Source organism: Paenibacillus sp. GYB006 (assembly GCF_036577645.1).
Classification (GTDB): Bacteria; Bacillota; Bacilli; order Paenibacillales; family Paenibacillaceae; genus Paenibacillus.
In genome coordinates, this window is sequence record NZ_JARBDA010000006.1 from 1 (window position 1) to 57,671 (window position 57,671).

Sequence of the window (57,671 nt, forward strand, 5' to 3'; positions counted from 1 at the left end):
CTTGCATGTATTAGGCACGCCGCCAGCGTTCGTCCTGAGCCAGGATCAAACTCTCCAATAAAGTTATTGAAAAGAGCGATAAGCTCATTTAGAAAATGCTGACGAGAACTTAAAGTTCTCTATTCAACTTGTTATGACCAACAAATTGAATTTGTATTAATTCACTCATAAGTTTTACTTACGTAAAACTTCTCGTTGTTCAGTTTTCAAAGATCAATCTCGCTAACAACTTTCGTCATCAGCAACTCTTATATAATATCATGTCTCAGGAAGCTTGTCAATAGTTTTTTTGATTTTGTTTTTCTTTCAATCTAGTAAACTATTACTCTTTATTCCCGCCTGTCGGTGACAGGACTTATAATATATCATGGATATTTCAATTACGCAACCCTTTTTTATAAAAAAAAAGAAAAGCGGAATAATTCCACTTTTCTCCTGAGGCTCTTATCGTTTAATCCATGGGTTTCTCCGTTCTTTACGTGCTCTACCTTGTCTTGATGCTTGACTATTATTGCTTGGTGCTTTATTCCGTTTATTCGATGATACTGCCGCTTTTTTCACTTTATTAGATTTACTAACAGCTTTGTTTTTCTGTATCGCCTTCTCTTCTTCTAATATAGGGAGCTGATTGAGTCCGTTTAAATCGACAAATGGTTCCTGTTGCAACTCAGCACCGTTTTGGCCACTAGTTTGGATCGTCTCTGCTTGGAAAGACGTCTGCTCATAATTATTCTGGTAATTAGGATTATAATAGGGCGGCTGAACTCCGTATTCAGTCGGTCTGAAGTAATTCGTGTACTGCGGGTTGTGACCGTAGGCTTGTGGATGTAGCATAGGCTGAGCATTTTGGGCTGTTGCCGCTTTCCAGTCCGCTTCTGCTTGCATATAACTATATGGTAATGGTTTAGCATGACCGCATCCGCAATCTCCTCCATATGAAGGAACATCAACAAGAGCATAATTTACAATGTAACCGCCATGTTCATAAGTGGTATGTGGTTGCTGACTTACCTCTCCACTTTTTCCTGACTGATAAGACGTATTCTGGACACTCTGCGGCTGCTGGGTATACGGCATTGGCTGAGGATAAGCTTGCTTTTTATCATTTACATATCCCATTGGTTGTTGATACGGGTTTTGGTATCCTTGGTATCCTGCATTCCCCCCGTACATTTCTTTATCATACGCTGGGTATTGATAAGGATTCATGTACTCGTTGTTGCAATCCTCTTTTTTAGAATAATACTCTTCCTTCTTAGGTTCGTACTCTGGTTTTTTCATTGGCGGTATTGGAACAGGCAGTGGTGTTGGTTTGATCATCTCTGGTTTAGGTACGGGTAGAGGCAGTGGCTTGGAAGGTGGAGGAGCTATTGGTTTCACTTCTGGTTTAGGAGCAGGTTCAATTGGTTTTTTAACTTCTTCTTTTGGTGGTTCTGGTTTTGGTTTCGGCTTTGTCATTTCCTCTTTTGGCGGAATCGGTTTTGGTTTAGTGATCTCCGCTTTCGGAGGCTTCGGCTTTGTTATTTCGGCTTTTGGCAGCACAGGCATTTCCGGCATCTCTGGAAGTTCTGGAAGTTGCGGATAATTGGGCATAGGAGCGGTATTCTTTTTCCCTGTATGCGCTTGGATGCCGGTTGCTGGTGGGGCCGGAGTCCCCTCTTGCAAAATTTCTGTTGTTGTAACTTTCGGTGTACTGCTAGATCCAGATGGAATAAACACAGTTTCTCCGACAATCAGTGCGTTTGGATTCTTTAACTGTGGATTTGAAGCAATCATATCTTGAAGCGAAACGCCCCAGGCTTTAGAAAGCTTCCATAATGAATCTCCTTGAACTACCTTGTGCTGATGCAGAATCGATCCACCCGGATGTGTCGTAACTGGGGCAGAAGGAATTTTCACCTTCATACCAATGGTCAGTTGATTGGGGTTTGCAATTTCCGGGTTCGCACTGATAATTTTCTCTAACGATACGTTATATTTCTTGGACAAGAAATAAAGGGTATCTCCTTCTTTTACGATGTGTATTCTCACAGGTTCATAACCTCCTTACAATCTTCAGGCATGACATTCGCCCTTTCTTTCGTTACTCTCATCCTATGCAGGACTTTTCACATTGACATCACTTCTCGCAAAAAAAACCTCATTCAGCAAAAATCCCTCTTGGGAGATCGTTGCTAAATGAGGTTTAACGCGGCTATATAACATAATTACACATTCTTCTGTTTTTAATGAGATGCAGAAAGTGGCTGCACCCCGAATTATTCTTCCCTGTATATGTAACAAGGGTAGGAGCCAAGTACACGCACTTGGCAACCGAGCGCCTCGATTTCCGCAAAAGCAGCTGGAAGTAATGCAGAATCTACTGATTCCAGTACATCAATATAAAAATGATAATTACCCAATCTTTTTTTCGTAGGTCTGGATTCGATCCGTGATAAATTTAATTTGCGCCAAGCAAATGCGGATAAGACCTGATGAAGCGCCCCTGCGAAATCCTCTGGAGAAGTAACTAAAATACTGGTTTTCATATGATCGGCTTCTCTATCCAACCGAATAGGATCATGCCCAATCAGCACAAACCGAGTATAGTTATTATCATGATCTGTAACCCGCTCAGCCATTAGATCAAGACCGTGCTTTTGCGCTGCAAGACGCGTAGCAATGGCCACCCAGCCTTTTCCAGGATTTCTCTTCACAATCTCCGCTGCTTCAGCCGTACTTCCGACGCTCTCAAGTTCTGCTTGAGGTGCATAGGTACGGATAAATTGCAGACATTGCGGGATTGCTACGGGATGAGACATGATTTTTTGAATACGTGTGAAGTCAATCTCATCTCTGTCATTCATAAACTCGGATTGATCCCCAATCAAATTCTGTATAGAAGGGTATACCCACTCACATTGCATGGGAATATCCACTTCATGTATCATCCAATCCATATGTAAACTTACAGAACCGTCTATTGTGTTCTCCACCGGGATAACACTGTAATTACTATTCCCCCGGTCTGTGGACCGAAATACATCAGAGATCAATTTGTAATGATATCCTTCATAGGGCTCGTCCCCAAACAAAAAATCGAGCGCTTCATGGGATACTGTGCCTTCTGGCAATAATGCAACTCGTTTCATGCTTTAACTTCCCCTTTTAACATGTCCAAAAATGAGTCCGTGTGCATTTTTGTTATTATTTGCACACCGTTTTGATCCGGTTGGAGCCATAGTGTATCTGCCTCAAGACCATGAGAATTCATCGTTTGCAGCATATAGTTCTCGAGTTCGTGCTTCCGAGCTTCCTCCTTATGCACAAGAGCAAGCACCGTAGGTCCTGCTCCACTAAGCGATGCTCCAAGTGCACCTCTAAGAGGGGCTTGTTCCAAAATTTCTGCCATTCCAGGCACAAGTTCTGCACGATAAGGCTGATGAATCCTATCCCTCATTGCAGAAGCGAGCAAATCATAGCGCCCAGCAGCCACTGCTCCAACTAAAAGAGAAGATCTGCTAATGTTATAGACCGCATCCTGAAGGGAAAGAACTTTGGGTAATGCTTCACGCGCTTTGGTTGTTGATAGCTGAAAACGCGGAATCACTGCTAGAATTTCTAATTCTTTTGGAGGATCAATCTTCACATAATGAGCATTGTCCCCATCCCAAGCTGTAGCAACAAAACCACCGAATAGCGAGGCACCGACATTGTCGGGATGTTTCTCTATTTGCGTAGCTAACGTAAATAACCGATCCTTTGATAAAGGAGAGCCAATAAGTTCATTTGCAGCTACAAGGGCGCCGATAATAGCAGAAGCACTGCTTCCAAGCCCGCGTGTAAGCGGGACCTCAGAATACATAGATATAGAAAGTTCCGGAATTTCTACTCCTGCTTCTTCAAATACACGCTGTGCTACTTTATATATTAGGTTTGATTTATCCGTCGGAATTCCGTCCAGGTGTTCACCATGCAAAGCGATACAAGTCTCTTCCGCTTGCTGCATCTCTATATAGGAATACAAGGTGAGTGCCATTCCCAAAGAATCAAAGCCTGGGCCAAGATTCGCTGTGCTGGCCGGGACCTTCACTCTTACGATGTTGTTCATAACTAGTAATTCCCCTTCCAAGTCATCCATTAATGAGTTCAGCCTTCTACGCGGTACACGCTTTTTACTTTACGAATTACATCAAGCGATTCAAAATGCTTTTGTACTTTCTCCATATTGGCTTTACTTGCATCATGTGTCACGATAATAATCTCTGCATCCGGATTAAGTTCATTTGGCTGTTGTACGACCGATGCAAGACTCACGTTATATTCCGCAAATATTTGAGTGATCTGAGCGAGAACGCCTGCCTTATCGTCCACATGAAGCAAAATGAAATATTTATACTTAATTTCTTCATCGCTAATCAGTCTCTTCTCTTTGTAAGGAGCAATTGCTTTCAGTCCGCTGACACCAAGCCTCATGTTACGGATAATCGACACGAGGTCAGCTACAACAGAAGTAGCTGTAGGCATTTCTCCTGCTCCTGCTCCGTAAAACATGGTCTCTCCAACAGCTTCTCCATGCACATAAACGGCATTGAACACTCCATTGACTGAAGCAATCGGATGCTGTTTCTTCACCATAGTCGGTTGAACACTAATCGCGATTTGGTCGTCTTGACGCTCTGCAATACCAAGCAGCTTCATTTCATAACCAAGACGCCGTGCATAACTGATATCCTCTTTTGTAACAGAAGAAATTCCGCAGACGGATACGTCGCGAAGTTCCACATTCGTATGGAACCCTAGTGTAGCCAGAATCGCCATCTTGCGTGCTGCATCAAGACCTTCTACATCAGAAGTTGGATCTGCTTCTGCATATCCAAGGTCCTGTGCTTCTTTTAATACTTCCTCATAAGAAACGCCTTCTTGGCTCATTTTTGTCAAAATATAATTGGTTGTTCCATTCACTATTCCCATAATTTTAGTAATACGATCAGAGGAGAATCCTTCAATTAACGTACGAATGATTGGTATTCCGCCAGCTACACTAGCCTCATAATATACGTCGCAACGTTTTTCTGCTGCTTTGGCTAAGATTTCCGAACCATAAAGTGCCATAAGATCTTTATTAGCGGTTACAATATGCTTTCCTCGCTCAAGGGCTTCTAAAATATATTCTTTAGTTTGATCCACTCCGCCCATGACTTCCACTATGACGTCAATATCCGGATGACGAATCACTTCCCAGGGATCTTCTGTTAATTTATCGGAATCGACATTGATATTACGGGCTTTTTCTGTATTTTTGACAGCAATCTTCTCGATCACAATCGGTGAACCAACCTGACTGCTCAGATCCTCCTGATTCCCTTCCACGATGCGAACCACACCAGTTCCTACAGTCCCTAAACCCAGCAAACCTACTTTAATTGGTTTCATATCATTCATCCCCTAATGTACGATTTAGTGTTTCTCCTCTAACCCTGGCCGATTAGTCTTGTACGTTTCACTCCATGCAAATTTTCAAGTTGGTCCAACATTTCGCCGATTTCTTCAGTTACATGCGAGATTTCCACAGAGATTACGACATTCGCCCTTCCTTGAAGCGGAAGACTTTGATGTATCGTAAGTACATTTCCCCCACATGCTGCCACTAAAGACAGTACTTGAGAAAGCATACCTGATTCATGCTCCAAGTCAATAGAAATGGTGACAATCCTTTCTTTCTCTAGCTGATTAACGAGATGAATTCCATCCTTATATTTGTAAAATGCACTCCGGCTAAGACCTACCCGCTCGGCTGCCTCATGCACTGTTTTCACTTCACCTGTCGCAAGCAGCTGCTTAACTTGCATCGTCTTTACGACAGCTTCTGGTAAAATATCTTCCCTAACTAAGTAGTAACGCTCTTTCAAAACGTCCTCTCCTCAAAGACTATTGTATTCACATAGTGGACATTATATAGGATAGTAACGAAAAGGGCAATAGACAGATGGAATGTAGATAGTAAAAAAACGGATACCCTTTAGAGGATATCCGCTTTATTATGTCTTTCTAGCGTTGGTTAAAAGTAACTGCTGCTCTCAACAAACTCAAATTCAAAATCAGAAATACGAACAATCGTACCATCTTTCGCACCACGTTTACGAAGCTCGTCATCTACTCCCATATAACGGAGAGTACGAGCCAACTTCATAATGGCCTCATGTGAATTCAGCTGCATTCGTTTCATCATACGCTCAATTTTAGCACTGTGTACAACAAACATCTCATTTTCACGGACAATGGTAAACCCTTCATCTTCCGCTTTTTCAAGTTTGTAGACTTTACGCTCATTCACCTCAGCAACTTCTTCCACAACCATTTCTTCTGGAATAGAATCCAAAAGATCCGCTGCTTTATAGAGAAGTTCTTTGATTCCTTGTCTTGTTAAGGATGAGATCGGTAAGATCTCTATCTCTGGACGAACTTCTTTGACTTTCTTCGTAAAGGCAGCAAGGTTCTCTTCCGATTCAGGCATGTCCATCTTGTTAGCCGCGACAATTTGCGGTCTCGACATCAGTTTTTCATTATATTGACGCAGCTCATCATTAATTTTGACCCAATCTTCAAAAGGATCTCTTCCTTCGGAACCACTCATATCCACGACATGAATAATGACGCGAGTTCGCTCGACATGTCTTAAAAATTCGTGACCCAGGCCGACTCCTTCACTCGCTCCTTCAATTAGACCAGGCAAATCTGCCATAACGAAGCTGCGTCCTTCTCCTACTTCAACCACACCTAAATTCGGTGTAATTGTTGTAAAATGATATGCTCCGATTTTGGGTTTTGCTCCAGAAACGACGGACAGCAGAGTGGATTTGCCGACACTTGGAAATCCTACCAGCCCTACATCTGCCATTACTTTCATCTCTAGAACAATATAACGCTCCTCGCCCTCTTCACCATTCTCCGCAAGTTCTGGAGCTGGATTCTTAGGCGTTGCAAAACGGATATTCCCCCGTCCTCCGCGGCCCCCGCGAGCAATCACGACTTGCTGACCATGACGCGTCAGGTCTGCGAGTATTTCCCCGGTATCTTCATCCGTCACAACCGTACCTGGAGGAATTCGAACAATCATATCTTCTGCATTGGCACCGTGCTGACTTTTGTTACGGCCTTTTTCTCCGCGTTTCGCTTTGAAATGACGCTGATAACGAAAGTCCATGAGTGTTCTAAGACCTTCATCAACCCGGAAAATAACACTGCCGCCTCTTCCTCCATCGCCGCCTGCAGGTCCGCCCTCTGGTACATACTTCTCACGTCTAAAAGAGACAAGACCGTCTCCTCCATCGCCGCCTTTTACATATATCTTCGCTTTATCTACAAACATAACTGCTCCTTCCTCATATACCGCAAGTCACACGAAACTGAAATAATGCATGCTCTTCCGTTGTCTGTTCCGCTTTGACTTTTACTTTAATACCTTGCTTTATAGTAAACAAATTACTCCACGCTTCGGTCTCAGGCGATACCTTCTCTCCTTCGAAACGCACGATGATATCACCTTGATCCTGATGAAAAAGTATCATCAGCTTGCGGATCTCTCCCCAAGACGATCGGCTACTGAATTGATAAGCTCTGACCGTATCTGCAATCGCCCCTGTCAATATCTCACCGTCCTCGGGAGAAATCAAGGTGTCCAGTCGCAAGCCTTCTTCAACTTCAATATGAAGCTCTAGTGAGCTGCCACTCGTTCTGTACGATTGCAAATAAAAAACAAGAGAAGATATGCCGAGCTTGGAGATTTTACTTTCTTCCGTAGTTCTCTCTTTTATTCTTTCCACAACTTGTATCGATTTATCAGCTTTACCTAAACGAATATATCCATACAATACTTGCAGATCATTCATCCAGTCATGTCTGTGATGGTTTAATGTTGCTATGGCAGCATTCTCCATCCTCTGTGTAATATGCCTGCGCTGTTCCTCTAGTTGTTTGTCCATCCTTTTACAAATGAATACAAAGACGCCAATGATCCATATGCTAAGCAACAAACACGAAATCAAACTCTTCGAGATGATTACCACTACTAACGGAATTAGAATTGAGGTTAAGGCCGCATAGGGAACTTTTTTCCAGGAATTCATAACTTCTCCCCGTTCATCAAATCTTGTTAGCCTTGATCTTCAGGCTATACAGGCAGTATATCACACACAATGTTACCAGACAGTTACACGGTATAAAAAAAGCCTTCGGCAAACATGCCGAAGGCTCCTTAGGCTTAAATGCCTTATTACGCTTCTACTGCAGCTGCTACAGGAGCAACATCAACAGGGTAGACGCTCACTTTTTTGCGATCGCGGCCCAAACGTTCAAATTTAACAACGCCTTCCACTTTCGCAAACAAAGTATCATCTTTACCGATACCTACGTTCGTACCTGGATGAATTTTCGTTCCACGTTGACGAACAAGGATGCTACCACCACTAACTGTCTGACCGTCTGCACGTTTAACACCAAGACGTTTAGACTGGGAATCACGACCGTTCTTTGTGGAACCTACCCCTTTTTTGGATGCGAATAACTGAAGATCCAATTTTAACATTGTAGTCTACCTCCTTCTTTAGTTATTGTGCTGCTTTATCTGAATATACTCACCGTATGAATCGACAATCGAATTCAGCATTACCACAAGTGATTCAAGCAGCAGCTGTACCTGAGGATAGATATTGTCTTGAATTCCGGAAGGAAGATAAGCACTTAGAAAACCATGCTCCATTTCCGCATCAAGTTGAACACCTGTAAGGGCCTCAATTGAATTTACGGCACCCACGGTTACGGCAGATACACCCGCACATACAATATCTTCACCGGCTTTTGCATAATTCGCATGGCCCTTCACTGAAAAACCACGAATACTGCCATCACTAAGACGAAAAATGTGTACAGTAATCACTGTTCCACCTTCTTACGCTTGGATTTTGCCGATTGTTACTTTAGTGTAAGGTTGACGATGACCTTGTTTTACACGGTAGTTCTTTTTAGGTTTGTATTTGTAGATAACAACCTTTTGACCTTTGCCATGTTTTTCAACAGTCGCTGTTACAGTTGCGCCGGCTACTACCGGTGTACCTGCAGTCAAACCATTTTCACTGGAAACAGCCAAAACACGGTCAAACGTTACAGTTTCACCATCAGCTGCGTTCAATTTCTCGATGAAAAGAACATCGCCTTCTTGAACTTTGTATTGTTTACCACCAGTTTCAATAATTGCGTACATTTGCTTGCACCTCCTCATGTCTCAGACTCGCCTAATCCAGGTGACTGCACGTCCATACGGAGTGTAGTACTTCAACCTGATCGGAGCGGTTGCAGCATGTGCAGCAATGAATACTAAACACATACTTTGTGATTGTAACAGATTCAATTAGAAAAATCAATAATTTCTCTAAACCTTCTAGTCGATAAAAAGTGTGCTTTCTTCTCTTACTTTTTTGCGTGTTAACTCAAGTAAACCAAGTCTTGTCCATCCGATGACTACGGATTTTGTTCGATCTTTCTTAATTTCTACCTCAAGTGTCTGTAAGACACTACTACGGTTTTCTTCCTTCTCCATATCAATAAAATCAATAATAATAATTCCACCGATATCCCGAAGACGAATAAGCCTAGCGATCTCCACTGCGGCTTGGAGGTTCGTTGCGGTTACCGTCTCCTCAAGATTTCGTCCACCAATATACTTTCCTGTATTGACATCAATTACGGTGAGAGCTTCCGTATGATCGATAACCACATACCCTCCACCGCCCAGCCAAACTTTCCGCTTAAAATCTTTCTCAAGCTGTTCTTGGACTCCGTAAGCGTCAAACACAGTTTGATTCCCGTGATAGACATGAATTTTCGGAATTTCACTATACACCATTTCCAAAAAATATGCTGCAGCCTCTTTAGCTCTCTGCTCATCGTCGATGACAAATTCATCGCCGCCTTCTGTATAGCTGTCACGTATAAATCGCTGCACAATACTTAAGTCCCGATGGAGCAAACGCGGAGCGTTACTCGTCTCTGCTTTGAACTGAATTCTTTCCCATTGTTTACGGAGCTGAATCAAATCGCCATCAATGGATTCTAAACTTTCCGATTCCGATACGGTGCGAATGATCATGCCCTCTTTCTCTGTTCTGCACTTTTCACTCATTGTCTTTAACCGGTTTCGTTCACTTTCTTTTGCAATTCTTTTGGAAACAGCGACGTATCCAGCGAGCGGCATGTATACAATATAGCGTCCAGGGAGTGCGTAATGTGTCGTTACCCTTGGCCCCTTACCTCCTACGGGTTCTTTGAAGACCTGCACGATGATCTCCTGACCAACGTGAAGCAGTTCCGTAATCGAAGGTTTTACCTCGGGCTGCTTATCCAAATGCGGGTGCAATACATCATCAATGTATAAAAAGGCGTTTTTTTTCTGGCCAATATCCACAAAGGCAGCTTGCATACCTGGTAATACATTGACGACCCGTCCTTTAAAAAAAGAACCGAGTAATCCACGTTCCCCTGTCCGTTCTGCTGCGTACTCAACTACCTTGCCTCTCTCCAAAAGTGCCATTTGCGTTATGTTCGGTTGGCAGTGTACAATCATTTGTTTCATGGCTTCACCTCTAGAGACTTTTAAAAAAAGAAAATAATAGTAATTGCGCGCTCACTTATTTTGTGAATTACCCCTTTTTCTTGAAATATGACTCAATAATGCGCTGTTCCGGCAGAACACCTATGATTTTGCCCCTAGCATTCATGACATAGATCATATGATATTTCTCTCTCTTAAATAAACGCAAGATTGTATCTAAAGGTTTCGCAGGTATTGAAATTATTGGCTGTGCAAGACTAGCAGATGATAGATGATAAGCAAACAACTTATCCCTATTAACTAAAAATCGCATAAATCGGTAAGGTATGTTGCGGTAATCTTCGATCCCCGAATATAGTAAAAAACATCCCATAAGCAGAATGTTTAACTCTATTTTCCCTGACTCCTTCATTAAGAATGGAGACAACGAGATGATAATCATGACGACACTAGCTACAATGCTGAGCCTGTAAGTAACAATCAGTGTTTTGTAATAAGGAAGAAATAAGCTGATCAAAGCTTGAGCGATTTTCCCTCCATCGAGCGGAAGAATAGGTAGAAGATTAAACAAGGCAATGATTGCATTTGCCTGAATAAAATAAATCAAAAACTCCCCATCCCACCAGTGTAAGCTGAGCATTCCTGCTGCTGCTCCCATCATAATTACATTCTGAAGAGGTCCGGCTAGTGAAATGAGGATTTCTTTTGCCGCCGTCAAATCACCTCTGTCCTCAATGACAGCAACGCCGCCAAACGGAAGTATTTGAATAGACCTTACCTGAATACCGAGAAGTGCTGCTGCTGATGCATGTCCTAATTCATGAATAAACACAATCACAAATAAAGTGATGAGTTCAATAAACTGTCCCGTGGCAACGGACAGCATCATTAGGAGAACGAATACCGGATGCATGGACAGCTGAACACCCATCACATTAATCAAATGATATCACTTCCGTCGGATCAATATAGGTGTCTCCTTCTTTAAGTGCAAAATAGAAAGTTTGATCCTGTTCCGAAGTACTTGCCGGGATTTGACCTATGAGATCTCCCTCTTCAACCCAAGAACCGACGGTTAACTTGGTTTCTTCCAGACGACCATAGATACCAGTAAGTGTCGCTGTGTGCTGAATGACTACCGTAGTTCCCACCTCGGGACTGCTACTCACTTCAAGGACCCGTCCTGCATCCATACTTTGTACTTGCTGAATTCCTCCCCCATTCGAATCGGGAACAATCTCAATCCCTTTCATCGTAATCGCAAACGGCTGCGCAATGGTCCCCTGTATCGGGGTCATATATTTGCGCGAGGCGGAAACTTTCAGCGGGGATGGATCATCATTTTGAAAGATTGGAAGAAAAGAAGGAGCCCCGCCAAAATGATCTGTATACCACACAGCAGCAGAAGAAAAATCCATCTCTCGATGGAGACTGTCAGCAATAAACAGTTTGGCTGGCTGTAGAAAAGAAACATCCCACTTGAATGCCCCCATGACTGCCCCAAACAATATCACACTGACTGCAAGCCTTTTTACAAACCCTCTCCTAAATCGACCAGGACGGACAGGAGGAGTTTCTTCAGGAAGTTCTCCCCAGCCTCGGTATCCCTGTTTCCATAGAACTTCCGGGTCCCGCTCTTCCTCTGCTTGATCTGTTCGCTCATATGGGTAAAGCCGATCGGTCGGCTGTTCTATAGGCTGCTGTTTCTGCTGCAATCCTTGCCCTGTTAATTCTAACCCCAGCAAATTCTTTTCCAGATGGCTTGTCTCGGATTCAAGAAGCTCCCTAATGCGTTCTTTTCTTCGTTCTTTTATATTTTGTTTGATATCCATACTCAGTCCTCCTAGTGAGGTATACTTCCACTATTTGATTTTATGAGCAGGAACAGATGAATATGAACAAGCCTTCTTTTTATATCAAAAAAAGGCACTGGAGCTTATAAGCTCCAATGCCTCTTAATCATTCGCTAACCTAGCTTTTATTCCATTTATTTCAGTGCCGACAAAAATACGAGAACGATCAAAAATAGACCAATCCCGTAAATACAGCACGATATTTAAGTACTCACGAAGATGAACAACATCAGAAGAAACATTTAAACATAAGTTCAGCTGTTTCATTTGTGCAGATACATTAAATTAACCCATCCCAAAAAATTTCTTGAAGCGTGTAAACACACCTTTTTTCTGTTCAAGCAACATAAGCGGGACCGTATCACCAAGAATACGTCTTGCTATATTACGATACGCCATAGCCGCCTGCGAATCAGGATTCATAACCGTTGGTTCACCTGAGTTAGCTGCTCTAATCACAAGCTCATCATCAGGAACAATTCCAATAAGGTCAATGTTTAACACTTGAAGAATACTATCAATATCTAGCATATCGCCTGATTTGACCATATTATTACGAATTCGATTGACCACGAGTTTAGGAGATTTCACATGCGAACTTTCAAGCAGTCCGATAACCCTATCCGCATCACGTACAGCCGCATTCTCCGGAGTGGTTACTACAATCGCCTGATCTGCTCCTGCAATCGCATTTTTGAATCCTTGCTCAATTCCAGCCGGGCAATCGATAATGACATATTCAAAATCTTTTTTCAGTTCTAACACGATATCTTTTACCTGATCGGGGGATATCGAATTTTTATCTTTGGTCTGTGCAGCAGGAAGCATATATAGTTCATCAAAGCGCTTGTCTTTGACTAAAGCTTGACCTAATCTACACCGGCCCTCAGCCACATCTACCAGATCATATATAATCCGATTTTCAAGGCCCATAACAACATCTAGGTTGCGAAGTCCGATATCTGTATCTACCAGACATACCTTCTTGCCGAGTAAGGCAAGTGCGGTGCCTATGTTGGCGGAAGTCGTTGTTTTTCCAACGCCGCCTTTCCCTGAAGTGACAACAATCGCCTCTCCCATGTATGCTACACCCCTTTAAACGCGTTAAAATCACGGTGCAAACGAACGATATTACTCGTCTTGTCGATCTGCATTTGTCCGTTCTGCAAGTAAGCAAACTCCATTCCCGCTTCACGCTTCTCCCATTCGTCCGGAGGACGGCTGATAACCTCTGCAATTCGCAGTTGAGTCGGAGCAAAATGTGCCGCGCTAATGATCGCTTCTTCATCACCGGTGCTTCCAGCATGAGCCATCCCGCGCAGCGCACCCATAATAAATATGTGACCCGTACAGCTGACTGTCCCGCCTGGATTTACGTCTCCAAGTAATAGAAGGTTACCCTCATGATGTAAAACTTGACCAGACCGAATAATTCCGGTGATGGTCGTGATCGCTTTCGCATCGTTAGGGTCATTCTTAGCATCCGGAGACTCAATGGAACGAATCAGTAGATTACCTTTCTTTTTCAAAATTTGAAGAATGGCATCTTTCTGATCTTCAGTTACGACACGCGAACCTAATTTGACATCGACATGAATAATGGGACCAGACAATATATTTTGATGGCTGTGTTCCAGTTTATATCGCAATTCACTCAGTAGCTCTTCTAAATCACACTCGTCATCCATCAGAAAAACCAGGCCATCCTTGATGCCTTTAATCATCACATGATTCGATTTTACTGTCATAAGCCTGTCCCTCCCATCTCAAACATTCGTGCCGAAGCGCAGCAGTTCCTTCTTTTCCCTGCAAAATGCAAAAACATTACGTCTTATCTTTACTTAGTGATCTATGTCGAGATAGCTTATCCAGCTGTTTACGCAAAGGTACATAGATAATAAGAGCAAATATAAAATGAATAAATACCGTAGGTATCATGTATTCTACAAGCGCCCAGTCATAGGAAACATGATTAAGCTGAAAGAGTTTGTATATAAAGAACAAAATCGTATCGAACAATAAACTACCTAAAATGACAACCATCATCATAACAGGCATCGTCGTTCGCTGAGACTTAAAAATAAGACCAAGTAAATACGCGGCCAGTCCCATGGAAAAAGAATACGGTCCAATCATGTGTCCATAAAAAACAACGTCATGCAGCAACCCGAAAATAATACCAAGGACTAGTGCCGTATGCCTGTGATAGTAAACCGTCACAAACAAGATCGCAATATACACTAAGTTATAACCGATCCGAGGCAGCAATGCATCCGGAATAATCCATGGCATGACCGAACCTTCCAGCACAAAGAGGAAGAACAACAGAATGATGAGTACCTGCTTCCGGCCTGCCATTATGGAGTAACCTCCGGAGGAATGACAACAAATACTTCCTTCCAGTCAGTGAAGTTTGCTGCAGGCTTAATATAGGCGACTTGTGCCAGCCCATATTCACTTACTTCTATATCCATAACTTCACCAATAATCATATATTTCGGGAAACCTTCAATGATTCCAGAAGACATAATAATATCTTCCTTTTCAATGTTAGAACTTTCCGAAATTTTCGTCATTTGCAGGTATCCTGTTTTCGGATCATATTTTTCAATCATACCAAATGTATTATTCTCTTTGCCTACGACGGTAGCTGCAATCGCATTTGCATCACTTGAGCTTGGGTCGAGTGCTGTAAGAAGAGTAACGGTCGCAGTAAAGTTACTTACATGACTAATTGTACCTACGAGTCCATCAAGGGAGGTTACTGCCATTCCTTCTTTAATTCCTGCGTTCTCACCGATGTCAATGTTCAGTACTCGGTTGTTAGGATCCGAATTTACACTGATGACTTGTGCAGTCCGAAGTGTATAGTTATGTCTATTCTTCTGTTCTTCAGTGAACTTCAAATCTTCCTGAAGCCTTTGATTCGTCTCGGCGAGATTACCATATCTAACAGAATCCTGTTTATACTGCGCCACTTTTGTTTTCAATATTTCGTTTTCTTCCTGAAGTCTCTTCAGGTTGGCTATATCTTCAAAAAATCCGGAAATATAAGAGGCAGGTTTATAAAAAACTTGCTGAACAAATCCAACCATATCTTTGGTGAATTTCTCAGGCAAGGAAAGTCCTGCTCTTGACCCCACAGTGAAACCCATTAGAGCTATAAAAATAATGATACCAACAAGTAAAATAAACAATCTTTTGTTGCCAAGCCATTTAAACAGTTATAACACCCTCTTACATCCCTATTTCGTTATCATGTCTACTACTTAAAAAGGGAAAGCAAGTGTAGCGAGGCCAAAGGCCTGTTCTCTACTTTCTTGCGATCCCAACAGTAGCATCAACATAAAAAATGAATGGTGCATGATGCCATATTGCACCAACACCTACGGCCATACCGGCTCAGCTCGCGGCGGATGCAGCCAGCGGGCTGAAAGTATAAACTATCGCGGCTTAGCGTTTACTTCTTGATTTGAATAAATGAATATTGTCCAGCGCTTTACCTGTACCAATCGCTACACAATCCAGAGGATTCTCAGCTACAATAACAGGCATGCCTGTTTCACCAGCAAGAAGCTTGTCCAGATTACGAAGAAGCGCACCTCCACCTGTTAGAACAATACCGCGATCCATAATATCGGCTGCGAGTTCTGGTGGACATTTTTCAAGTGTAACTTTCACAGCTTCTACAATAGAGCCCACTGTGTCTGCCAAAGCTTCGCTAATTTCATCAGATGTAATGGTAATCGTCTTAGGCAGTCCTGTGACAAGGTCACGACCACGAATCTCCATTGTCTCTACTTCATCCAGTGGAAGAGCTGAACCAACTTCCATTTTGAGCTGTTCTGATGTACGTTCACCAATCATCAGGTTATACTGACGCTTAATGTATTGAATGATAGACTCATCCATCTCATCCCCTGCAACACGTACAGAACGGCTTGTAACAATACCTCCAAGAGAGATAACTGCAACTTCCGTAGTACCTCCACCGATATCAACAACCATGCTGCCTGTCGGCTCCCATACCGGGAGATCAGCACCAATCGCAGCTGCGAATGGCTCTTCAATGGTGTAAGCTTCACGTGCACCTGCTTGTTTTGTTGCATCTTCTACAGCGCGTTGTTCAACAGCAGTAATACCGGAAGGTACACATACCATTACATTCGGATGACGATGGAAGAAAGAACGCTGTTTTTGTGCTTGGCGAATAAAGTATTTAATCATTGTAGCTGTTGTATCAAAATCAGCAATAACGCCATCTTTCATCGGTCTAATCGCACGGATATTCCCTGGTGTACGACCAATCATCTTTTTGGCAGATTCTCCGACTGCCTCAATGACTTGTGTATCTGTACGTATAGCTACTACGGATGGTTCTCTTACGACAATTCCTTTTCCGCGGACATAAACGAGCGTATTCGCCGTTCCCAAGTCAATTCCCAAATCTTTTGTAAAGCCACCTAACATGCTGTAATCTCCCTTTCTTTTCCCTGCATTATTAACGTTGCTTGTTTCATGAGCAACTGCAACTTTATGATCCGATTCAATAAATAGCTAGATCAGAACACAAGGTATGTATTCTGTTATTCCGCTTATAAACCGTTAACGTACCACATTATATTATATGAACCCTTGTTCCTTCAAACTTACAAATTTTCCATCACCGATCACGACGTGATCCAAAACCTCAATTCCTACAATATCTCCTGCCTCAAGAAGACGCTTTGTGAGCTTTATATCTTCCGGACTTGGAGTAGGATCTCCGCTGGGATGGTTATGTGCACAAATCAGAGATGCGCTGCTGCATTTGATCGCTGCACGAAATACTTCTCTTGGATGAACAATAGCAGCATTGAGACTGCCCATCGAGAGTGTCTCCTGAGCTATAACATGGTTTTTGGTGTTCAGAAACAGACATACAAAATGCTCTTTCTGCAAATACCGAAGCTGTTCCATCAATAAATCCGCTGCATCTCTAGGACTTCGTATTGTAGGACTACTAGGCAACTTTGACTGAGACAGTCTTTGTCCTAGTTCAATTCCCGCCTTGAGCTGAACCGCTTTGGCAGGACCCACGCCTTTAATTTGTACCAGTTCCTCGATACTAAAATCAACAAGACTGCGAAGACTGCCTGCCTCACTCAGAATTCGCTGAGCAACATGTATAGCAGATTCCTGCCTCGTTCCTGTCCTTAGTAAAATAGCTAATAGTTCCGCATGACTCAGTGCACCCGCCCCATGATGAAGCATGCGTTCTCTCGGGCGCTGTTCTTGGGGGATGTCGCGCAACATGTATCCTGGCGAACTCATCTTTTCCCTCTTTTCAAAAACAAACCTAGAACTTTCCCATCATTTGAATCTATAAGATCTAATTGAATCTAAAAAAACATCTAATTTTACGTTTCATCTATGGCAAGCACATGCATACCAAGCTCCGCAAGCTGTTCGCTTAGCAAGGACAATGGCAAACCTACAACGTTAAAATAACAACCTTCAATTGATTCAACCAGAACGGAACCAATGCCTTGAATTGCATAGGATCCTGCCTTATCGAATGGTTCTTTGGTTGCAATGTAGGCACGTATTCCTTCATCCGTTTGTGCTTTCATCTTCACTTTAGTCTTACGATGGTCTACGATGATCCGCCCTGTATCTCCCGATATGCAGGCCACTCCGGAGTACACCTCATGAGTACGATTCTGCAGCATACCTAGCATTCGAAAAGCGTCTTCCTCATCCTTCGGTTTGCCAAGTATCATTCCGTCCATTACGACAATGGTGTCGCTCCCAACGACTATTGCACCCTCCATACTGGATTCGTAGGAATCATAGACCGCCTTTGCCTTTCGAAGCGCTAATTCTTCAACGACTTGTTCAGGTGTGTAGTCTGCTGGTGTGTCCTCATCTGCATGACTTGGAACAACTTCAAATGGTAATCTAAGTGAAGCAATAAGTTCGCGTCGACGTGGAGATGTTGAGGCTAGAATGATTCGATGGTTCTGCTGCTTTTTCAAAGGGATAACTCCTTACTTCACCGATAATGCGATAAGCATCTCTGTTTTAATCGTTTTCTGTACTGACTTAAAACTGCTAAGGTATGATCAAAGTGAACATACTGCTTACAATTTGCGATAGAGCCAAATTGCTGACACCATACCCAGCAGACTAAGCAGGCTCATTTTCAATTGAATGTTTAGGTTATAACTAATGATGTCGAAATTTGCTTTTGGCGACCAACTGATTGTCGTCGTATTCGTTAGAATAGAAAGAGCCTTGAATTGCTCTAGACCCTTGGCTATGAAGGCTCCTATTAGCCAACCCAAGAGCAGAAACAGTAACAACATGCCGAAATTTTTTTTCATTGTACTCTTCCCTCGCCATATTTTGACACCTTCATTATTATACGGGAAGCAACGCGTAAGTACAAATACAAATCCGGCCTGGGGAAGTATTTCCATTTCCCGGCCGGACCAAAGGGTCACCTTATGTTTGTTTCATTACCTCTAGCAGCTGTTTTTCTTGAAGGATATAATCCATTACAGCAGACTGTACCTTCCACATATGCTCTTTATTAGGATTTTTATTATATTCGGATAATGCACTGATGGCAGTGCTCATTGAGGACTCCATCTTCCGTTCTATCTGCTTTCCGTTCTCAGAGAGACCTGCATGAATTGCTCCAACACTGCTCGTAAATCGATGATGTGCATCTGAGATTTCACTTAATTTGTCCTTTGGTACGGCGGTTTGAACTTGCTCGCTAATATGAGTAATCGATAAAGAAGCAAGCATGTCAGTAAGCGCTCTGCTATTTTCGAAAAAAGGACTAATCTCATCTGCATTCCCTATGAATACAACATCTGAAACGGCAGGCAAAGAGATTTCTCTTACGTATAGCTCTACTCCTTCTGTCTTCAGCTGATTACTTATTAGTTTTGCTTCCTCTCGATCGGAAGATACTCCTGCATATACTCTTGCTTCATCCATGGGGTCACTCCCTGCTGCAATCCCTGCCTGGGTGAGCTCTTTCTTCGCCTGACTTGCACCTTCTGCCATGCTAAACACACCATACTGAAGCATAAAATAAGTCGCTCCTGGGATGGATACCGCAGTGCTAGCAATATTGGGAGTTTCCGTTCCCAACGTTTGTGTCTGTGGATCCTCTGTGGGAGAAACAAGGTCAGTCCCTACCGCCGTTCCCGTTACCGTCTTTGGAGCTGTACTGCCAGAATCGAGCATGGACATAGCTACAAATCCAAATAAAACGCCCGTCATTACCGCGGCAGTTACCGAACCAAATACTTTCCATCCTCCTGGGGACTTTCGATGATGAACAGCATACGATTTAGTGGTTACCTCCGGATAGTGCTGCATAGGCAGGTCATCGTAAGGATCCCTACTATTTTCCCTGACAGAAGAACCCTCGGTTAGTGACCTATTCTCTATCATCGAAGAACCGGCATAGGGACCAAAAGGCTCGCCCCAATCATCATAAATCGGATTCCCGTAATATGTATCTTCCTTTCCTGCTTTCTGCTCTGCGGAAAGATATCCTGAAAGATTCTGTTCACTGTACCCTGTCGGATCTTCTTCCCCATCTAACTGGTGATATGTATCGAGTGGAGGGACGCTGCGATCCAGCGAGATTGGATTTATTTCAGTTCCCAAAGCAATCTTCTGATTAGTACGAGGAGACTCCATTTTTATTATGCGGTTGGGATGCTGATGAGAAGTATTCTGAGATTCCTCACCAAAACGAAATGTCATTCTCGCCTTATTCACGGTGTAAGCCCCTCCCTTGTCCTTTTTATCAGCTATATGTGAGAAAAAGGCTATATATGCATAAAAAGCACCATCTCTGCCTATCGCAGAAATGATGCTTTTTATTATTGTTCATGCCTGGCCTTCTATTTCAAACCTTTAGCCAGCTCATATCCAGCTTTCCAAATATCCCCTGCGCCCATAGTCAGCACTAGGTCACCTGGGTTTAATCGGTGTTCCAAATCTGCAACTACATCCTCTTTTGTCGGGAAGTAGGTTGCATTTGGATTACTGTTTTGCTTAATAAGCTCAACTAACTTAGAGGAATGAACCCCTTCAATTTGCTTCTCACCGGCAGGAGAGAAAATATCCGTAATAATGACTTCATCTGCTTCAGCAAATGCACGACTGAAAGCATCTAGCAAGAAGAAGGTACGAGTATAACGTTGCGGCTGGAATACAGCAATAATCCGTTTCCCTGTCGCTTTTGCAGCACTGATTGTAGCTTCGATCTCCGTAGGATGATGAGCATAATCATCAATAATCAGAATATCGCGCGCTTCGCCAAGCACCTGGAATCTGCGTTTTGCACCACTGAACTTCACGATCGCTTTCACGATGGATTCAAAAGGTATGCCTGCTTCTAAGCAAGTAATGATCGTTGCCATCGCATTGCTTACATTATGTTTACCAGGTACAGAAAGCTCTACTTTACCGAGCGGAGCTCCGCGATGATTCATCGTAAATGAAATATGACGATCACCAAGCGTAAGATCGGTTGCTGTATAATCTGCTTCTGCATCAATTGCATACGTAATAATGTTAGATTTGAGCTGTGGCATAATACTTTGAATGTTCTCATCATCTGCACAAACAATCGCACAGCCTTCAGGTTTCACCTGATTTAAAAACTTTACATACGCATTTTTCAGCTCATTAAAATCATTATTGTAATTTTCAAGATGATCCGCTTCCAGATTCGTTACAATCCCAATCCAAGGATGATAATGCAAGAATGAACCATCGCTCTCGTCTGCTTCAGCAACGACACAATCGCCTTTACCTGCTTTGGCATTCGTTCCGAGATTCATGATCTCCCCGCCGATGATGTAAGTAGGATCTGTTTCACATTCTTCCATAACAAGCGCGATCATAGAGGAAGTTGTTGTCTTACCGTGTGCTCCCGCAACGGCAACTCCCTTACGCTCGTTAAGTAAACGTGCCAACATTTGTGCACGGTGAAGAACCGGAATTTTTAATTGTTCCGCTTCCACTCGTTCCACATTGTCCGCAGTTGCAGCCGTTGAATAAACAACTAAATCTGCACCGTGTACCTGTTCCGCCGTATGGCCGATATATACTTTTGCTCCTTTTGCGGCGAGCTTTTCAGTTAGCTCCTGGGATGCCACATCCGAACCAGTTACCGTATAACCCATCTCTAGCATAACTCTTGCAATGGCGCTCATCCCATAGCCGCCGATACCGATAAAATGTACATGTTCCGTAGTATTCAACAAGTTTTCACCAACCTTTTTCAGAATCGGTTTGATGCAAAAGACTGGCCCGAACATCTGCAATTAGATACAATGTGCCGGACACAATCCCCAGATCGTCCGCTTCCGTCCGTAACTTAAGTAAGCTCAGTGCATTTTTCCATGAAGGTTCTACAATGATGTCAAGGTTTGGTTTGGCAAAGGATGGACGAAGCTCTTCTACCATATTTTTTAACTGTGCCGCATCCATTTTACGTCGGAAATCAGGCTCAGTCAGGATAAGCGTATCCACTAGTGGCAGTATATGCTCTAAATATGATTTGTGATGCTTATTCTCAAGCATGCCCATCATTAAAATTAATTTCCGATCTGCATACAAATCCTTTATCGTTCTGGCAAGTGTTTCTGCACCTTCCGGATTGTGTGCCCCATCCAAAATAAGAAGCGGATCATCGGACACTTTCTCAAAACGTCCGGCCCAGAATGCTCTGTGAAATCCTTTTTTCAAATCTTCCTCTTCCATATAGAACGCCATGTACTGGCGCAGCACTTCAAGTGTCATCAGAGCACAGGCAGCATTTGCACTTTGGTGCTTGCCCTGCATTGTCAGCTCCACATCAAGTTCACGAAACGGTCCATTATAATGGAATCTTTGACCATTCTTATTAACCTCAAGTTGCTCATAAGTAAACTGTTCGCCTGCAATATACAGGGTTGATTTTTTCTTAGCACAGGTTTCACGAATGATACGAATTGCTTCCGGCTGTTCAACCGTAGTAACAACAGGGACGCCGGGTTTAATAATCCCTGCCTTTTCAGATGTAATTTGTTCAATCGTATCACCAAGAATATCGGTATGGTCAAAACCAATATTCGTAATCACCGAAATGATAGGAGTCACGACATTCGTTACATCAAGCCTTCCCCCAAGCCCAGTCTCCCATACTATCACATCGGGATAGCATACCTCCGCATAATACAGAATTGCGAGCGCTGTCGCAACCTCAAACATCGTTGGAGATCCAAGTTCTGTAGCAGCTATTTCTTCCACAAAAGGCTTCAGCTTGTTAGCCAGCTTAAGCAAGGTGTCTTCCGGGATGTCTTCTTCATTATACTGAAATCGGTTTGTAAACTTGGTGATATACGGAGAAGTAAATGTCCCTACATCATACCCGCCCTGTCTAAGGGTAGAAGTCAGAAAGGCACAAGTTGATCCTTTTCCGTTCGTTCCCGCGACATGAATGAATTTCAGATGTTTATGAGGGTCGCCCAGCTTTGATAATAACAATTCAATTCGAGATAGTCCCGGTCTAATTCCAAAAGGAATAAGATTGTTAATCCAAGCTACTGCATCACTGTAGGTTTGTAGAGGAGCTGCACAAGCAGCTCCCGTGTTTTCAGACATTTTCTTCACCCTCCGATTGCGAAATTTGTGAGACTTTTCTTTAAGGGATACCGCGAAATAATAACCTATTTAATTAGCTTTGTAATTCCGCAATGCGAGCAATGACTTTACTGCGTTTATCAGAATAATCCGCAAGTTTTGCACGCTCTTCCTCAATAACTTTTGCTGGAGCTTTGGATACGAAGCCTTCATTGCCCAGTTTTTTCTCAATGCGAAGCACTTCTTTATCTAAATTCTCGCGTTCTTTCTCAAGACGAGCAATCTCCTGATCAATATCAATTAGTCCTGCGAGCGGGAAATAAATTTCAGCACCTGACACAATTGCCGTCATCGCTTTCTCCGGCGTAGGTAGAGAGATGCCTGTAGTCAGATCGGACGTATTACAGAATCTGCTAACGTAAACAAGGTTGTTATCGATGATCTGCAGCGCGTCCGCATTACTTGCATTTACATTCATTTCGATCTTCTTACTCATCGGCACATTCACTTCTGCACGAACATTACGAACAGCACGAATGAGATCCATCAGCATATTCATCTCGGCTACAGCCTGATCGTTAACAAGCTCTTCGTTAAATTCAGGCCATGCAGCAAGCGTAATGGTCTCTCCATCATGCGGCAAATGCTGCCAAATTTCCTCTGAAATAAATGGCATGAACGGATGAATAAGACGCATTGTATGATCCAGTACATAAGCAAGTACCGACTGTGTCTTACGTTTTGCCTGCTCATCTTCACCGTATAACGTCAATTTGGAGAATTCGATGTACCAGTCACACAGATCATCCCATATGAAGTTATACAGTGCACGTCCGGTTTCTCCAAATTCATAAGCGTCCATAAGACGAGTTACTTCTCTTGCTGTTTCATTTAGGCGATGCAGAATCCAGCGATCAGCCGTGGATAGTTCACCTGTAATATCAATATCCTCATATTTAATGCCTTCAAGATTCATGAGAGCAAAACGGGAAGCGTTCCAAATCTTATTCGCAAAGTTACGTGCTTGTTCTACACGTTCCCAGCGGAAACGAAGATCTTGTCCTGGTGTGCTGCCTGTTGAAATCATATAGCGCATCGCATCAGCACCATATTTCTCAATTACTTCAAGCGGATCTACCCCGTTGCCAAGTGACTTCGACATTTTGCGGCCATCAGCATCACGTACAAGTCCGTGCATCAATACGTCTTTAAACGGAATTTCATCTGTAAATTCAAGCGCTGTAAAGATCATACGAGCTACCCAGAAGTAGATGATATCGTACCCAGTCACGAGCACAGACGTTGGATAGTAGCGTTTCAGATCTTCTGCGTCTTCAGGCCAACCTAGAGTAGAGAAAGGCCATAACGCCGAACTAAACCAAGTATCAAGAACATCTTCATCTTGACGAAGATCTGCAGAGCCGCATTTGGTACAAGTCGTGAGGTCTTCCTGACTAACATGAAGCTCTCCACAAGCATTACAGTACCACGCTGGAATACGGTGTCCCCACCAGAGCTGACGAGAAATACACCAGTCGCGAACATTCTCAATCCAGTGAAGATACGTTCTCTCAAAACGATCTGGAACAAAGTTTACACCTTTTCCGTTCTTCTGAGCTTCAATCGCTCTTTCGGCAAGCGGCTGCATCGCAACAAACCACTGTGTAGACAGATAAGGCTCTACAACAGCACCTGAACGCTCACTATGACCAACTTGATGTACATGGTCTTCAATGTTAATGAGTACACCCAGTTCTTTAAGGTCAGCAACAATCTGCTTACGGCACTCACTACGGTCAAGCCCTTTATATTTGCCAGCTTCCTCATTCATAGTACCTGTCTCATCCATAACCGTGATTTGCGGCAGGTCATGACGAAGACCGACTTCAAAGTCATTTGGATCATGCGCAGGCGTGATTTTTACCGCTCCGCTACCAAACTCTTTTTCTACATATTCATCTGCAATAACAGGAATTTCACGGCCAATAATCGGCAGTACAAGTACTTTGCCAATCATATCTTTGTAACGATCATCTTCGGGATGAACCGCAACAGCCGTATCACCAAGCATGGTCTCTGGTCTTGTCGTTGCAACGGTAATGGAGCCGCTGCCGTCTTTTAATTCATATTTCAGATGATACAAGTGACCTTGTACTTCTTTATATTCGACTTCAATATCAGATAACGCAGTTCGTGCTGCCGGATCCCAGTTAATGATACGTTTCCCGCGGTAAATGAGACCTTTATTATACAGTGTAACAAACACTTCACGTACAGCTTTTGATAACCCTTCATCCAGCGTAAAACGCTCGCGAGAGTAGTCAAGAGACAAGCCCATTTTTGCCCATTGGGAACGGATTGTATTGTTATATTCTTCTTTCCAGTCCCATACCTTCTCAAGGAACTTTTCGCGTCCGAGATCATAACGAGTAATCCCGTCTTCTCTTAGTTTCTGTTCTACTTTAGTTTGAGTTGCAATTCCTGCATGGTCAGAACCAGGCAGCCAGAGCGCGTCATAACCTTGCATCCGTTTTGCACGGATAATAATATCCTGAAGGGTAAAGTCCAGCGCATGACCGATATGAAGCATACCCGTTACGTTTGGCGGTGGAATCACAATGGTAAAAGGCTGCGCATCCTTGCGCTGACCTGCTTTAAAGAAATTGTTTTCCATCCAATACGGGTACCACTTCTGCTCCGCAGCATGCGGATCATACGTTGTTGGCATTTCCGTCTGATTCGGCTGATTAGGTTGATTTGTTGCTTCAGACATATACATTCCTCCTGTTATTTTAGAAATCAAAATTCATTTTTTCATCAGTAGCAAGTAACGATAAAAAAAACAAAAAGACCCTTCATCCTCAAAGGACGAAAGGTCATTCTTTCGCGGTACCACCTTTGTTTCATACCAAAACATGATGACCACAAACTTTAGTTTGCGGGTTTGATATGACACTTTGTTAGGCAGTATAACGGCTGCAGCCGGCCACATTCTAGTGCTCTCTATGTACAAAGCATACGAAAGCATTCAAAAGGGCAACTCCCGGGTGACTTCGGATCAGTAAAGTATCCTGCGGAATCTCACACCAATCGATTCCACTCTCTGAAGGGTTTACTGCTTACTACTCCCGTTCTTCGTTGTTCCATGTGTAATTCAAGAGATCTATACGAACCACAATGAATTATATTCATTGTATCCCCAATCCTACAGACATCATACATTTCTAGTCTAAATTCGTCAACAGGCGAGCACCTATTTTCCGTATAGGGAAAGACTGGAGCAGGATTCTAGCTAAGTTTCATGAAGCGTCAAAATAAATAGCAAAAAAAGTGCCCCTGGCCGTTAACACGCCCAAGAACACATGGTTTTGTATATTAATTAAGGAATGTAAAGCACCTGTCCCTCTTCAATCGACTGCTCGGATAATCGATTATACAGCTGTAACTCACGTGTGCTTAGCTGATACCTATCTGCAATCGTATCCAAGGTTTCTTCCCGCTGTACTATACAGAGCTTGACCCTCTTGAATGGCGTCTGCTCAGAACTACCGCCAAGAAATAAGTTCTTCCACTGTACATCTTCTATCTGCTCTTCTTCACGCTTTTCTACTGGAATCTGCTCTTCTAACTGTAATACTTCTTCCGTTCTCTTGCTCTTCTGAAGAAGAGAGGTAATTCCATACGAATCAGCAGCAGGTGCATCATTCTCTTTTTTACTGCCAAAAGCAACCTTCAGCTCCGGTTTTTCGTCTTCTGCCTCTGGCTGAGGTACATCTGCTGTAAGCAGCGTTCCCTCATCCTCCCAGGTAATCTCCTGATCGTCACGCTGGATCGCGGCAGGCTCTGCTGCTTGTTCTTCTATAGGTGTTTCTGCTTCTTGAAGACCTAAAGCAGGTTCCGCAGGCGTTTCAAAATGCCAAACTTCTGGCGCGGCAGAGAGCTCAGTCGCCGAATTTTCTTCTTTCACGTCCTGAATATCTTTTGTCTCTCTTAGCTCCCCGTTCTCTTGATTCTCTATTCTCTGCTCTTCTATATTAGAATCTTCCTGCTGATCAGTACCATCATCTACCGAAAGAGTCTCATAAGGAAGATTCCAAACGTCTCGCTCCTCCTGCCCCTCATCATGAACCGAAGCCGGTGTTATATAAGGAGCATAAAATGTAGGCGGTACGGGAGAAGCGTCACTCGTGCGTTCTTGCTCAAATGAAGCTTCGTCATCTTCCCTAGCAGGATCGCGATGGTATGGATTATATCTGCTATACTCTTTTGGTTCGCTATTCCCCTGTTCAGAAGCTGAATTCGTGTGTACTACCGTAAATTCATCCGAATTCCAGGCAGGAGTTTCCTCTGTTTGAATCCCTTCAATTCCTCTGAGAGACAACACCCCGGTAATATTCAAGCTTCTTGTAGACAATAGGTCAACATCAAAATTCTCAATCTCAACAGCGATCTCTTCCACTGAGGCAACCCGGCTAAGCGGAATCGTAATCTCCACCGGGATCAGGTGCTGCAAACCTTCCTGCTCCTTATTCTCACCAACATACACACCTGACAACAGCAGATGGCCCCGAAGCGCTGCGTGCTCTTGATCTGTAATCACCTGTATTCGAGGATAAAGTTCAATCTCTTCAAGCTCTGCGATAGCGGGAACATGTTCTGGTAATTGAACACGCTCATAAATATCAAACCGAAGTCCGTAGGGCGGGTTTAACATAGCTGTAGTCCTCCTTTCGGGCATATAGTTACCATGAAAAAAGACCATGGCTTTCGCTCATGTGACGAGAGTTCAGCAATAAGTTTCTTCTCGTTGACATGTATATGCACCGAATAGAGGACTCATACCATTTTATAAGTATTCGCTCTATTGCACTTTTTTTCTCGCTTCATATAGTTCCGTCATATCTTCCGGCCAAGGCGCCTCAATGCTGAGCAGTTCTCCTGTAAACGGATGTTGAAACGTAAGCATCTCCCCGTGCAGGGCTTGCCTGCGGATCCCTTCTCTTCTGCCCCCATACAGTGTATCTCCGAATAAAGGATGACCAATGTGGCTGAGGTGAACTCTGATCTGATGGGTTCTCCCTGTCTCCAGCTCCAGACGGACAAGAGTTGCCTCGTTTAACCGTTCAGAGACCTTCATATGGGTTACCGCATGTTGTCCTGTAGGCGAAACCCTTCTTCTCTGTTTGTGATGACGATCTTTGCCGATCGGATACTGTAACACTTCTTCATTCTGAGTAATGACGCCATGAACGATTGCCACATAAGCGCGATCAATCGCTTTACGTTCCATCATCGAATTTAGTTTTAATTCAGCATATCGATTCTTGGCATATAGCACAGGTCCCGATGTATCTACATCGAGCCTGTGGATATGGCGTACTGCAATCTCTTGGCCCTCAGATTCATAGTAGGCAGCGACCGCATGATCCAGCGTAATAATTCCATCATGTCGCTCATTCCCATCAGGATGGACTGGCATACCTGTCGGTTTATTAACAACAAGACAAAAATCATCCTCATATAAAATATCAAGCAGAATATAACGCGGAGAGATACCTAAAGGTACAGACGGAAAAAGGGCCAGCCTCAGCCGGTCCCCCGCAATTTTGATCCCTTGATTTTGCTTCAATTCATGAAGAAGTTTAGGCGGCATGCCCAGCTCCTGCAAGAGCCAAGCTTCAGCAGCCTCATTCCGATTCTCGCCAGAGAGTGCCTTTTTTCCTGGAGTAAGCTCCAGCCATTCTCCTCTTCTTTTTGAAGTAATCATAGTTTTCTCAGCGCATTATAATTAGCTTCAATTGTATCTTCAATATCTTGTTCGGAATGCACACCCGAAATAAACATTCCTTCAAATTGAGATGGTGCTACGCTGACTCCTTCCTGCAGCAGATGTCCGAAATAGGCCCGGAAGAGATCCAGATTACTTGATTTCGCGATATCATAGTTCGTTACAGGCTCCTCCGTAAAGAAAGGACATACCATCGAGCCTACCCGATTGATCGTAATAGGAATACCAAGCTCACGTGCATTTTTCTCAAAACCAGCTTGCAGCTTCGCTCCCAGCATCTCCAAGCGATCATAGACTTCTTGATTGAGTAAACGGAGCGTAGTCAGACCTGCTGTCATAGCAAGCGGATTACCGCTCAGTGTACCTGCCTGATAGATCGGTCCAGAAGGAGCAATCTGCTCCATAAGATCACGACGACCACCATAAGCACCAACAGGCAGTCCGCCGCCAATTACTTTACCAAGGCAAGTCAAATCTGGTGTTACCCCAAATCTGCCTTGAGCACTGTTAAGTCCCACCCGGAAACCAGTCATCACCTCATCAAAAATAAGAAGACTTCCGTAATCTTCTGTCACCTGCCGGAGACCTTCCAAGAATCCAGCTACAGGCGGAACGACTCCCATATTCCCAGCAACCGGTTCAACGATCACAGCTGCGATCTCTTCTCCAAATTTCTCAAAGGCTACACCTACGGATTCAAGATCGTTATAAGGCACAGTGATTGTATTTACAGCAACCCCTTCTGGAACGCCTGGACTATCCGGCAGACCAAGCGTTGCTACTCCAGAGCCTGCTTTAATAAGCAAACTGTCTGCATGACCATGATAAGATCCTTCAAATTTCAAAATCTTACTCCGTCCCGTTATCCCCCGAGCAAGGCGGATGGCACTCATCGTTGCTTCGGTTCCCGAATTGACCATTCGCACGATATCAATGGATGGCACACGTTCACAAACAAGTTTAGCCATTTCTGTCTCTATTAAGGTTGGTGCGCCAAAGCTTGTCCCTTTTATTGCTGTCTCTTGAATCGCAGCGATAACCTCAGGATGAGCATGTCCCATAATAAGTGGACCCCAGGAAGCCACATAATCAATGAACGAATTCCCATCGATATCATAGATTCTTGATCCAATACCGTGATCTGCATAGATCGGTGTAAGTCCAACGGATTTAAATGCACGAACTGGACTGTTCACACCGCCCGGCATATACTGTTTTGCTTCTTCAAAAGCCTTTCTGGACCGTTCCTCCATACGAGGCTGACGTTGATTGATGCTCATTACTTTCACTCCTCTTTGTGTAGTTACTTCCTGCTTCTGCCGTGCCCTTATTTCTCTAAAAGCCAGCGAGCCGCATCTTTACCATAGTAAGTGATGATCATATCTGCACCTGCTCGTTTCATGCTCAGCAAAATCTCCATAGCCACTGATTTCTCGTCTATCCATCCGTTCATTGCTGCTGCTTTCACCATCGCATATTCACCACTTACGTTGTAAGCGACCAGCGGGAGATCAAATTGATCTTTGAGGGTTCGCATCACGTCTAAATAAGAAAGAGATGGTTTTACCATCAGCATATCTGCTCCTTCAAGAACATCACTTTCTGCTTCACGAAGCGCTTCCCGTGCATTTGCTGGATCCATCTGATAGCCTTTGCGATCCCCATACTGCGGAGCAGAGTCAGCTGCTTCACGGAAAGGTCCGTAGAAACCGGAAGCGTATTTTACAGAGTAGGACATAATGGGGATATTCTCGTACCCTGCTTCATCCAAACCTTGGCGAATTGCACCCACAAATCCATCCATCATGTTAGAAGGAGCAATAATATCGGCACCTGCTTCTGCTTGGGATACCGCCGTTCTCACAAGTAGATCAAGCGATTCATCATTCAGAACATGTGCATGTACATGCCCGTCTCTTTCATGAGTATGAACCATTCCGCAGTGTCCATGATCTGTAAATTCACACAAGCATGTATCAGCAACAACCAGAAGGTCTGGATACCATGATTTGATCAGCCTTGTCGCTTCCTGAACAATTCCATCTTCCGCGAAAGCAGATGACCCTACTGCATCTTTCGTTTCTGGAATTCCAAACAAAAGCACAGCTGGAATGCCGAGTTCAGCAATTTCTTGTACTTCTTCTTTTAAGGTATCTAAAGAAAAACGGTAAACACCAGGCATGGAAGAGATCTCCTGTTTCACTCCCGTTCCGTAAGTTACATAAATCGGTTGAATAAAATCACTCACATGAAGATGTGTTTCACGCACCATACTGCGAATTGCGGCAGTACTGCGCAAGCGACGAAGTCTAACATTTGGAAATCCCATAATCGATAATTCCCCTTTCTGTCTTCCTTTATATAACCTAATTATTTATTTTAGTTCGCACAAAGCATCCGTCAGACTGTCCATTGTAGCCTTATCCGATATGATGCTTACAGAAAGACCCGCCTTCTCTGCCTCCTGAGCAGTAACGGAACCAATACATACGATATGCACTTTATTAAGAAGCTCTACTGGATTGTCATTACCCATTTTCTTCAATAGTGCAAGCAAGTGTGTTACGGTAGAAGAGCTTGTAAATGTGACAGCATATATTTTCCCTTTTTCCAGTAGCTGAATGACATCATCATCCCATTCATCGGGAATCACTGTCTCATAAATGTGTGAAACAGTAACTTCCAGTCCTTTTTCACGTAGTCGATCTGGCAGCCAAGACCGCGCAAGATTTCCACAAGGCAGGAGAACCTTCTGACCTGGCAACAATTCATCGCCAAAAGTGTCCATTAATCCTTCTTGCTGGTAAGACCCTTGCACTTCTTCTGCTACAATTCCTCTACTTCGTAAAACTTCTCTTGTAGTAGGTCCAATTGCTACGATTCTAGCTTTTGATAATGCACGGATATCCAAGCCTAGCTCTTCGAGATGCTTAAAGAAGTATTCCACTCCGTTAACACTCGTAAAGAATACCCAATCATACTCTGGCATAGAGGCGAGTGCGTTTTTGATCTGATCTCTTGTTTCTGCTGAAGCGGGAGGCAATGTTTCAATTACAGGCAGCTCATAAGCTTCTCCGCCAAGCTCTTCAATTCGATCTACCAGATCGATCGCTTGTGTTCTAGCCCGTGTAACCAAGATCCGTTTACCGAACAAAGGCATGGATTCCACCCATTTAAGCCGTTCACGTTGTTTAACCACATCGCCTACCACGATCACGCCGGGCGGAAGGAATTTATTCTCTATTACTTTGGCTTCAATATCCTCCAGCGTTCCGATTAGTGTATCTTGTTCAGCCCAAGTTCCCCAGCGAATAAGAGCCACAGGTGTATCCTTTGGTCTGCCATGATCCATCAGTTGCTTACTAATATATCCAATATTCGCAACACCCATCATAAACACAAGTGTTCCGGTTGCATTCGTTACCTTATCCCAGTGGATCGCTCGGTTCATCTTCTCTGGGCTCTCATGTCCTGTAATAATCGAAATAGAAGAAGCGTAATCCCGGTGAGTTACGGGTATTCCCGCATAGGCAGGTACACTGATTGCAGAAGTTACCCCTGGTACAATCTCAAAAGGCACGTTATTCTGCTTCAATAATTCTGCTTCTTCACCCACTCTTCCAAAAATCGTAGGGTCTCCGCCTTTTAGACGAACGACCTTCTTTCCTGCTAGAGCTAAATCAACAAGAAGCTGGTTAATATCTTCTTGTTTCATCGTATGACGATTCGTTTTTTTGCCTACATAAATTTTTTCTGCACCTGGTTTCATAATTCGAAGCAGTCTTGGGCTCGCTAGTCGATCATATACGACAACGTCTGCCTTTTGAATACATTCCCAGCCCTTAACTGTAATGAGCTTTGCATTGCCCGGACCTGCCCCTACTAGATAAACTTTTCCTGTCATGGAGATCATCCCCTTACATCTGCTAGTATCTTCTCCGCACCCATTTCAATTAATCGGCTGGCCACAGCCTTACCAAGCTGTTTTGGATCAGAACCTGTTAAAGTTTGTTTCAATACGGTGAGCCCATCAGGTGTTCCTACCATACCCGTGAGTTCAATCTGTTTGTCTTCCGCGTTGCTACCCGTAACCCATGTGGCATAAGCACCAATAGGAACCTGGCAGCCACCGTTCAGCACATGTAAAAATTCTCGTTCAGCAGCAACCGGTTTGGCTGTTATTTCATCATTATATAAAGAGAGAAGTGCAAGCAGTTCCTCGTCATCTTTACGGCATTCAATGCCAAGTGCCCCTTGACCAACCGCTGGCAAACAAGTTTCAGGAGATAAATATGAAGTGATTCGATCACTCCATCCCATGCGTGAAAGACCTGCTGCAGCTAAGATAATTGCTTCAAATCCTTCCGTCTCCAGTTTACGCAAACGAGAATCAATATTCCCGCGAATCCACTCTACATTGAGATCAGGTCGATAAGCCTTTAACTGACTGGCCCGGCGAAGACTGCTGGTACCGACTTTTGCTCCATGGGGAAGCTCATCAAGCGAAGCTCCATTACGAGAAATCAAAGCATCTCTTGGATCCTCTCGTTTGGGTACCGCTCCCGTCGTAAGTGATTCAGGTAGTACCGAAGGCATATCTTTCATACTATGTACCGCCATATCAATCTCTTTGTTCATCATTGCCTGTTCGATTTCTTTGACAAACAGTCCTTTGCCGCCTACTTTTGACAGCGTAACATTTAGAATCTGATCTCCTTTAGTGACAATTTTCTTCACCTCAAAATCAAATTCAAGTCCATGCTCTGAACATATCTTTTTCAAATCTTCGATGACATGACCCGTCTGTGTCAATGCCAACGCACTTTGTCTGCTTCCCACGATAATTGTACGCATCTTGTTACTCCTCCCGATTGGCAGTAATCCACTTTATCATTTCTTCCTGTGACCATGGACGATACCGTTTTTCTCGTATTTGTACTAAAATATCCATTTCAAGCACCCGATCAAGCAGGCGCTTTCTATCTCTCCGATCTTCGACTTCAAACTGAATGACTTCTCGGAATTGTTGTAAAAAATCAAGGTAAATCTGATACTCATCCCCATAATCTGTTCTCAGCTGTTCAATAATTTGCTTTGCAAGTCCTGGGCTTGCGCCTGATGCAGAAACCGCAATCGTTAATTTGCCTCGGCGTACAGAGCCAGGAGTAATAAAATCTCCGGTACTCGGTGCATCTGCACTATTCACAAGAATATTCCTCTGCTTGGCTTCCGCAATCACTTGTGCGTTTACTTCCGGACTGCTCGCAGCCGCATATACAAGAAAAGCCCCTTCCAGGTCTCCCTGGAGATAGGGCTTCTTACGCCATTCGGCTTCACCCCGGTCAACCATGTGAAGAATTTTCTCCGTCACTTTGGGGCTAATAATAGTGAGCAGCGCTCCTGAACCTGCAAGAGCCTCTATCTTTCGCTCCGCTACCTTACCTCCGCCGATAACAATGCACCTGCGCCCTGAGCAATTCAACATAACTGGTACATAGTGATTCTCCATGCGCTTATGCGTCACTCTCCCGTCCAGCGATGAAACATAGACCAAGCGTTACTCATAAAACTAATAATAACAAAAGCATATCCAATCAAAATCCATCTTGCCATTACATGCTGGGGTGCATCAATATATCGTTTGGATACAAAATAACCAACATAGATACATAGAGCAATAAAAGTCGCGAGTACTTTCAGATCCAATAGATAAAGCCACTGCTTCTCGGCAACGATCGACAAAATAGCGAGGATCACAGATATGCCAAGAATAGGTGTACCGATCAGGCTGGCTTTGTTCATATACAATTGCAGAATTTCAAGGCTTGGCACACGTCTCATTGAATCATTCCATCGCTTTAACTTCAGTCTGTAATGTAAAAAGAGATAAATCATTGCAAAAACTGCCGATACCGTCAGTGCTGCAAATCCAAGATTTGCAAGTGCAATATGCATTACCAGCATACCATGTACGGTCTGCCAGTTGAGCAGTGTATTCTCACTCGGTGCGAGCCAAAAGTCACTAAGCACCAAAGCGCTGAAACTGACTACATTCAGAAGGAATACAATGTATTCAGACCTCTGTCCCCGGCTTAATATGAATGAAATAAGTACGATACAAAAGGAAAACAAGAAAATAAAATCGTACATGGAGTAGATAGGAACATAACCTTGATTGACCGTATAAAACACAAGGTACATAAACTGCATTATCGATACAATAACAAGAAGCCCTGTGCCTATCCGCTTTGCACTCGCATTACGACGAATACAATCCGAGAAATAAAACAGAAGGCTCAGAGCGTAAATATAAATGATGAAACTGTGAATTGTATCATGAACCGTCACTTAGCTCTACACCGCCTTACAGACTCACAGGAACATAAGTTAGACGCGAAGATTCCTTTGCAGCGCCATGGTTCATTTCCATGGCAGGCTGTAAGCTCCCATGTGAAAGAGCAACGTCCTGTTTCTTGTCATCGATCTCATCCTCGAGCCCAAACATTTTGGTGAACATCAATAAAGCATCGTCTGCATTTTTTTCTGCAGCCATTTCTTTAATTTGGTTAATCGGCTCATGAGTTATTTGATTCAGCATACTTTTGGTAAGCCGCCGAATGACTTTGCGCTGCCTGTCATCCAGTTCCGGCAACTTATTAAATAAACTTTCGAGTGTATCCTCGTGAACAGTATTTGCTTTTTCTTGAAGGGCACGAATGACAGGGCGTACCCCCAGTGTTTTAAGCCACTGCTGAAAAGCTATCATTTCTTCTTCAATAAATGCGTCAATTTTAGCGGCTTCCATACGGCGCATTTCAAGATTGGTCTCTACTACGCCTTCCAAATCATCAATATCATATAAGTAAACATTGGACATATCACTGATTGCAGGATCAATGTCTCTTGGAACGGCAATGTCAATCATAAAGAGCGGACGTGCTTTTCTCCGCTTCATGCTTTCTTTTATCATATCCACAGAAATAACAAAGTCTTTGGCACCCGTAGAACTGATCAGAATGTCAACTTCATGTAACCTAGAAAATGCCTGTTCCATAGTACAAGCGGTTCCTTGAAATTTCTTTGCCAATTCTTCAGCGCGTATAAAGGTCCGATTCGCGACAATAACTTCTTCCGCTCCATTTGCGTACAAATGTTGCACGGTAAGTTCGCTCATTTTTCCTGCACCAAGAATCATTACTTTTTTGTTCGAAAACGACCCGAAAATCCGCTTGCCAAGTTCCACGGCTGCATAACTCACCGAAACGGCAGCTTCCCCAATGGATGTTTCAGAATGTGCCCTTTTACCAACCGTGATCGCATGTTTAAATAGTTCATTAAACCACGTACCTGTTGCTTTCTCTTGCTGTGCACATAAAAAAGCTTGTTTGACTTGCCCAAGAATTTGAGTCTCTCCGATAACCATAGAGTCAAGCCCGCTTGTCACACGAAACAGATGACGGATTGCCTGCTCATTTTCGTAGATATAAAGATGTTGGGTAAATTCTTCACGGGAAATCCCGAACCATTTCTCCATAAAACTACGAATAAAATAGCCGCACATATGAAGACGATCGACTACCACATACATTTCTGTCCGGTTGCATGTAGCTACAATGACGCCTTCCAATACACTATTTGTCTTTTTTAGCTGCTGGAGTGCAAGGGATAAGTCCTTCTCATCAAACGTAAAACGTTCCCTGACTTCTACAGGCGCTGTGCGGTAGTTCAATCCAACTGCGACGATGTGCATTGCAAGTTCACCTGCCTCTACGATTTTGTAAATTTGTAAATGATCTATATCACAATGCGCTGTAAACAGCACATGATCTTGAGTACATAATGCAAACAATAACCAGTATAACATATGTATTTGCCCGGCTAAGTGCTTTTTATGACATGTTTATGAAATCCTCATTTTAAAGGTATAGCGCTCGCTTAATTTTACCGGCTCTTCCTATCTTTATGCAGGGACGCAGGCAGCCTGCACCTTTTTAAGTTAAAATCTCAACCTCTAATTATTCATCCCATTAAGTATACCAGAATTGTAAAATATCTACATATATAAAACAACCATGGATTATTGATCCATGGTTGTAAGTTCATTTCATATTATTAACTTTCCATCAAACAAGTTCGATTTGATTCATTTCAGGCGTTTCGACCTTCATTTCACCTAAACCGCGAACTAATTTTTTGGCGTACGTTTTTTCTGGTTTTAATACGGACACCAGGTAGTCAATGGCTAACTGCGGGTCTACCGTTTCTCCACAAGTGTAACAATCAATTGCGGCAAAACCTCTCTCAGGGTACGTGTGAATCGAGAGATGGCTCTCTGACAGCAATACAAGTACTGTCGCTCCTTGAGGTTCAAATTGCTTTGATTGTACAGACAATACTGTAGCACCACAAGCCTCAGCTGCATCAATCAACTGTGCTTGCAAAAACTCCTCATTGTTCAGCAAATCGAAGTCGACTCCCCAAGTATCAACAGCAACGTGTCTTCCGAAAGTTGAATATTCCATCTTCCGGTTCCCCCTTCCTAGGAATAAAATGTTTGAAAAAATTTCATCCGCTAGGACCTACGTCATTCACTTCCCGAGGGAATAATCTCTCGCAACATTCAATGTCCTGAGTGAATCCTGGTTCCTATATTCTTTTCAACGAGATTAAAAATAACATCTATCTGAGGCAATTGCAATAGTTATTTTACAAGTACTACAAATAAATACATTCGCTACTATGAGATAGATCACACAACCTTCATCATCAGAATTACCGGGGTTTAAATCTAAGCTTCACTCCGGTTTGATACACCGATTTTTCGTAAGGATTTGTGATCTAAAAAGGGCATTCATCCATTATTTATATCAAACAAAAAAACTCCATACCACAATAGGGTAAGGAGTTTTTGAAAAATAAAATGCTAACGTATTTCCTTACGGAAATACTTATGCTTCTAAAGCGAATAAAGTAACTGTATGAGTGCGCAATTGCTCGTCAATCTTAGCAATTTCTTCTTGACTACAAGTTGCATTCCGTAAATCAAGCAGTCCGTTAACTCTTCTTTTAACCTTTGTAATCTGTTGCTCGATCTTTCTCATTCGGAATACATCTTCCATTTCCTGAAGTGTATTTTTGTATTGATATACCGTCTGGGATTGATTTTCTTTTACTTCAACAATTTTTCGCACAGATCCTTTTGAATAAACATAAGACATTGTAAACCCAGCATATACCCGATTTACAATCCCATCTCCTTTAAAGCTAAGGAATAACCTCCGCACTAAATTAGCTAAGTGTAGATTTACCAAGCGGCAAGATAACTCACAGACATAAAACCCTTCTCTACGATCAAATGGAAAATGAACTTCCTCGCCTGCATGATCCTCTAGTACAACTTCCTGTCCCCCATTACCGAGAACTTTCACTCTTGAATGGACCTGGCCGTCTTCTGCCATCTGCAAGAACTGTTTCATTTGAGTTTCCGACAATTTCAAAGTGGCTTTAACATATTCTGTGGCTAACCGCTGAGCCATAAAAATCTCCCCAATTCTTTCCTGATTCATCAGGCCGGTGTATTCACCGGAATTTTCGTAACAAGCTTATGCCTGACTCTATTATACACTACCTTTTAAACGGTTCGCTCCTTCTCTAAACCATAAAAACTCGCGCAAAAACCGTAAAAAAAGGGATAAGCGCTTAAATTCTATAGCTGATAGGGAAGTTGCTCACTTTCCTGCATTAAAAGTTCATGCTAACTCTGTCATCCTGCATTTTAGGCTTGTCACACTTCGTGAGTTGAGGTTTCCTGACCTTCTTCTACTTCATCCTGCTCTTCTTCCTCACCGAATGGATCATTAGAGAATGCATAGCGGGAAATCACTGCCCATAGTTCATCTCTGCCAAGACCTTCTTCCGAAGAAAAAGATACAAATGAATCATCTGGATGGATCTGAAGGGCTTCTTTTATAATTTTTGCATGTCTCGCACGTTTTGTTTTTGGAATCTTGTCCATTTTTGTAGTCACGATGCAAACAGGAAGACCATGGTGTTTGAGCCAATCATACATCATAATGTCATCCTTGGTTGGTGCATGACGCATATCGATCATCTGCATCACAAGTTTAAGCTCTTCACGTTCGAGCAAATATTGCTCCATCATTTTCCCAAATAAGGCGCGCTGTGTTTTGGAAACTTTGGCATACCCATAACCCGGGAAATCAACAAAATAAAGTTGATCATTAATACGATAATAATTAAGTTGCTGGGTTTTACCTGGTGTGGAACTTGTTCGTGCCAGGTTTTTACGATTAATCATTCGATTAATCAGCGATGATTTACCCACATTGGAACGCCCTGCCAGAGCAATCTCCGGCAAGGCGTCCTCAGGATATTGACTAGGGCTTACAGCACTAATAATAAATTCTGATTTTGTTACTTTCATAGTTGATAATTGTCCTCTCTAATGCACTCCTGCTTGTTCTACAAGAGCATGCTGCAGTACTTGATCCATATGAGCAACAGGAATGAATTCGATATCTTCCCGAACACTGTCCGGAATGTCTCTTAAATCACGTTCGTTGTCCTTAGGTAATAAAATTTTCTTGTATCCAGCTCGGTGAGCGGCCAGTGATTTTTCCTTGAGTCCCCCGATGGGTAGCACTCGCCCCCGCAGTGTAATTTCACCCGTCATCGCTACGTGTTTGGATACATGACGATTCGTAAGGGCTGAAATAAGTGCGGTTGCCATCGTGATCCCAGCTGATGGGCCGTCTTTCGGAATAGCACCTTCCGGAATATGAATATGAATATCATTTTTCTCATGGAAGTCTGGCGCAATCCCCAGTTCAATCGCCTTGGAACGGGTATAACTGAATGCTGCTTGTGCAGATTCTTTCATCACGTCTCCAAGTTTCCCAGTAAGGGTTAACTTGCCTGTACCCGGCACAACGGTCACTTCAATCACTAAAGTTTCGCCGCCAACCTCAGTCCATGCTAGACCTGTCACTGTACCGATCTGATCTTCAAGATCTGCTACACCGTATCTAAATTTACCCGGACCAAGATAATCTTTAATCTCTTCCGGTGTAATGACGATACTTCCTTCATATCCTGTCACAATTTTCTTGGCTGCTTTACGGCAGAGGGATGCCATCTGTTGTTCTAAGTTCCGTACTCCGGATTCTCTTGTATATTCACGAATGACTTTCAGCAGTGTGTTTTCACCAACCTGAAGCTGCTGCTCCGTAAGACCATGTTCTCGAATCTGTTTTGGCAGTAAATAGCGATTCGCGATTTGCAGTTTCTCAAGTTCCGTATAACCCGGAATATTCAAAAGTTCCATACGATCAAGAAGAGGTCTTGGAATACTGTGTACCGTATTGGCAGTTGTCACAAACATAACGTTCGACAAATCAAAAGGCAGCTCCACAAAATGATCACTAAACGTGTTATTTTGTTCCGGATCTAACACTTCAAGAAGCGCTGATGACGGATCACCGCGGAAGTCAGAAGCCATTTTATCGATCTCATCGAGTAAGAAGACAGGGTTTAGTGAACCGGCTGTTTTCATACCTTGAATGATTCTGCCCGGCATTGCGCCTACGTAGGTACGGCGATGACCGCGAATTTCTGCCTCGTCACGGACTCCGCCAAGTGAGATACGTACAAATTCTCGTCCCAGTGATTTCGCTATAGACCGGGCCAGAGAAGTTTTCCCTACCCCAGGAGGCCCTACAAGACAGAGAATCGGACCTTTGAGCTGCTTAACCAGCTTCTGAACGGCTAAATACTCAAGCACTCTCTCCTTCGGTTTCTCCAGACCATAATGATCTGCATCAAGCACTTCTTCGGCAGCCTGAATATCAAGATCATCTTCCGTCGAACGGCTCCAAGGCAAAGCGAGCAACCAATCCACGTAATTTCGAATAACGCCGCCTTCAGCAGAGCTTGCTGGCATTTTCTCAAGACGATCGATTTCTTTGTTTACCTTCTCTTGAACCTTCTCGGGCAGATCAAGAGCAGCTGCTTGGTTTCGCAGTTCTTCCACTTCACCCGCACGGCCTTCTTTTTCTCCGAGTTCCTTTTGAATTGCTTTCATTTGCTCACGCAGATAATATTCCTTCTGCGTTTTTTCCATCTGCTTTTTCACACGCTGGCTGATCTTACGTTCAAGCTCCAGAACTTCCCGCTCGTTATTAAGAATATCGAGGAGTTTCTCAAGTCTTTGCTTGACGTTAATCGTCTCCAGAATTTCTTGTTTATCCTTAATCTTAAGAGAAAGGTGACTGGTTATTACATCCGCAAGACGCCCAGGTTCTTCAATATCAGACACTGCTGCGAGTGTCTCCGGGGTAATCTTTTTAGACAGATTTATATAATTTTCGAACTGGTTCAGTAACGTTCTCATTAGAGCATCCGTCTCTGGATGGTTTGTCTCTTCTTCAGGAAGTTCGACTGCCAGCACTTCATAAAAATCAACATTATCTGTGTATTCGGTAATCTCCGCACGTTCCAATCCTTCTACAAGGACCCGAATCGTTCCATTCGGAAGCTTCAGCATCTGTCTGACCTTAGCCACTGTGCCGATCCGGAAGATATCTTCTCTTGTAGGTTCTTCAATATTTACTTCAGATTGGGAGCACAGGAGGATTAAATGTTCTTCTACCATCGCTTTTTCCAAAGCCTTAACTGATTTCTCCCTGCCCACATCGAGATGTAGTACCATACTCGGGTAAACAAGAAGTCCTCTCAAAGGCAGTAAAGGAAAACGACGACCTTTGGCTTTGCTCGGTCCCATCGCTTTCACACCTCCAATGGCTCTCAAGTTGTTATCATTCATTATTTTATCAAATGTTCACATAAAAAACCAATGAAGGGACAAGCATTACATGCTTTCGGTACTATTCAGTTTACCGTTCCGATTATGATCCGCATGCAAAACAGATGGAGAGGAAGGCGGAAAGAGTTCTGCATGCGGAGGAGCGATCTCTTCCACTACTGTTTTTTCCGACTCTCCAAACACATGATGGAACACTTCTTCAGCCGTCTCAACCGGAATTACACGTAAGCCTTCCAAGTTATCAAAAATGGATTGCCAATTTTCAGCTGGAATGATTACTTTTTTGACTCCTGCCTGGAATGCTGCTTCCACCTTAGCCAAAACACCACCAATTGGTTTCACTTTTCCGTGTATACTGATTTCTCCTGTCATGGCCAGCTCATGATCTACAGGGATCCCTCGAATAGCCGAAACAATCGCCGTCGCCATCGCAATTCCAGCAGAAGGTCCATCAATCGGTGTTCCACCTGGGAAATTAATGTGAAGATCGAAATTAGATGGCGAATACCCCATAGCACGAAGAACAGTTAGTACATTCTCTACAGAACCTTTTGCCATACTTTTGCGGCGCAGTGTTCTTGAACCTCCGCCAATTTCTTCTTCCTCTACGACACCCGTAATGTTATAGGTACCTTTGCCTTTTGCTACAGGTACAGCAGAAACTTCGATTTCAAGCAGCGCCCCCATATTCGGGCCATAAACAGCAAGTCCGTTAACAAAACCGATTTGAGGACGACTTGGCACTTTACGATCAGGTCTTGGCTGAATTTGACTACTGCTCGCTACCCATTCCAAATCAGAGGCTTGAAGTTCATCCCGATTCTCCGTCAGGGCAAGTCCGGCAGCAAGCTGTACGATGTTTACTGCTTCCCGGCCATTCGTCGCATACTTTTTAACAACTTCTACTGCTTCGGGATTCGCCGAAAAACCGATTTTGGATATGGCATCTTCCGCAATCCGCCCAATTTCTTCCGGTAATAGTGCACGGAAAAAGATTTCCATACAGCGAGAACGCAGTGCTGGCGGAATTTCATGTGGAGATCTAGTCGTTGCACCAACAAGACGAAAATCTGCCGGCAATCCATTTTGGAAAATATCATGGATATAAGCAGGAGTATGCGTATCTTCGGAATTGTAGTACGCACTTTCCAAAATCACTTTCCGATCCTCGAGTACTTTGAGCAGCTTGTTCATCTGGATTGTATGAAGTTCACCGATCTCGTCCACAAATAAAATCCCACCATGCGCTTTGGTAACGGCCCCTGGTTTCGGCTGAGGAACACCAGCTACCCCCATTGCACCCGCTCCTTGATATATCGGATCATGCACCGATCCGATGAGAGGATCTGCAATTCCTCGTTCATCAAAACGCGCTGTGGTCGCATCAATCTCTGTAAATTTGGCATCTGCCTTAAAAGGAGAGGCTGGGTTCTTTTTCGCTTCCTCTAATATGACCCTGGCTGCCGCTGTCTTCCCTACTCCCGGCGGGCCGTAAACAATGACATGCTGGGGATTACCGCTGCAGAGAGCGGCCTTCATGGCGCGCAGCCCATCTTTTTGGCCCACGATATCTTCAAGCTTGGCAGGTCGTGTCTTTTCAGCAAGTGGTTTTGTCAGCGAAATAGCTCTCAGCTTCCGTAGTTTATCCATTTCTTTGCGAGATTCCTTTTCTACCGCACTTCGATTACTCTTTTGAGAGCGCAGCATATTCCAAAAATATAGCCCAATCACAACTCCAAAAAATAAATTGACCAACATAATGATAATCGTTATTTCATTTCCCATATCTATGTCCTCCTGTTTAATCTTTCTTTCACCTATTTTTGCCACGTAAAAAGTTCGATACTTGGTAGTATAGCCTTTTCCCTTTGCGGTAAACGTAAAATACGGATGAAATGGAACAGAAAAACAAAAAAAGCCAACTTTCGCGGGTGGAAAGTTGGCTTATCTTATATAGATAATAATAATTAGTGCTTACGGCCAGGGATAACCCCTGTTTCTTCATAGGCAACCACAATTTTATCAATTTCTTTTTTGAGTTCATTAACCATCTCAGCCTCAGGTACTTTGCGAATCATCTCTCCATAACGGAATAACAATCCTTCTCCCCGGGCACCGGCAATACCGATATCTGCTTCTCTTGCTTCCCCTGGACCATTCACCGCACAGCCGAGTACAGATACTTTAATCGGTACTTTAATCTGTGAGATATATTCTTCCACTTCGTTTGCAATGGAGAATAGATCAATATCAAGACGCCCACAAGTCGGACAAGAAATGAGCGTAGCTGCATTCGAGATCAGACCAAACGCTTTGAGCAGTTCTCTTGCTACTTTGATTTCTTCTACCGGATCGGCACTTAGTGAAATACGCATCGTTGAACCAATGCCGAGTGAAAGAAGTGCTCCCATTCCCGCTGAACTTTTAATCGTTCCGGAGAATAAGGTGCCGGCTTCCGTAATCCCAAGATGAAGCGGATAAGGAATAACCTGAGCCGCTTTGGTATAAGCTTCAATCGCCATAGGTACATCAGATGCTTTCAGGGATACGATAATATCGTGAAAATCAAGCTCTTCTAGAATACCAATGTGATAAAGTGCGCTTTCTACCATCGCATCTGCCGTTGGGTATCCGTACTTTTCAAGCAAATGATTCTCAAGAGAACCGGCATTGACTCCAATACGAATCGGAATACCTTTTGCTTTGCAAGCTTCAACTACTGCTTCTACCTTCTCGCGGCGACCGATGTTCCCGGGATTAATACGAACTTTATCAATCCCGTTCTCTATCGCCTTCAAAGCCAGCTTGTAGTTAAAGTGAATATCCGCTACTAGTGGAATATGAATCCGTTTCTTGATTTCTTTAATCGCATCTGCTGCTTCGTCATTATTTACCGTTACGCGAACGATCTGACAACCTGCTTCTTCCAGACGCAAGATCTCAGCAACGGTTGCTTCTACATCGGCTGTTTTTGTCGTACACATACTTTGTATAATTACTTCGTTACTTCCACCGATGGTAATATCTCCAACTTTTACGGGACGTGTATCCTGTCTCAGAAACATGATGGCTTTCTCTCCCCATAACGTCAAATCTCCACTAGTAAGAGGACTGGAATATCCAGTAATAAGCCCCTGTACCAGTGGAGGTATGACTAAATTATTTAAACTAGATAAGTGGGATCAGCCCAGATCACGCACTTTCTTCCTGTTTTTTATCTTTTTCATCTCCACTACGTAATTCAGGTGCTGTTTTTTCTTCAACAACCTGTTGTGTAATTACGCATTTGGTTACATCTTCACGAGATGGCACTTCATACATTACATCAAGCAATAAGCCTTCGATAATGGCACGAAGTCCACGAGCTCCTGTATTCCGTTTGATCGCTTCACGAGCAATGGCCTCAAGTGCTCCTGGTTCAAACTCAAGAGTAACATTATCGAGTTCGAGCATTTTCGTGTACTGTTTAACCAGTGCGTTCTTCGGCTCAGACAGGATGCGAACAAGCGTGTCTTCATCAAGCGGCTCCAAAGTAGAGATGACTGGCAAACGTCCTACAAATTCCGGAATCAAACCGAACTTGAGCAAATCTTCTGGAAGAACCAGACCAAGGTATTCTCCTGGTTTCAAGTCCTTTTGCTCTGTTGCAGAGTTAAATCCAATTACCTTTTTACCGATACGGCGTTTAATCATTTGCTCCAGTCCATCAAAGGCACCGCCGCAAACGAATAAAATATTCGTTGTATCGATCTGGATAAATTCTTGATGTGGATGCTTACGTCCACCTTGCGGCGGTACAGAAGCAACCGTACCCTCCAAAATTTTGAGGAGAGCTTGCTGCACACCTTCACCAGAAACGTCACGTGTAATCGAAGGGTTCTCCGATTTACGTGCAACTTTATCAATTTCATCAATATAAATGATGCCGCGTTCTGCTTTTTCTACATCATAATCCGCTGCTTGGATCAACTTAAGAAGAATATTCTCAACGTCTTCACCCACATAACCTGCTTCCGTCAAAGACGTAGCATCTGCAATTGCAAACGGTACATTCAGGATTTTAGCCATTGTTTGAGCAAGTAAAGTTTTACCAGAACCTGTTGGTCCTAAAAGCAAAATATTACTTTTCGACATTTCCACGTCGTCAACTTTGCTCTGCGTATTAATCCGTTTGTAGTGATTATAAACCGCTACAGACAATGATTTCTTCGCTTGATCTTGACCAATTACATATTGATCGAGAATATCACGAATCTCTTTTGGTTTCGGAATATCCTTCAGATCGATCTCTTCATCATGACCGAGCTCTTCTTCCACGATCTCCGCGCAAAGCTCGATACACTCATCACATATATACACCCCTGGTCCCGCTACCAACTTGCGGACTTGTTCCTGGGATTTACCGCAGAAAGAACATTTCAATTGTCCTTTCTCATCGTTAAATTTAAACATATAACCACCCCTTTAAGAATTGATCGGTTTGGTGAGTACTTGGTCAATGATACGGTACTCTAAAGCTTCTTCCGCACTCATGAAATAGTCACGGTCCGTATCACGCTCGATTTTATCAAGGGGTTGACCTGTACGCTCCACGTAAATCTGATTCAGTTTCTGACGAGTCTTAATGATCCAGTCAGCATGAATCTGAATATCGGATGCCTGACCTTGGACTCCGCCCAGCGGTTGATGTATCATAACTTCACTGTTTTCAAGTGCATATCGCTTACCAGGAGCACCCGCTGTTAATAGCAGCGAACCCATGCTGGCAGCCATACCTACGCAGATCGTGGATACGTCTGGCTTGATAAACTGCATCGTATCATATATACCCAACCCCGCTGTAACAGAACCACCAGGTGAATTGATATATAAACTGATATCTTTTTCCGGATCTTCTGCAGCCAGGAAAAGAAGCTGGGCGATTACAAGATTCGCCACATCATCATCTATTGCACCGCTGAGAAAGATAATCCGATCTTTCAGCAGTCTAGAGTAAATATCGTATGAACGTTCTCCGCGATTCGTTTGTTCAACAACCATAGGTACGAGACTCATGTGTAAACCTCTTTTCCATAATAGAATCTTTACCGCACAAGTCAGGGAAAACATAAGAATCTGCAAACATTATTACAGTCCATCTTATTTTAACATGTTCCCTGTTTCATGTCATATAGATCCGCTTTCTCACATGAACCAATAATAAGAAAGCTTGATCATATTTAACCATTTTTTTTATGTATGTGCAAATGCGCCTTCCGGCATATAGAGTAAAGACCTATATATTAAGTATATGGAAGGATATAAAAATTATCACGCATATTAATTAATATCCATCTAATAATAAAATTTGCTATAAAATGGGTATTACTTAGAAAAAATAAGGCACGTAAAAAACATTACGTGCCTTATCTGATATACGTGATTCACATTCAGCATAAATCCATATCCATTCTTGGTCGTGGATTTATACTACATGCTCATATGTGAGTGATTATTCAGCCGCTTCTTCTTTAGCTTCTTCAGCAGGAGCATCTACCTCTTTGCTGTTTGCCAAAAGGAAGTCGATTGTTTTGCGAAGCAATACTTCTTCTTTCAAGCTGTCGAGAGAACCATTGCTTTCAAGAATTTGACGAATCTCTTCAACAGAGCGTTTGAAAGAAGCAGCCATGTTGTTCAGCTCTTCGTTTACATCTTCTTCTGTTACTTCAAGATTCTCTTGTTTACCGATTGCTTCAAGAACCAGGTTGTTACGAACGCGTTTTTCAGCATCGTTTTTCATTTGGTTTTGAAGATCTGCTTCTGTTTGACCAGAGAAGCTCATGAACATTTCAAGGTTCATACCTTGTTGACGAAGACGGTTGTCAAAGTCACGCATCATGTTGCGAACTTCGCTGTTGATCATTCCTTGTGGAATTTCAACTTCAGCATTTTCAGCCGCTTTTTCAACTACGATATTTTCTTGAGTTGCTTTTGCTTCTTCTTCTTTGCGGGAAGCAAGTTGTTTTTTCAGATCTTCTTTGTACTCAACAAGTGTGTCGAATTCACTAACGTCTTTAGCGAACTCATCATCAAGTGCAGGAAGTTCTTTACGTTTGATTTCGTGTACTTTCACTTTGAATACCGCTTTTTTACCAGCTAGTTCAGCTGCATGGTACTCTTCAGGGAATGTCACTTCAACGTCTTTGTTGTCGCCTGTTCCAAGACCAATGACTTGCTCTTCGAAACCAGGGATGAACGTGTTAGATCCAAGTTCAAGAGATTGACGCTCAGCAGATCCGCCTTCGAAAAGTTCACCGTCAACAGAACCTTCGTAGTCGATAACAACAACATCGCCAGATGCTGCTTGTCCTTCTTCAACGACTACAAGTTCAGCATGACGCTGTTGCAGACGCTCTAGTTCAGCAGTCAGTTCTTCTTCAGAAACTTCAGTGCTTACTTTAGGAACTTCAAGACCTTTGTATTCGCCAAGTTCAACTTCAGGTTTAACTACAACTTTTGCTTTAAACTTGAATGTTTGTCCTTTAGCAAATTGATCAACATCTACTTCTGGTTGTTCTACAGGGAAGATTTCTGTTTGATCAACAGCTTCCGTGTATACTTCTGGAAGAAGGATGTCAATTGCATCCTGGTACAAGCTCTCTACACCAAAACGTGCTTCGAAGATTGAACGTGGAACTTTACCTTTACGGAATCCAGGTACATTTATTTTTTTAACGACTTTATTAAAAGCCTTGTCGAGAGCAGCAGCTACACGATCTGCTTCTACTTCAACTTCAAGAACCCCAAGGTTCTTCTCTATTTTTTCCCAAGTTGCTTTCATTTATGCTTTCCCCTCCAAATTTCACGTGTTAACCATTGTCAAGCGCGTACAAAATAACCATTTTAGTATAAACAACATTAAATGCAATTTCAAGGGTAAACCCTTGTAAACACAGCAGGAAAAGTTTTATAACCTATTTTGTGCCCAGTCCTCCTGAAACAAATTGCTTAATTGAGCGATACGCCTGCTCAAATCGGAACCTAACCTCGCTCGTAATCCCATACAGGGTGCGAATCTCTTCTTCATTGTGCGAACCTCCCAAACTCTCGGCCACCGCTGCATGAAGTGCAGCAGCCCACATATCGAGCATGGATTCATCGCCTTCCAGCATAGAGCGGTAATCACTTGTTCCAAAAACGGCCATGATATACTGCGACCAAAGTTCCTGAGCGAAATAAAATAGCGTAGGCTCGTGAACTTCTGTCTGATCTGCGACACGTTCTAGAATCCGAAGAACAGCATGCGGGAAATCTTCTGGTGTCAGAGGTACTGTCTCTATTTCTACTTCGACCTTCTCTGTTCCTCTTTGCAGAGTAACATGAAAGTCAGCCCCTCTTTTTCGCAGGGTTTGAAGTACTCTGAACTGGAGTAATGGATGTAATCTGCTATGTTCAATCCATTCTTTAAGTGACTCATCAACGCTCGGCACGTCTACGTATGCTAACTGGTCAAGCGCAAGCATCGTTTGTTCACTCAGCGGCTCATCCTTCAGAATGCGCAGTAATTTATTCGCATAATCTCCGTCTTCAGCCAGCTTATTCTTCGCATTTTGGCGTGCTAAATCCTCTTCACTTTCAATTTCATCCTCTTCTTCAGAAACCGGATTATTGTCATCAGCACTTATATATTGAGGAAAGGCTGCCCTGAGCCATTCAAGTAGCGCTCCCCATTCTTCATAGTTTCTCTGATCCTGTCCCTGGCACTGAAGCAGAAATTCAAGCAAATTCATCGCTTCCGCATAGCGCTCATTTTCCAGCATAACGGTGAGCTGAATCTGATAAAAGTCTAGTGTCTTAGGAAACAATACAATATTTTTATCTGTAGTGTGCGAACTTGTATCTTTAATTAAGATTACCTCCTCTCTACCCGGAAGCTTAAAGCGACTCGTTGATTATATAGAAACCCGTAGACTATGTATAGCACTAATATATTAGAATAACCGAAAGTGACAAAGAAAAAACATAGAGTTCTCCATTTTATAAAATAATCAGAACAAGCAGAAAAATCACTGCACTCTTTTTATTTTATTTTTACGATAACTATTGATTTTATATTTTATATATGTTATATTCTATTTCGCGCTTGAATTTGTCCCAGTAGCTCAGCTGGATAGAGCAACGGCCTTCTAAGCCGTCGGTCGGGGGTTCGAATCCCTCCTGGGACGTAAATGCGAAAGGTATCCTTTATTGGATGCCTTTTTTTATGTCCTGGGGATGAGAACCCCTACAAGGGGGGCGTCGGAGCTTTTTCTTCGGGAGCTTTACTTCGCAGTCAGCCTGTAAGGCTGTATCCCTCCTGGGACGTAAAATTATTAAGGCATCCTTTATTGGATGCCTTTTTTTATGTCCTGGGGATGAGAACCCCTACAAGGGGGCGTCGGAGCTTTTCTTCGGGAGCATTCCTTCGCAGTCAGCCTGCAAGGCTGTATCCCTCCTGGGACTTTATATAAATAACAAAAAGAGAGACATTCAACGGGATGTCTCTCTTTTTGTATGAAAGGTATATCTACCATGTATGATAAGTTCCTGCGCTATTGAACTGATCTCTTCTTCAAGCCATTAATGGATCGATCCAATAACATACCGATCAGCATCCAGAAAAGAACAGCAACCATGTATACAACAAAAGAAGAAATATGTACACGATTCATGTTGGGTACAAATTCAATGAACCAAGCAACAGGGCTAACACCCATAAGCAAAATATTGTAGTCATCTAGACCAAAATAGTTCAACAATACCACTAAAAAAGCTACGAAGGGCATCCACACAGCAAATTTTTTCAAAGCGTACCTCTCCCCTTATAACGTATATCTGCCGCAAATTCCACGTTCTATTCCCACTGTGATTTCTTATCTTCATAGCGGTAATACAATGCTCTGATTAGATCAGCGATCTACAAAAGTAATAACAAAAACAAAAAAGACATCTCAAGATATGTCTTTTCTTTGTACGTCCCAGGAGGGATTCGAACCCCCGACCGACGGCTTAGAAGGCCGTTGCTCTATCCTGCTGAGCTACTGAGACAAGTTATGTAGTTAATTTTCACGTGCGAGATTTATTATACCGTAAAATCACTATTTGTCAAAGCATTTTTTTAAGTATCATCCTGGGCATGCCAGGGTAATATGATGTAAATATAACAAAACAACAAAGGAGCGTTCGTAGCTTATGCGACAACTACTGTCATCTCTGAGTTATTTCAGTATTTTCTTCGCCCCATTTTTGCTTCCACTCATTGTATGGATTATTGCACAAGATAACTATGTTAGGGGGCATGCAAAAAAAGCATTCTTCTCACATGTGTTTCCTTTTCTTGCGCTGATTCCGCTGTTAATCTTCATGTTTAATGCGAACCATACAACTTCTATTATCGGCTACGTGATCCTTTTCTTCATTATTTATATTGCTGTTTTTATCTATAATATCTTTCAAGGTATTAAGGTGCTCCGCGATGATGCTTAATTCCTTGCTGTAATTTAGAAAAGAAAGCAGTTGATTCCTGTGAAGTGTACCTCCCATTGTTATTTGTATCTAACAATAGAGTACAGCTTTGGAACAACTGCTTTTTTTATTCAAGCGAATCAATTTCATAATACCTTTCGATGATTCAATCATGTTAAATAAGAAATAAAAACAGTAGCGGTGCCAAAATAAACTGATAACGAGAATAAGTCATTCAGTGTAGTGATCAGCGGACCGGAAGCTACGGCAGGGTCTATTTTCAGCTTGTACAATATAATAGGGATGATCGTTCCCGCCATCGTCCCAATAATAATCGTCAGAAGGAGCGAAAATCCAATCACTGCCCCTAATGCAAAACTCGTCTGCCAGAAACCAGCAACAAGCGCAACACTGATACCGCAGATCCCACCAATAATAATCCCTACGAGTAATTCTCGCCGCAACAAGCGGGTAATGGTCTTCCGATTCATTTTTGTTTGAGGGTTAAGTCCACGAATAACCACGGCTAAGGACTGTGTTCCCGTATTTCCTGTCATCCCTGCGATCATTGGCATAAAAAAGGTTAGAGCTACAACTTTACTAAGCGTGCCCTCAAATATACTGATGATACTACCCGATAACAAACCAAGAAACAAGAGCATAATGAGCCAGGGCAAACGGCGCTTGGCAGCGGTCAATGGATGCGTATTAAAATCGATCGTTTTGTCAGTAGCTGACAATTTGTTAATATCTTCATTTGCTTCTGCCCGCAATACATCAAGGACATCGTCAAAAGTAACAACCCCGATCAATTTTCCATTTGCATCTTCAACCGGCATAGACACAAGGTCATACTGTTCAAATAAATGGGCTACTTCCTCTTGGTCCATATCGGCCGGAACCTTGACTACATTCTCGCGCATCAAGTTCTCAATGAGATCTGTAGCCTGAGCTAGTACCAAATCACGGTATGTTGTCAGACCAATCAATTCTTTCTCTTCATTTAGCACGTATAGATCTTGTATATCATTCGTCAGATCTGCAAAATGTTTTACTTTCTCTACCGCTTCACGAACCGTATATTTGGCATAAAACCATACATAACGGTTGGTCATGATGCCCCCGGCTGTCTCTGGACCAAAGTTCATGAGCTCACGAACGGTCTCTCTCTCCGTCACTTCCATAATAGAGAGCATATATTCTCTCATCTCTTCAGGAATCTCGCCCAATAAATCGGCAAGGTCATCGTTATCCATCCGATTTAGAACTTGTGCTGCCTTTTCCTTACTAAGTATGTACAGTGCACTTACCTCAACCATGGGAGAAAGTTCACTCAGCATCCCTGTCAAAGTCTCAATCTCAAGAGCATTCATAAACTGCGGACGATAGGCCTCATTTATCTCTTCGTAAACAACAGCGAGATCGTAAGGTTCCCATTCTTCAAGCTCACTTACCATCTCATTAATGCGCCCCGTTTTTATAGCTTCTTCAAGGCTTAAAGTCAGGGCATGCAGGTCTTCTTCTCTACTACGTTTATCTCGTCTTCTCATTTTCATCACCTTCTGTTCCTGATACAAAATATATTGACTACAACCGCACACTGCTTGTCTATAAAAATAATTCTTTACCTTGTAAACTTTTACCCGAGCTGGGAAATGCAAAACCAACCAAATCAATAATTTCTTCTTATCCGGCTTTTTTCTGTAATACGTTATTGTATGTATTTTCCTTTTTCTAAGTAGACAGCCTCCACCCTTCCCTAAAGAAAGAGTGGAGGCGTCTGTTGCAGCCCGGGTTATTTGTTCCCGAAGCGCATCGGGTTACGATGTACTTCATGTTGGTTATTCTTCGCAAGTACTTCCTCAGCAAACTCATTATTAAACTTATAACGGTTTCCCTTACTTTTCTTGTACTTTGAAGTCACTTTTCAGTTCACCTCCCCGGGTTACAGGAGTATTATGTGTCATTGTCGCATTTCATAATCAAAATTGTTTGCATCATTTTTAGCTAAAAAGTCGATTTCGTAAATCCTGATTTATAGATCCATAACTTAGCAAAGACTGCATGAACTGCTTTTTTTCCTGCTCTGCCACCATATCTACACGATTCTCAAAAGCAATCTCCGTCGCATCCTCAAAAGCGGTATTCTCATTATCGTTATACCAGTCCAGTGTAAGATCATGATGGTTTCTTATGATTCTATGGAGATCCAGCGATCCGTCTGCACTGCCTGTTATGTATAACAGTAAAGAGGGATCTCCCATTCTGGCGGGTTCTACGGCAACTTCTACACAAGATCGACCATCTAGCTCCAGTTCTTTTGTTATTTTCGCATCCTGAATGACATACATATTCCCCTTCTCCTTCCGTTAATGAAAGTCTTGTCTATTGACGTAATCTCGTACGATGCCATATTGCGACAAATGACTTCGCGTGTCATTCGTTCCCAACCGATAAATTTCGTTATACACATTTTGAAGTGCTTCCTCATATAACACATTGACGGAGGCTTCTTCTGTATCGGGCCATGGAAAAACATATCCGGGAAAGGCCTCTTCTTCTTTTTCCTGCATTAAACTTAGCAGCCCTTGCAGATTCTCTGCCTGTTCAGGCGTTGCTTGAATGATCCACTCGTAAGAAGCAGCTCTTTGGTCAGCAAGAACGGATCGTCCTCCTACCGACACGAAATACAGGCTCTTTTGCAATGTTCATCGCTCCTCATGCATAGTTTTCTCATTTATAGTTTCGGATGCGGACAGACATTTTATGCCTGAATTCGGCATATATTTGTTTTACTGTGAGAATAGAAATATAAGGTAGGACCGCTCCCCACTCCCTAAAGACAAACTTCTGTGGAAGAAACGACCAGAAAGGATGAACTCTCATGTGCGGAATTACTGGATTTATACAGTGGAATCATGATCTCACGCAGGACTCGGAACTTCTTGTTCGCATGACTGAAAGTATGTCGAATCGAGGACCTGATGCGGGAGGAACATGGATCTCTGGACCGTGCGCCTTTGGACATCGAAGATTGAGCGTCATGGACCCTGAGAACGGTGCCCAGCCAATGATTATGAACCACAGCGACAAACAGTATACCCTTGTATACAACGGAGAGCTGTATAATGCACCGGAGCTAAAAAAAGAACTGGAACAGCGTGGACATCGATTCAAGACCACTTGTGATACAGAGGTGCTTTTGGCAAGTTATGTGGAGTGGGGACCCGGATGTGTAGACCGATTTAATGGTATTTTTGCTTTTGTTATATGGGACAGCGGCCGCGAACATATTTTTATGGCTCGGGATCGTTTAGGCGTAAAACCACTTTTCTACAGTCATCAAGGGGATACACTCGTATTTGGTTCCGAACCAAAAGCCCTGCTGCTGCACCCTGCTGTGGAAGCTGTGGTTGGACCTGAAGGACTTGCGGAAATCTTTATTATTGGTCCTGCCAGAACACCAGGTCATGGTGTATATTCCTCAATGAAAGAACTTCGAGCAGGTCATGCCGCTTTGTTCACTAGAAATGGTTTTCGTTCTTACGCTTACTGGAAGCTTGAAAGCAAGCCGCATGAAGATGATGTGGATGCAACAGCTGCCGAAGTAAGACGCCTGCTTATAGATACGCTCGAGCGTCAACTTGCTTCCGATGTACCGCTAGGCTCTTTGTTATCAGGCGGACTTGATTCAAGTGCACTTTCTGCACTTGCCGTTCACTATTATAAAAGAACAGGGCAAGGCAACATTGATACATTCTCGGTCGATTACGTGGATAATGATAAACATTTTAAAGCCCACGCTTTTCAGCCTAATTCCGATGCCCCTTATATTCAGCGAATGGTCGACGAACTGAAAACGAACCATCATTTTATAGAATTCGATACAGAAGAAGTTGTGGAAGCACTAAATGCAGCTACTTTATCCAGAGATTTGCCGGGGATGACGGATGTTGATTCCTCGCTTTATTTATTTTGCCGGGAGATTAAGAAAAAAGCGACGGTTGCTATATCCGGTGAGGCTGCAGACGAAGTATTTGGCGGTTATCCGTGGTTCCATCGTGAAGACATGCTGAACTCCGGCACCTTTCCTTGGGCGGTTGCGCCCAAAATGAGAGCAAGTCTCTTATCTGCTGATATTGCCGAGTGGACTCGTCCGCTTGAATACTTAAATGATCGCTATTCGGATGCTGTCGCAGAAACGCCGCTTCTAGCAGGAGAAACGGGTAAAGCTGCTCAAATGCGTGTGATGTCGTATCTAAATATTACCCGCTTTATGCCAACGTTGCTCGATCGAAAAGACCGGATGAGTATGGGTGTGGGTCTAGAAGTACGCGTCCCTTACTGTGATCATCGTCTGGTTGAATATGTATTTAATGTCCCTTGGGAAATGAAGATGACCGGGGATCGTGAAAAAGGAATCCTGCGTAAAGCACTCGAAGGCATTCTGCCAGATGATGTGCTTTATCGTAAAAAAAGTCCGTATCCTAAAACCCATAATCCAAACTACTTGGCAACAGTACGCCAGCAAATGTTAGATGTGCTGGACGATCCTAATTCACCGGTATTGCCGCTGCTTGATGTGAAGAAAATTAAAGAACTCGCCTCTTCCAAAGACGCGTCTTCAAACTTGCCATGGTTTGGCCAGCTGATGTCTGGTCCTCAGTTATTCGCCTATCTTACGCAAGTTAACTTCTGGCTTAAGACCTACAAAGTCGCGATTCGCTAGAAAGACGCAGTAATATATTATAAAAAAGACCTGCCACCGGCAGGTCTCTCTTCTTTTCCTGGATTATGATCCTAGAAAGGTATTTGTGTACTCATGGGTGTTACTAAGCCTTTAACTTTGCCATCAGTTCGCGCAGTGCAGCTCCCCGATGACTAATGGCTTGCTTCTCATCCAGGCTGAGTTCAGCCATCGTTTTGTCATACTCCGGCAAATAAAAGAGCGGATCATATCCAAAGCCGCCTTGTCCAGCACCTTCTGATGTAATAAACCCTTCTACTGAACCGAAAGACTCCACCTTGTTTCCCGTTGAAGGATCGTATAGCACTAAGGCACACACAAACCGTGCAGGACTAAGGAGAGGCTGCTCTGTATCTTCACCAAGCTGAAGAGCCCCGAGTGTACTTAGCAGCTTCTCATTATTGTCCGCATCACTCGCATCTTCACCGGCATATCTCGCAGAGTATACGCCAGGGGCTCCGTCCAATCGATCCACACATAAGCCCGAATCGTCAGCGAGTACAGGAAGATGCAGCGCATCGCCTACGGTTTTTGCTTTCTTAAATGCATTAGCAGCAAACGTCTCACCGTCTTCCACCACATCAGGCAAGTCCGGATAGTCATACATGCTCTTTACTTCTATACCAAGCGTAGCAAATGCATGGGAGAATTCACGGACTTTCCCTTTATTCTTAGTGGCTACAATAACAATGGGGCTGTCAAGCTGAAACATGGAGAATCAAGCCTCCCCAATTCCACGTGAACCGATCTTCATTGCAATCGGACCAAGTGTTTCTTTCTGCAGCTTAATCATCTCAAGCACACCGCGTTCCCCTAGGCTGAGTAATTCGTCCAGTTCCTTACGGCTGAATGGTCTCTCTTCGCCTGTTCCTTGCAGCTCTACAAATTCTCCGCTGCCTGTCATCACGATATTCATATCGACTTTCGCTTTGGAATCTTCTTCATAGTTCAAATCAAGCATAGCTTCCTGTCCTACTACACCAACACTCACCGAAGCAAGATAATCGGTGATTGGGAATACAGGCAAACGATGCTGCTGAGCAATTTTGTCAATCGCAATGGCCATCGCAACAAAGGAACCGGTAATGGAAGTTGTACGTGTTCCTCCATCCGCCTGAATCACATCGCAATCAAGGGTAATTGTGCGCTCGCCAAGTGCTTGCAAATCAACCACGGACCGCAAAGCGCGTCCAATGAGCCTTTGTATCTCCATGGTACGCCCCGTTAATTTGCCGCGAGCTGCCTCACGTTGGTTACGGGTTTGTGTTGCCCGAGGAAGCATGGAATATTCAGCTGTCACCCAGCCTTTGCCTTGTCCCTTCATGAAATGCGGTACTTTCTCATCCACAGTTGCTGTACAAATTACTTTGGTGTCCCCCACCTCAATAAATACGGAACCTTCTGCGAATTTGTTGGTACCTGCGGTCATCTTGATCGGCCTTAGCTGTTCACTGGTGCGTCCGTTAGATCTCATCTTTTACTGCCTCCTACGTCTTAAGCGTCCTGTAATCGTCTTTTTTATTCTACCAAAATGGTCCATCAAAAGCACCTTTACAGGTTAAGAATTATTCATTAAATTGGAATTTCATTAATATACTCGGGTTTCGTTACCGGTTCACCATAATTCTGTTCATCTTCACCCATTACTGTCTGCTGATCATTTAGTGTGATTTTTACTTTGATATCCGGATTACCTGAGTTATCAGCTACTGTCATTACAACCGATTGTA

The 57,671-nt window shown here is 43.2% G+C and carries 54 protein-coding genes, 2 tRNA genes, 1 rRNA gene and 2 other annotated features (1 of these 59 running past the window's edge); of the genes, 3 read left to right on the plus strand and 54 right to left on the minus strand.

All coding sequences use genetic code 11. From position 1 onward, the window contains the following. The 45 genes from PV403_RS14960 to PV403_RS15180 all read right to left on the minus strand — a co-directional run. Positions 1–61, minus strand: a 16S ribosomal RNA gene (locus PV403_RS14960); the annotation flags it as partial. 383 nt (positions 62–444) lie between these two features. Continuing rightward, complete coding sequence (locus PV403_RS14965; protein WP_213535154.1) at positions 445–2,031, minus strand: LysM peptidoglycan-binding domain-containing protein; 1,587 nt, start codon at positions 2,029–2,031, stop codon at positions 445–447. Between the two features lie 227 nt (positions 2,032–2,258). Then, positions 2,259–3,131 (minus strand): prephenate dehydratase, encoded by an 873-nt coding sequence (pheA, locus tag PV403_RS14970; protein WP_213535155.1) that lies wholly within the window; start codon positions 3,129–3,131, stop codon positions 2,259–2,261. After that, positions 3,128–4,090, minus strand: coding sequence for a homoserine kinase (gene thrB / locus PV403_RS14975; protein ID WP_213535157.1), 963 nt, complete (start codon positions 4,088–4,090; stop codon positions 3,128–3,130). Before thrB ends, pheA begins: the two co-directional genes overlap by 4 nt. A gap of 38 nt (positions 4,091–4,128) precedes the next feature. Next, positions 4,129–5,415, minus strand: a complete 1,287-nt coding sequence (locus PV403_RS14980) for a homoserine dehydrogenase (protein ID WP_332085158.1) — start codon at positions 5,413–5,415, stop codon at positions 4,129–4,131. Positions 5,416–5,453: 38 nt separating this feature from the next. Beyond that, entirely contained in the window at positions 5,454–5,891 is a 438-nt protein-coding gene (locus tag PV403_RS14985; RefSeq protein WP_213535160.1) for an ACT domain-containing protein, read from the minus strand. 149 nt (positions 5,892–6,040) lie between these two features. Then, positions 6,041–7,351, minus strand: coding sequence for a GTPase ObgE (gene obgE, locus PV403_RS14990; RefSeq protein ID WP_213535161.1), 1,311 nt, complete (start codon positions 7,349–7,351; stop codon positions 6,041–6,043). Positions 7,352–7,364: 13 nt separating this feature from the next. Next, positions 7,365–8,108 (minus strand): Spo0B domain-containing protein, encoded by a 744-nt coding sequence (locus PV403_RS14995; RefSeq protein WP_213535162.1) that lies wholly within the window; start codon positions 8,106–8,108, stop codon positions 7,365–7,367. A gap of 146 nt (positions 8,109–8,254) precedes the next feature. Continuing rightward, positions 8,255–8,566 (minus strand): 50S ribosomal protein L27, encoded by a 312-nt coding sequence (gene rpmA, locus PV403_RS15000; RefSeq protein WP_191802270.1) that lies wholly within the window; start codon positions 8,564–8,566, stop codon positions 8,255–8,257. A gap of 18 nt (positions 8,567–8,584) precedes the next feature. Then, positions 8,585–8,917 carry a ribosomal-processing cysteine protease Prp gene (locus PV403_RS15005; RefSeq protein ID WP_160036362.1) on the minus strand — a complete coding sequence of 111 codons (333 nt, stop codon included), beginning with the start codon at positions 8,915–8,917 and terminating at the stop codon, positions 8,585–8,587. Between the two features lie 12 nt (positions 8,918–8,929). Then, a complete protein-coding gene (gene rplU, locus PV403_RS15010; RefSeq protein ID WP_160036361.1) occupies positions 8,930–9,241 on the minus strand; it encodes a 50S ribosomal protein L21 in 312 nt (103 codons plus the stop codon). Between the two features lie 13 nt (positions 9,242–9,254). Then, positions 9,255–9,342, minus strand: a sequence feature (ribosomal protein L21 leader region). 76 nt (positions 9,343–9,418) lie between these two features. After that, positions 9,419–10,609 (minus strand): Rne/Rng family ribonuclease, encoded by a 1,191-nt coding sequence (locus PV403_RS15015; protein WP_213535163.1) that lies wholly within the window; start codon positions 10,607–10,609, stop codon positions 9,419–9,421. 67 nt (positions 10,610–10,676) lie between these two features. After that, the gene (locus PV403_RS15020) at positions 10,677–11,531 is read right to left on the minus strand and encodes a M50 family metallopeptidase (RefSeq protein ID WP_213535164.1); all 855 of its coding nucleotides are present in this window, start codon (positions 11,529–11,531) and stop codon (positions 10,677–10,679) included. Further along, positions 11,524–12,420 (minus strand): M23 family metallopeptidase, encoded by an 897-nt coding sequence (locus tag PV403_RS15025; RefSeq protein WP_213535165.1) that lies wholly within the window; start codon positions 12,418–12,420, stop codon positions 11,524–11,526. Before PV403_RS15025 ends, PV403_RS15020 begins: the two co-directional genes overlap by 8 nt. Positions 12,421–12,726: 306 nt before the next feature. Continuing rightward, on the minus strand, positions 12,727–13,521 hold the full coding sequence (minD, locus tag PV403_RS15030; protein WP_213535168.1) for a septum site-determining protein MinD: 795 nt from the start codon (positions 13,519–13,521) through the stop codon (positions 12,727–12,729). A gap of 5 nt (positions 13,522–13,526) precedes the next feature. Next, positions 13,527–14,189 (minus strand): septum site-determining protein MinC, encoded by a 663-nt coding sequence (minC, locus tag PV403_RS15035; protein ID WP_213535169.1) that lies wholly within the window; start codon positions 14,187–14,189, stop codon positions 13,527–13,529. Positions 14,190–14,265: 76 nt separating this feature from the next. Further along, positions 14,266–14,799, minus strand: coding sequence for a rod shape-determining protein MreD (gene mreD / locus PV403_RS15040; RefSeq protein ID WP_213535170.1), 534 nt, complete (start codon positions 14,797–14,799; stop codon positions 14,266–14,268). Then, entirely contained in the window at positions 14,799–15,638 is an 840-nt protein-coding gene (mreC, locus tag PV403_RS15045; protein WP_213535171.1) for a rod shape-determining protein MreC, read from the minus strand. The genes mreD and mreC overlap by 1 nt, the downstream gene beginning before the upstream one ends. A 256-nt stretch (positions 15,639–15,894) precedes the next feature. Continuing rightward, entirely contained in the window at positions 15,895–16,911 is a 1,017-nt protein-coding gene (locus PV403_RS15050) for a rod shape-determining protein (RefSeq protein WP_160036354.1), read from the minus strand. A 153-nt stretch (positions 16,912–17,064) separates the two neighbouring features. Continuing rightward, entirely contained in the window at positions 17,065–17,754 is a 690-nt protein-coding gene (radC, locus tag PV403_RS15055) for a RadC family protein (protein ID WP_283771311.1), read from the minus strand. 86 nt (positions 17,755–17,840) lie between these two features. Then, positions 17,841–18,458: a Maf family protein gene (locus PV403_RS15060; protein ID WP_213535173.1), complete on the minus strand. Its 618-nt coding sequence runs from the start codon at positions 18,456–18,458 to the stop codon at positions 17,841–17,843. Positions 18,459–18,563: 105 nt separating this feature from the next. Beyond that, a complete protein-coding gene (locus PV403_RS15065; protein ID WP_404822638.1) occupies positions 18,564–18,902 on the minus strand; it encodes a DUF4321 domain-containing protein in 339 nt (112 codons plus the stop codon). Positions 18,903–18,927: 25 nt separating this feature from the next. Continuing rightward, positions 18,928–20,226, minus strand: coding sequence for an SPOR domain-containing protein (locus PV403_RS15070; protein WP_213535174.1), 1,299 nt, complete (start codon positions 20,224–20,226; stop codon positions 18,928–18,930). A gap of 125 nt (positions 20,227–20,351) precedes the next feature. After that, complete coding sequence (gene murC / locus PV403_RS15075) at positions 20,352–21,719, minus strand: UDP-N-acetylmuramate--L-alanine ligase (protein WP_213535176.1); 1,368 nt, start codon at positions 21,717–21,719, stop codon at positions 20,352–20,354. Positions 21,720–21,726: 7 nt separating this feature from the next. After that, positions 21,727–23,103: a bifunctional folylpolyglutamate synthase/dihydrofolate synthase gene (locus PV403_RS15080; RefSeq protein ID WP_213535177.1), complete on the minus strand. Its 1,377-nt coding sequence runs from the start codon at positions 23,101–23,103 to the stop codon at positions 21,727–21,729. A gap of 73 nt (positions 23,104–23,176) precedes the next feature. Further along, on the minus strand, positions 23,177–25,855 hold the full coding sequence (locus PV403_RS15085; protein ID WP_213535180.1) for a valine--tRNA ligase: 2,679 nt from the start codon (positions 25,853–25,855) through the stop codon (positions 23,177–23,179). Positions 25,856–25,943: 88 nt separating this feature from the next. Beyond that, positions 25,944–26,227, minus strand: a binding site (T-box leader). A 234-nt stretch (positions 26,228–26,461) separates the two neighbouring features. Further along, the gene (locus PV403_RS15090; protein ID WP_332085160.1) at positions 26,462–27,796 is read right to left on the minus strand and encodes a LysM peptidoglycan-binding domain-containing protein; all 1,335 of its coding nucleotides are present in this window, start codon (positions 27,794–27,796) and stop codon (positions 26,462–26,464) included. A gap of 147 nt (positions 27,797–27,943) precedes the next feature. Further along, positions 27,944–28,849, minus strand: coding sequence for an RluA family pseudouridine synthase (locus tag PV403_RS15095; protein ID WP_332085161.1), 906 nt, complete (start codon positions 28,847–28,849; stop codon positions 27,944–27,946). Next, positions 28,846–30,150, minus strand: a complete 1,305-nt coding sequence (hemL, locus tag PV403_RS15100; protein WP_213535186.1) for a glutamate-1-semialdehyde 2,1-aminomutase — start codon at positions 30,148–30,150, stop codon at positions 28,846–28,848. The genes PV403_RS15095 and hemL overlap by 4 nt, the downstream gene beginning before the upstream one ends. 47 nt (positions 30,151–30,197) lie before the next feature. After that, a complete protein-coding gene (gene hemB / locus PV403_RS15105; protein ID WP_213535187.1) occupies positions 30,198–31,199 on the minus strand; it encodes a porphobilinogen synthase in 1,002 nt (333 codons plus the stop codon). A gap of 45 nt (positions 31,200–31,244) precedes the next feature. After that, positions 31,245–32,774, minus strand: a complete 1,530-nt coding sequence (gene cobA / locus PV403_RS15110) for a uroporphyrinogen-III C-methyltransferase (protein WP_332085163.1) — start codon at positions 32,772–32,774, stop codon at positions 31,245–31,247. A 5-nt stretch (positions 32,775–32,779) separates the two neighbouring features. After that, complete coding sequence (gene hemC / locus PV403_RS15115) at positions 32,780–33,724, minus strand: hydroxymethylbilane synthase (protein WP_213535190.1); 945 nt, start codon at positions 33,722–33,724, stop codon at positions 32,780–32,782. Positions 33,725–33,728: 4 nt separating this feature from the next. Then, positions 33,729–34,394 carry a precorrin-2 dehydrogenase/sirohydrochlorin ferrochelatase family protein gene (locus tag PV403_RS15120; protein WP_332085164.1) on the minus strand — a complete coding sequence of 222 codons (666 nt, stop codon included), beginning with the start codon at positions 34,392–34,394 and terminating at the stop codon, positions 33,729–33,731. Next, positions 34,391–35,218 carry a cytochrome c biogenesis protein CcsA gene (gene ccsA, locus PV403_RS15125; RefSeq protein ID WP_213535194.1) on the minus strand — a complete coding sequence of 276 codons (828 nt, stop codon included), beginning with the start codon at positions 35,216–35,218 and terminating at the stop codon, positions 34,391–34,393. The genes PV403_RS15120 and ccsA overlap by 4 nt, the downstream gene beginning before the upstream one ends. A 16-nt stretch (positions 35,219–35,234) precedes the next feature. Next, positions 35,235–36,620 (minus strand): glutamyl-tRNA reductase, encoded by a 1,386-nt coding sequence (hemA, locus tag PV403_RS15130; protein ID WP_332085266.1) that lies wholly within the window; start codon positions 36,618–36,620, stop codon positions 35,235–35,237. Between the two features lie 373 nt (positions 36,621–36,993). Next, positions 36,994–37,392, minus strand: a complete 399-nt coding sequence (gene speD / locus PV403_RS15135) for an adenosylmethionine decarboxylase (protein WP_213535195.1) — start codon at positions 37,390–37,392, stop codon at positions 36,994–36,996. Between the two features lie 426 nt (positions 37,393–37,818). Beyond that, positions 37,819–38,406: a non-ribosomal peptide synthetase module gene (locus PV403_RS15140; protein ID WP_213535196.1), complete on the minus strand. Its 588-nt coding sequence runs from the start codon at positions 38,404–38,406 to the stop codon at positions 37,819–37,821. A gap of 248 nt (positions 38,407–38,654) precedes the next feature. After that, positions 38,655–39,314, minus strand: coding sequence for a ribosome biogenesis GTP-binding protein YihA/YsxC (gene yihA / locus PV403_RS15145; protein ID WP_213535198.1), 660 nt, complete (start codon positions 39,312–39,314; stop codon positions 38,655–38,657). Positions 39,315–39,332: 18 nt separating this feature from the next. Beyond that, positions 39,333–41,669, minus strand: coding sequence for an endopeptidase La (lon, locus tag PV403_RS15150; RefSeq protein ID WP_213535199.1), 2,337 nt, complete (start codon positions 41,667–41,669; stop codon positions 39,333–39,335). Positions 41,670–41,756: 87 nt separating this feature from the next. Further along, on the minus strand, positions 41,757–43,496 hold the full coding sequence (gene lonB / locus PV403_RS15155; RefSeq protein ID WP_213535200.1) for an ATP-dependent protease LonB: 1,740 nt from the start codon (positions 43,494–43,496) through the stop codon (positions 41,757–41,759). Between the two features lie 182 nt (positions 43,497–43,678). Continuing rightward, positions 43,679–44,776: a flavodoxin-dependent (E)-4-hydroxy-3-methylbut-2-enyl-diphosphate synthase gene (gene ispG, locus PV403_RS15160; RefSeq protein WP_213535201.1), complete on the minus strand. Its 1,098-nt coding sequence runs from the start codon at positions 44,774–44,776 to the stop codon at positions 43,679–43,681. Positions 44,777–44,903: 127 nt separating this feature from the next. Beyond that, positions 44,904–46,163 carry an ATP-dependent protease ATP-binding subunit ClpX gene (gene clpX / locus PV403_RS15165; protein ID WP_213535202.1) on the minus strand — a complete coding sequence of 420 codons (1,260 nt, stop codon included), beginning with the start codon at positions 46,161–46,163 and terminating at the stop codon, positions 44,904–44,906. A gap of 12 nt (positions 46,164–46,175) precedes the next feature. Next, complete coding sequence (gene clpP / locus PV403_RS15170; RefSeq protein WP_191802208.1) at positions 46,176–46,766, minus strand: ATP-dependent Clp endopeptidase proteolytic subunit ClpP; 591 nt, start codon at positions 46,764–46,766, stop codon at positions 46,176–46,178. Positions 46,767–47,202: 436 nt separating this feature from the next. After that, positions 47,203–48,531: a trigger factor gene (tig, locus tag PV403_RS15175; RefSeq protein ID WP_332085167.1), complete on the minus strand. Its 1,329-nt coding sequence runs from the start codon at positions 48,529–48,531 to the stop codon at positions 47,203–47,205. Positions 48,532–48,664: 133 nt separating this feature from the next. Beyond that, a complete protein-coding gene (locus PV403_RS15180; RefSeq protein ID WP_213535261.1) occupies positions 48,665–49,603 on the minus strand; it encodes a hypothetical protein in 939 nt (312 codons plus the stop codon). Positions 49,604–49,841: 238 nt separating this feature from the next. Here PV403_RS15180 and PV403_RS15185 point away from each other — a divergent pair. Beyond that, positions 49,842–49,915, plus strand: a tRNA-Arg gene (locus PV403_RS15185). 366 nt (positions 49,916–50,281) lie between these two features. On the opposite strand, the gene PV403_RS15190 is transcribed toward PV403_RS15185, so the two are convergent. Next, complete coding sequence (locus PV403_RS15190) at positions 50,282–50,536, minus strand: hypothetical protein (protein ID WP_332085168.1); 255 nt, start codon at positions 50,534–50,536, stop codon at positions 50,282–50,284. A gap of 167 nt (positions 50,537–50,703) precedes the next feature. Further along, positions 50,704–50,777, minus strand: a tRNA-Arg gene (locus PV403_RS15195). Positions 50,778–50,921: 144 nt separating this feature from the next. Here PV403_RS15195 and PV403_RS15200 point away from each other — a divergent pair. Continuing rightward, on the plus strand, positions 50,922–51,215 hold the full coding sequence (locus tag PV403_RS15200) for a DUF4870 domain-containing protein (protein WP_332085169.1): 294 nt from the start codon (positions 50,922–50,924) through the stop codon (positions 51,213–51,215). A gap of 149 nt (positions 51,216–51,364) precedes the next feature. Here the strand turns inward: PV403_RS15200 and mgtE are convergent, their stop codons facing one another. From mgtE to PV403_RS15220, 4 genes are all read right to left on the minus strand, one after another. Beyond that, positions 51,365–52,744, minus strand: coding sequence for a magnesium transporter (gene mgtE / locus PV403_RS15205; RefSeq protein WP_332085170.1), 1,380 nt, complete (start codon positions 52,742–52,744; stop codon positions 51,365–51,367). 245 nt (positions 52,745–52,989) lie between these two features. Next, positions 52,990–53,118: a hypothetical protein gene (locus tag PV403_RS15210; RefSeq protein WP_332085171.1), complete on the minus strand. Its 129-nt coding sequence runs from the start codon at positions 53,116–53,118 to the stop codon at positions 52,990–52,992. Between the two features lie 79 nt (positions 53,119–53,197). After that, a complete protein-coding gene (locus PV403_RS15215; protein ID WP_332085172.1) occupies positions 53,198–53,545 on the minus strand; it encodes a hypothetical protein in 348 nt (115 codons plus the stop codon). An 18-nt stretch (positions 53,546–53,563) separates the two neighbouring features. Further along, complete coding sequence (locus PV403_RS15220) at positions 53,564–53,899, minus strand: hypothetical protein (protein ID WP_332085173.1); 336 nt, start codon at positions 53,897–53,899, stop codon at positions 53,564–53,566. Between the two features lie 179 nt (positions 53,900–54,078). Between PV403_RS15220 and asnB the strand changes: the two genes are divergently transcribed. Beyond that, positions 54,079–55,923, plus strand: coding sequence for an asparagine synthase (glutamine-hydrolyzing) (asnB, locus tag PV403_RS15225; protein ID WP_332085174.1), 1,845 nt, complete (start codon positions 54,079–54,081; stop codon positions 55,921–55,923). Positions 55,924–56,026: 103 nt separating this feature from the next. Here asnB and PV403_RS15230 read toward each other — a convergent pair whose 3' ends face one another. The 3 genes from PV403_RS15230 to PV403_RS15240 all read right to left on the minus strand — a co-directional run. Continuing rightward, on the minus strand, positions 56,027–56,653 hold the full coding sequence (locus PV403_RS15230) for an XTP/dITP diphosphatase (RefSeq protein WP_332085175.1): 627 nt from the start codon (positions 56,651–56,653) through the stop codon (positions 56,027–56,029). A 6-nt stretch (positions 56,654–56,659) separates the two neighbouring features. After that, positions 56,660–57,415: a ribonuclease PH gene (gene rph / locus PV403_RS15235; RefSeq protein ID WP_213535215.1), complete on the minus strand. Its 756-nt coding sequence runs from the start codon at positions 57,413–57,415 to the stop codon at positions 56,660–56,662. Positions 57,416–57,513: 98 nt separating this feature from the next. After that, positions 57,514–57,671, minus strand: partial view of a GerMN domain-containing protein gene (locus PV403_RS15240; RefSeq protein ID WP_332085176.1) — the 3' portion only. Its footprint extends 898 nt past the window's final position; the window shows 158 of its 1,056 coding nt (coding positions 899–1,056); the start codon falls outside the window, past its right edge; its stop codon occupies positions 57,514–57,516.

Bases quoted from the DNA above. Each gene is read 5' to 3' on its own strand.
- PV403_RS15065 (WP_404822638.1), bottom strand. From the start codon at position 18,902: ATGGAAATACTTCCCCAGGCCGGATTTGTATTTGTACTTACGCGTTGC.
- lon (WP_213535199.1), bottom strand. From the start codon at position 41,669: ATGGGACCGAGCAAAGCCAAAGGTCGTCGTTTTCCTTTACTGCCTTTG.
- ispG (WP_213535201.1), bottom strand. From the start codon at position 44,776: ATGTTTCTGAGACAGGATACACGTCCCGTAAAAGTTGGAGATATTACC.
- mreD (WP_213535170.1), bottom strand. From the start codon at position 14,799: ATGGCAGGCCGGAAGCAGGTACTCATCATTCTGTTGTTCTTCCTCTTT.
- radC (WP_283771311.1), bottom strand. From the start codon at position 17,754: ATGAGTTCGCCAGGATACATGTTGCGCGACATCCCCCAAGAACAGCGC.
- hemL (WP_213535186.1), bottom strand. From the start codon at position 30,150: ATGAGCATCAATCAACGTCAGCCTCGTATGGAGGAACGGTCCAGAAAG.
- mgtE (WP_332085170.1), bottom strand. From the start codon at position 52,744: ATGAGAAGACGAGATAAACGTAGTAGAGAAGAAGACCTGCATGCCCTG.
- cobA (WP_332085163.1), bottom strand. From the start codon at position 32,774: ATGACAGGAAAAGTTTATCTAGTAGGGGCAGGTCCGGGCAATGCAAAG.
- rph (WP_213535215.1), bottom strand. From the start codon at position 57,415: ATGAGATCTAACGGACGCACCAGTGAACAGCTAAGGCCGATCAAGATG.
- yihA (WP_213535198.1), bottom strand. From the start codon at position 39,314: ATGAAAGTAACAAAATCAGAATTTATTATTAGTGCTGTAAGCCCTAGT.
- PV403_RS15015 (WP_213535163.1), bottom strand. From the start codon at position 10,609: ATGAAACAAATGATTGTACACTGCCAACCGAACATAACGCAAATGGCA.
- tig (WP_332085167.1), bottom strand. From the start codon at position 48,531: ATGAAAGCAACTTGGGAAAAAATAGAGAAGAACCTTGGGGTTCTTGAA.
- clpP (WP_191802208.1), bottom strand. From the start codon at position 46,766: ATGAGTCTCGTACCTATGGTTGTTGAACAAACGAATCGCGGAGAACGT.
- PV403_RS14995 (WP_213535162.1), bottom strand. From the start codon at position 8,108: ATGAATTCCTGGAAAAAAGTTCCCTATGCGGCCTTAACCTCAATTCTA.
- thrB (WP_213535157.1), bottom strand. From the start codon at position 4,090: ATGAACAACATCGTAAGAGTGAAGGTCCCGGCCAGCACAGCGAATCTT.
- PV403_RS15215 (WP_332085172.1), bottom strand. From the start codon at position 53,545: ATGTATGTCATTCAGGATGCGAAAATAACAAAAGAACTGGAGCTAGAT.
- asnB (WP_332085174.1), top strand. From the start codon at position 54,079: ATGTGCGGAATTACTGGATTTATACAGTGGAATCATGATCTCACGCAG.
- hemB (WP_213535187.1), bottom strand. From the start codon at position 31,199: ATGGGATTTCCAAATGTTAGACTTCGTCGCTTGCGCAGTACTGCCGCA.
- PV403_RS15140 (WP_213535196.1), bottom strand. From the start codon at position 38,406: ATGGCTCAGCGGTTAGCCACAGAATATGTTAAAGCCACTTTGAAATTG.
- pheA (WP_213535155.1), bottom strand. From the start codon at position 3,131: ATGAAACGAGTTGCATTATTGCCAGAAGGCACAGTATCCCATGAAGCG.
- PV403_RS15085 (WP_213535180.1), bottom strand. From the start codon at position 25,855: ATGTCTGAAGCAACAAATCAACCTAATCAGCCGAATCAGACGGAAATG.
- hemA (WP_332085266.1), bottom strand. From the start codon at position 36,620: ATGCACATCGTCGCAGTTGGATTGAACTACCGCACAGCGCCTGTAGAA.
- obgE (WP_213535161.1), bottom strand. From the start codon at position 7,351: ATGTTTGTAGATAAAGCGAAGATATATGTAAAAGGCGGCGATGGAGGA.
- clpX (WP_213535202.1), bottom strand. From the start codon at position 46,163: ATGTTTAAATTTAACGATGAGAAAGGACAATTGAAATGTTCTTTCTGC.
- speD (WP_213535195.1), bottom strand. From the start codon at position 37,392: ATGGAATATTCAACTTTCGGAAGACACGTTGCTGTTGATACTTGGGGA.
- rpmA (WP_191802270.1), bottom strand. From the start codon at position 8,566: ATGTTAAAATTGGATCTTCAGTTATTCGCATCCAAAAAAGGGGTAGGT.
- PV403_RS15095 (WP_332085161.1), bottom strand. From the start codon at position 28,849: ATGATTACTTCAAAAAGAAGAGGAGAATGGCTGGAGCTTACTCCAGGA.
- PV403_RS15230 (WP_332085175.1), bottom strand. From the start codon at position 56,653: ATGTTTCAGCTTGACAGCCCCATTGTTATTGTAGCCACTAAGAATAAA.
- PV403_RS15025 (WP_213535165.1), bottom strand. From the start codon at position 12,420: ATGGATATCAAACAAAATATAAAAGAACGAAGAAAAGAACGCATTAGG.
- PV403_RS15050 (WP_160036354.1), bottom strand. From the start codon at position 16,911: ATGTTAGGTGGCTTTACAAAAGATTTGGGAATTGACTTGGGAACGGCG.
- lonB (WP_213535200.1), bottom strand. From the start codon at position 43,496: ATGGGAAATGAAATAACGATTATCATTATGTTGGTCAATTTATTTTTT.
- PV403_RS15200 (WP_332085169.1), top strand. From the start codon at position 50,922: ATGCGACAACTACTGTCATCTCTGAGTTATTTCAGTATTTTCTTCGCC.
- minC (WP_213535169.1), bottom strand. From the start codon at position 14,189: ATGACAGTAAAATCGAATCATGTGATGATTAAAGGCATCAAGGATGGC.
- PV403_RS15080 (WP_213535177.1), bottom strand. From the start codon at position 23,103: ATGTCTGAAAACACGGGAGCTGCTTGTGCAGCTCCTCTACAAACCTAC.
- hemC (WP_213535190.1), bottom strand. From the start codon at position 33,724: ATGCGTACAATTATCGTGGGAAGCAGACAAAGTGCGTTGGCATTGACA.
- PV403_RS14980 (WP_332085158.1), bottom strand. From the start codon at position 5,415: ATGAAACCAATTAAAGTAGGTTTGCTGGGTTTAGGGACTGTAGGAACT.
- PV403_RS15090 (WP_332085160.1), bottom strand. From the start codon at position 27,796: ATGTTAAACCCGCCCTACGGACTTCGGTTTGATATTTATGAGCGTGTT.
- minD (WP_213535168.1), bottom strand. From the start codon at position 13,521: ATGGGAGAGGCGATTGTTGTCACTTCAGGGAAAGGCGGCGTTGGAAAA.
- rplU (WP_160036361.1), bottom strand. From the start codon at position 9,241: ATGTACGCAATTATTGAAACTGGTGGTAAACAATACAAAGTTCAAGAA.